This window comes from Halorientalis brevis (assembly GCF_042678165.1).
Classification (GTDB): domain Archaea; phylum Halobacteriota; class Halobacteria; order Halobacteriales; family Haloarculaceae; genus Halorientalis; species Halorientalis brevis.
In genome coordinates this window covers 457,420-513,650 of the sequence record NZ_JBHUDJ010000014.1, presented here as the reverse complement: position 1 = coordinate 513,650, position 56,231 = coordinate 457,420, and the positions used below count along the sequence as shown (strand labels likewise).

Annotated in this window: 53 protein-coding genes and 1 tRNA gene (2 of these 54 only partly in view); 33 read left to right on the top strand and 21 right to left on the bottom strand. The window is 64.0% G+C overall.

What is annotated here, in order from left to right; genetic code table 11:
* A protein-coding gene (locus ACFR9U_RS19115) for a DUF309 domain-containing protein (protein WP_247378743.1) crosses the window boundary here: on the bottom strand, window positions 1-487 show its 5' portion. 2 nt of this gene lie to the left of the window's left edge; only the first 487 of its 489 coding nucleotides appear in the window; its start codon is at window positions 485-487; the stop codon is cut by the window's left edge — 1 of its three bases falls inside, at window position 1.
* 423 nt (window positions 488-910) lie between these two features.
* Here ACFR9U_RS19115 and ACFR9U_RS19110 point away from each other — a divergent pair, with 423 nt between their 5' ends.
* The 8 genes from ACFR9U_RS19110 (at window position 911) to ACFR9U_RS19075 (ending at window position 9,377) form a co-directional block, all read left to right on the top strand.
* Window positions 911-1,555 (top strand): helix-turn-helix domain-containing protein, encoded by a 645-nt coding sequence (locus tag ACFR9U_RS19110; protein ID WP_247378742.1) that lies wholly within the window; start codon window positions 911-913, stop codon window positions 1,553-1,555.
* Between the two features lie 72 nt (window positions 1,556-1,627).
* Window positions 1,628-2,017: a HalOD1 output domain-containing protein gene (locus tag ACFR9U_RS19105; protein WP_247378741.1), complete on the top strand. Its 390-nt coding sequence runs from the start codon at window positions 1,628-1,630 to the stop codon at window positions 2,015-2,017.
* A gap of 428 nt (window positions 2,018-2,445) precedes the next feature.
* Window positions 2,446-3,585 carry a tyrosine-type recombinase/integrase gene (locus ACFR9U_RS19100; protein ID WP_247378740.1) on the top strand — a complete coding sequence of 380 codons (1,140 nt, stop codon included), beginning with the start codon at window positions 2,446-2,448 and terminating at the stop codon, window positions 3,583-3,585.
* A 1,617-nt stretch (window positions 3,586-5,202) separates the two neighbouring features.
* Entirely contained in the window at window positions 5,203-5,439 is a 237-nt protein-coding gene (locus tag ACFR9U_RS19095; protein WP_247378739.1) for a hypothetical protein, read from the top strand.
* A 223-nt stretch (window positions 5,440-5,662) separates the two neighbouring features.
* Window positions 5,663-5,746, top strand: a tRNA-Leu gene (locus ACFR9U_RS19090).
* A 474-nt stretch (window positions 5,747-6,220) separates the two neighbouring features.
* The gene (locus tag ACFR9U_RS19085) at window positions 6,221-7,264 is read left to right on the top strand and encodes a hypothetical protein (protein ID WP_247378738.1); all 1,044 of its coding nucleotides are present in this window, start codon (window positions 6,221-6,223) and stop codon (window positions 7,262-7,264) included.
* An 87-nt stretch (window positions 7,265-7,351) separates the two neighbouring features.
* Window positions 7,352-8,149, top strand: coding sequence for an inositol monophosphatase family protein (locus ACFR9U_RS19080; RefSeq protein ID WP_247378737.1), 798 nt, complete (start codon window positions 7,352-7,354; stop codon window positions 8,147-8,149).
* 88 nt (window positions 8,150-8,237) lie between these two features.
* Window positions 8,238-9,377, top strand: coding sequence for a DUF63 family protein (locus ACFR9U_RS19075; RefSeq protein ID WP_247378736.1), 1,140 nt, complete (start codon window positions 8,238-8,240; stop codon window positions 9,375-9,377).
* Between the two features lie 247 nt (window positions 9,378-9,624).
* Here ACFR9U_RS19075 and ACFR9U_RS19070 read toward each other — a convergent pair whose 3' ends face one another.
* From ACFR9U_RS19070 to ACFR9U_RS19060, 3 genes are all read right to left on the bottom strand, one after another.
* Window positions 9,625-11,343: a YcaO-like family protein gene (locus ACFR9U_RS19070; protein ID WP_247378734.1), complete on the bottom strand. Its 1,719-nt coding sequence runs from the start codon at window positions 11,341-11,343 to the stop codon at window positions 9,625-9,627.
* A 39-nt stretch (window positions 11,344-11,382) separates the two neighbouring features.
* Complete coding sequence (gene tbsP, locus ACFR9U_RS19065) at window positions 11,383-12,201, bottom strand: transcriptional regulator TbsP (RefSeq protein WP_247378733.1); 819 nt, start codon at window positions 12,199-12,201, stop codon at window positions 11,383-11,385.
* A gap of 250 nt (window positions 12,202-12,451) precedes the next feature.
* The gene (locus tag ACFR9U_RS19060) at window positions 12,452-14,503 is read right to left on the bottom strand and encodes a hypothetical protein (protein WP_247378732.1); all 2,052 of its coding nucleotides are present in this window, start codon (window positions 14,501-14,503) and stop codon (window positions 12,452-12,454) included.
* 169 nt (window positions 14,504-14,672) lie between these two features.
* On the opposite strand from ACFR9U_RS19060, the gene glyA reads away from it, so the two are divergent.
* Window positions 14,673-15,920, top strand: coding sequence for a serine hydroxymethyltransferase (glyA, locus tag ACFR9U_RS19055; protein WP_247378731.1), 1,248 nt, complete (start codon window positions 14,673-14,675; stop codon window positions 15,918-15,920).
* 66 nt (window positions 15,921-15,986) lie between these two features.
* Here glyA and ACFR9U_RS19050 read toward each other — a convergent pair whose 3' ends face one another.
* From ACFR9U_RS19050 to ACFR9U_RS19035, 4 genes are all read right to left on the bottom strand, one after another.
* Window positions 15,987-16,298, bottom strand: coding sequence for a HalOD1 output domain-containing protein (locus tag ACFR9U_RS19050; RefSeq protein WP_247378730.1), 312 nt, complete (start codon window positions 16,296-16,298; stop codon window positions 15,987-15,989).
* A gap of 110 nt (window positions 16,299-16,408) precedes the next feature.
* Window positions 16,409-20,086 carry a PAS domain S-box protein gene (locus ACFR9U_RS19045; RefSeq protein ID WP_247378729.1) on the bottom strand — a complete coding sequence of 1,226 codons (3,678 nt, stop codon included), beginning with the start codon at window positions 20,084-20,086 and terminating at the stop codon, window positions 16,409-16,411.
* A 100-nt stretch (window positions 20,087-20,186) separates the two neighbouring features.
* Window positions 20,187-20,333: a DUF7576 family protein gene (locus tag ACFR9U_RS19040; protein WP_247378728.1), complete on the bottom strand. Its 147-nt coding sequence runs from the start codon at window positions 20,331-20,333 to the stop codon at window positions 20,187-20,189.
* A 70-nt stretch (window positions 20,334-20,403) separates the two neighbouring features.
* Window positions 20,404-21,009, bottom strand: a complete 606-nt coding sequence (locus tag ACFR9U_RS19035) for a MaoC family dehydratase (RefSeq protein WP_247378727.1) — start codon at window positions 21,007-21,009, stop codon at window positions 20,404-20,406.
* Window positions 21,010-21,343: 334 nt separating this feature from the next.
* Between ACFR9U_RS19035 and ACFR9U_RS19030 the strand changes: the two genes are divergently transcribed.
* Genes ACFR9U_RS19030 through ACFR9U_RS19015 form a run of 4 tightly spaced genes read left to right on the top strand, consistent with a single transcriptional unit; the run spans window position 21,344 to window position 24,290 of the window.
* Window positions 21,344-21,955, top strand: coding sequence for a methyltransferase family protein (locus ACFR9U_RS19030; protein WP_247378726.1), 612 nt, complete (start codon window positions 21,344-21,346; stop codon window positions 21,953-21,955).
* 45 nt (window positions 21,956-22,000) lie between these two features.
* On the top strand, window positions 22,001-22,894 hold the full coding sequence (locus ACFR9U_RS19025; protein WP_247378725.1) for a bifunctional methylenetetrahydrofolate dehydrogenase/methenyltetrahydrofolate cyclohydrolase: 894 nt from the start codon (window positions 22,001-22,003) through the stop codon (window positions 22,892-22,894).
* Window positions 22,895-23,386: an NUDIX hydrolase gene (locus ACFR9U_RS19020; protein ID WP_247378724.1), complete on the top strand. Its 492-nt coding sequence runs from the start codon at window positions 22,895-22,897 to the stop codon at window positions 23,384-23,386.
* Window positions 23,387-23,417: 31 nt separating this feature from the next.
* Window positions 23,418-24,290: a hypothetical protein gene (locus tag ACFR9U_RS19015; protein ID WP_247378723.1), complete on the top strand. Its 873-nt coding sequence runs from the start codon at window positions 23,418-23,420 to the stop codon at window positions 24,288-24,290.
* Between the two features lie 57 nt (window positions 24,291-24,347).
* On the opposite strand, the gene ACFR9U_RS19010 is transcribed toward ACFR9U_RS19015, so the two are convergent.
* Entirely contained in the window at window positions 24,348-25,013 is a 666-nt protein-coding gene (locus tag ACFR9U_RS19010; RefSeq protein ID WP_247378722.1) for a hypothetical protein, read from the bottom strand.
* A 235-nt stretch (window positions 25,014-25,248) separates the two neighbouring features.
* On the opposite strand from ACFR9U_RS19010, the gene ACFR9U_RS19005 reads away from it, so the two are divergent.
* Window positions 25,249-25,926, top strand: a complete 678-nt coding sequence (locus tag ACFR9U_RS19005) for a dienelactone hydrolase family protein (protein WP_247378721.1) — start codon at window positions 25,249-25,251, stop codon at window positions 25,924-25,926.
* Window positions 25,927-26,060: 134 nt separating this feature from the next.
* On the opposite strand, the gene ACFR9U_RS19000 is transcribed toward ACFR9U_RS19005, so the two are convergent.
* Together ACFR9U_RS19000 and ACFR9U_RS18995 are read right to left on the bottom strand one after the other, a co-directional pair.
* Window positions 26,061-27,275, bottom strand: coding sequence for a CaiB/BaiF CoA transferase family protein (locus tag ACFR9U_RS19000; RefSeq protein ID WP_247378720.1), 1,215 nt, complete (start codon window positions 27,273-27,275; stop codon window positions 26,061-26,063).
* 89 nt (window positions 27,276-27,364) lie between these two features.
* Window positions 27,365-28,081: a DUF7117 family protein gene (locus ACFR9U_RS18995; protein WP_247378719.1), complete on the bottom strand. Its 717-nt coding sequence runs from the start codon at window positions 28,079-28,081 to the stop codon at window positions 27,365-27,367.
* Between the two features lie 134 nt (window positions 28,082-28,215).
* Here ACFR9U_RS18995 and ACFR9U_RS18990 point away from each other — a divergent pair, with 134 nt between their 5' ends.
* Window positions 28,216-28,362: a hypothetical protein gene (locus ACFR9U_RS18990; RefSeq protein ID WP_169302358.1), complete on the top strand. Its 147-nt coding sequence runs from the start codon at window positions 28,216-28,218 to the stop codon at window positions 28,360-28,362.
* Between the two features lie 341 nt (window positions 28,363-28,703).
* Here ACFR9U_RS18990 and ACFR9U_RS18985 read toward each other — a convergent pair whose 3' ends face one another.
* Window positions 28,704-28,994, bottom strand: coding sequence for an amphi-Trp domain-containing protein (locus ACFR9U_RS18985; RefSeq protein ID WP_247378718.1), 291 nt, complete (start codon window positions 28,992-28,994; stop codon window positions 28,704-28,706).
* Between the two features lie 286 nt (window positions 28,995-29,280).
* Here ACFR9U_RS18985 and ACFR9U_RS18980 point away from each other — a divergent pair, with 286 nt between their 5' ends.
* Window positions 29,281-29,556, top strand: a complete 276-nt coding sequence (locus tag ACFR9U_RS18980) for a PadR family transcriptional regulator (protein ID WP_247378717.1) — start codon at window positions 29,281-29,283, stop codon at window positions 29,554-29,556.
* 52 nt (window positions 29,557-29,608) lie between these two features.
* On the opposite strand, the gene ACFR9U_RS18975 is transcribed toward ACFR9U_RS18980, so the two are convergent.
* Window positions 29,609-30,892, bottom strand: a complete 1,284-nt coding sequence (locus ACFR9U_RS18975) for an AI-2E family transporter (RefSeq protein WP_247378716.1) — start codon at window positions 30,890-30,892, stop codon at window positions 29,609-29,611.
* Window positions 30,893-31,042: 150 nt separating this feature from the next.
* Between ACFR9U_RS18975 and ACFR9U_RS18970 the strand changes: the two genes are divergently transcribed.
* The 3 genes from ACFR9U_RS18970 (at window position 31,043) to ACFR9U_RS18960 (ending at window position 34,037) form a co-directional block, all read left to right on the top strand.
* Window positions 31,043-32,311: an MgtC/SapB family protein gene (locus ACFR9U_RS18970; protein WP_247378715.1), complete on the top strand. Its 1,269-nt coding sequence runs from the start codon at window positions 31,043-31,045 to the stop codon at window positions 32,309-32,311.
* A gap of 83 nt (window positions 32,312-32,394) precedes the next feature.
* Window positions 32,395-33,729 carry a class-III pyridoxal-phosphate-dependent aminotransferase gene (locus tag ACFR9U_RS18965; RefSeq protein ID WP_247378714.1) on the top strand — a complete coding sequence of 445 codons (1,335 nt, stop codon included), beginning with the start codon at window positions 32,395-32,397 and terminating at the stop codon, window positions 33,727-33,729.
* Window positions 33,730-33,809: 80 nt separating this feature from the next.
* Window positions 33,810-34,037 (top strand): hypothetical protein, encoded by a 228-nt coding sequence (locus ACFR9U_RS18960; RefSeq protein ID WP_247378713.1) that lies wholly within the window; start codon window positions 33,810-33,812, stop codon window positions 34,035-34,037.
* A gap of 40 nt (window positions 34,038-34,077) precedes the next feature.
* Here ACFR9U_RS18960 and ACFR9U_RS18955 read toward each other — a convergent pair whose 3' ends face one another.
* Window positions 34,078-34,404, bottom strand: coding sequence for a hypothetical protein (locus tag ACFR9U_RS18955; protein WP_247378712.1), 327 nt, complete (start codon window positions 34,402-34,404; stop codon window positions 34,078-34,080).
* A 100-nt stretch (window positions 34,405-34,504) separates the two neighbouring features.
* Here ACFR9U_RS18955 and ACFR9U_RS18950 point away from each other — a divergent pair, with 100 nt between their 5' ends.
* The 5 genes from ACFR9U_RS18950 to ACFR9U_RS18930 all read left to right on the top strand — a co-directional run bounded on the left by ACFR9U_RS18950 (window position 34,505) and on the right by ACFR9U_RS18930 (window position 39,276).
* Window positions 34,505-35,416, top strand: coding sequence for an HhH-GPD family protein (locus tag ACFR9U_RS18950; RefSeq protein WP_247378711.1), 912 nt, complete (start codon window positions 34,505-34,507; stop codon window positions 35,414-35,416).
* Between the two features lie 76 nt (window positions 35,417-35,492).
* Window positions 35,493-36,083 (top strand): NADPH-dependent FMN reductase, encoded by a 591-nt coding sequence (locus ACFR9U_RS18945; RefSeq protein WP_247378710.1) that lies wholly within the window; start codon window positions 35,493-35,495, stop codon window positions 36,081-36,083.
* Between the two features lie 47 nt (window positions 36,084-36,130).
* Entirely contained in the window at window positions 36,131-36,742 is a 612-nt protein-coding gene (locus ACFR9U_RS18940) for a YIP1 family protein (protein ID WP_247378709.1), read from the top strand.
* 46 nt (window positions 36,743-36,788) lie between these two features.
* Window positions 36,789-37,052 carry a hypothetical protein gene (locus tag ACFR9U_RS18935; RefSeq protein WP_247378708.1) on the top strand — a complete coding sequence of 88 codons (264 nt, stop codon included), beginning with the start codon at window positions 36,789-36,791 and terminating at the stop codon, window positions 37,050-37,052.
* Between the two features lie 106 nt (window positions 37,053-37,158).
* The gene (locus ACFR9U_RS18930) at window positions 37,159-39,276 is read left to right on the top strand and encodes a DHH family phosphoesterase (protein WP_247378707.1); all 2,118 of its coding nucleotides are present in this window, start codon (window positions 37,159-37,161) and stop codon (window positions 39,274-39,276) included.
* Window positions 39,277-39,306: 30 nt separating this feature from the next.
* On the opposite strand, the gene ACFR9U_RS18925 is transcribed toward ACFR9U_RS18930, so the two are convergent.
* Window positions 39,307-39,654: a hypothetical protein gene (locus tag ACFR9U_RS18925; protein ID WP_247378706.1), complete on the bottom strand. Its 348-nt coding sequence runs from the start codon at window positions 39,652-39,654 to the stop codon at window positions 39,307-39,309.
* Between the two features lie 156 nt (window positions 39,655-39,810).
* Here ACFR9U_RS18925 and ACFR9U_RS18920 point away from each other — a divergent pair, with 156 nt between their 5' ends.
* From ACFR9U_RS18920 to ACFR9U_RS18910, 3 genes are all read left to right on the top strand, one after another.
* Window positions 39,811-41,472 carry a tRNA uridine(34) 5-carboxymethylaminomethyl modification radical SAM/GNAT enzyme Elp3 gene (locus ACFR9U_RS18920; protein WP_247378705.1) on the top strand — a complete coding sequence of 554 codons (1,662 nt, stop codon included), beginning with the start codon at window positions 39,811-39,813 and terminating at the stop codon, window positions 41,470-41,472.
* A 169-nt stretch (window positions 41,473-41,641) separates the two neighbouring features.
* Entirely contained in the window at window positions 41,642-42,397 is a 756-nt protein-coding gene (locus ACFR9U_RS18915) for an MBL fold metallo-hydrolase (RefSeq protein ID WP_247378704.1), read from the top strand.
* A gap of 84 nt (window positions 42,398-42,481) precedes the next feature.
* A complete protein-coding gene (locus ACFR9U_RS18910; RefSeq protein ID WP_247378703.1) occupies window positions 42,482-43,522 on the top strand; it encodes an NAD(P)/FAD-dependent oxidoreductase in 1,041 nt (346 codons plus the stop codon).
* Window positions 43,523-43,524: 2 nt separating this feature from the next.
* On the opposite strand, the gene ACFR9U_RS18905 is transcribed toward ACFR9U_RS18910, so the two are convergent.
* Window positions 43,525-44,163 carry a DUF7979 domain-containing protein gene (locus ACFR9U_RS18905; RefSeq protein ID WP_247378702.1) on the bottom strand — a complete coding sequence of 213 codons (639 nt, stop codon included), beginning with the start codon at window positions 44,161-44,163 and terminating at the stop codon, window positions 43,525-43,527.
* 84 nt (window positions 44,164-44,247) lie between these two features.
* Here ACFR9U_RS18905 and rqcH point away from each other — a divergent pair, with 84 nt between their 5' ends.
* Window positions 44,248-46,428, top strand: a complete 2,181-nt coding sequence (rqcH, locus tag ACFR9U_RS18900) for a ribosome rescue protein RqcH (RefSeq protein ID WP_247378701.1) — start codon at window positions 44,248-44,250, stop codon at window positions 46,426-46,428.
* Between the two features lies 1 nt (window position 46,429).
* Here rqcH and ACFR9U_RS18895 read toward each other — a convergent pair whose 3' ends face one another.
* Window positions 46,430-46,657: a DUF7385 family protein gene (locus ACFR9U_RS18895; protein ID WP_247378700.1), complete on the bottom strand. Its 228-nt coding sequence runs from the start codon at window positions 46,655-46,657 to the stop codon at window positions 46,430-46,432.
* A gap of 133 nt (window positions 46,658-46,790) precedes the next feature.
* Between ACFR9U_RS18895 and ACFR9U_RS18890 the strand changes: the two genes are divergently transcribed.
* Both ACFR9U_RS18890 and ACFR9U_RS18885 read left to right on the top strand, forming a co-directional pair.
* Window positions 46,791-47,801 (top strand): nicotinate-nucleotide--dimethylbenzimidazole phosphoribosyltransferase, encoded by a 1,011-nt coding sequence (locus ACFR9U_RS18890; protein WP_247378699.1) that lies wholly within the window; start codon window positions 46,791-46,793, stop codon window positions 47,799-47,801.
* Window positions 47,798-49,105 carry a cobyrinic acid a,c-diamide synthase gene (locus tag ACFR9U_RS18885; protein ID WP_247378698.1) on the top strand — a complete coding sequence of 436 codons (1,308 nt, stop codon included), beginning with the start codon at window positions 47,798-47,800 and terminating at the stop codon, window positions 49,103-49,105. The genes ACFR9U_RS18890 and ACFR9U_RS18885 overlap by 4 nt, the downstream gene beginning before the upstream one ends.
* A gap of 3 nt (window positions 49,106-49,108) precedes the next feature.
* Here the strand turns inward: ACFR9U_RS18885 and ACFR9U_RS18880 are convergent, their stop codons facing one another.
* Complete coding sequence (locus ACFR9U_RS18880; protein ID WP_247378697.1) at window positions 49,109-49,933, bottom strand: alpha/beta fold hydrolase; 825 nt, start codon at window positions 49,931-49,933, stop codon at window positions 49,109-49,111.
* Window positions 49,934-50,102: 169 nt separating this feature from the next.
* Here ACFR9U_RS18880 and dacZ point away from each other — a divergent pair, with 169 nt between their 5' ends.
* Together dacZ and ACFR9U_RS18870 are read left to right on the top strand one after the other, a co-directional pair.
* The gene (gene dacZ, locus ACFR9U_RS18875; RefSeq protein WP_247378696.1) at window positions 50,103-50,915 is read left to right on the top strand and encodes a diadenylate cyclase DacZ; all 813 of its coding nucleotides are present in this window, start codon (window positions 50,103-50,105) and stop codon (window positions 50,913-50,915) included.
* Window positions 50,916-50,917: 2 nt separating this feature from the next.
* The gene (locus ACFR9U_RS18870) at window positions 50,918-51,694 is read left to right on the top strand and encodes a mechanosensitive ion channel domain-containing protein (RefSeq protein ID WP_247378695.1); all 777 of its coding nucleotides are present in this window, start codon (window positions 50,918-50,920) and stop codon (window positions 51,692-51,694) included.
* A gap of 199 nt (window positions 51,695-51,893) precedes the next feature.
* Here the strand turns inward: ACFR9U_RS18870 and ACFR9U_RS18865 are convergent, their stop codons facing one another.
* Window positions 51,894-52,394 (bottom strand): acyltransferase, encoded by a 501-nt coding sequence (locus ACFR9U_RS18865; protein ID WP_247378694.1) that lies wholly within the window; start codon window positions 52,392-52,394, stop codon window positions 51,894-51,896.
* A gap of 40 nt (window positions 52,395-52,434) precedes the next feature.
* Entirely contained in the window at window positions 52,435-53,724 is a 1,290-nt protein-coding gene (gene purD, locus ACFR9U_RS18860; RefSeq protein WP_247378693.1) for a phosphoribosylamine--glycine ligase, read from the bottom strand.
* A gap of 107 nt (window positions 53,725-53,831) precedes the next feature.
* Here purD and ACFR9U_RS18855 point away from each other — a divergent pair, with 107 nt between their 5' ends.
* Window positions 53,832-56,006 carry a thioredoxin domain-containing protein gene (locus ACFR9U_RS18855; RefSeq protein WP_247378692.1) on the top strand — a complete coding sequence of 725 codons (2,175 nt, stop codon included), beginning with the start codon at window positions 53,832-53,834 and terminating at the stop codon, window positions 56,004-56,006.
* Between the two features lie 65 nt (window positions 56,007-56,071).
* Here ACFR9U_RS18855 and ACFR9U_RS18850 read toward each other — a convergent pair whose 3' ends face one another.
* Window positions 56,072-56,231, bottom strand: partial view of a TlpA family protein disulfide reductase gene (locus ACFR9U_RS18850; protein ID WP_247378691.1) — the 3' end only. Its footprint extends 248 nt past the window's final position; 160 of the gene's 408 nt are visible here — the last part of the coding sequence; its start codon lies off the right edge, out of view — the gene reads right to left on this strand; it ends in the stop codon at window positions 56,072-56,074.

The window sequence follows — 56,231 nt, the reverse complement described above, 5'->3', positions numbered from 1 at the left end:
AGTGCTCCAGTGACTCGGCGTACTCGACGTCTCGCTCGCGTGCTTCCGGCCGTTCGTCGTCGAGCACGATCTGCCAGCCGTGCAGCGCGCTCGGGTCAGACAGCGCGTTCGTCAGGACGGTTCGAACGTCGAGCACGTCGACCCCGTAGAAATCGTTGGGGACGCCCTGGAAGTACTGCAACGCGGTGCGAAACAGCGACCGCATGCCGTCGTCGTCCTCGAAGTCGAAGTGCTTGTACGCGCCCGCCGCGACCTGCACCATTCCGTGGAGGAACTTGCTCTCGGGGCGTCCGCGACCGTAGTTGTACCACTCGTCTTCGAAGCAGTCGTGTGATTCGTGGTAGTCGCCCGAGTTGAAGAGTCGCACGCCGTGGACCGTCGCCCGCCGGAGCGTATCGTGTTTCCACCGGTCTCGTTCGGGGAGCCACCCGGTCGGTGTTCCCCGTGCTGGCGGCCCCACCGAGTCGTCGCGGGTGTGGTCGTCCATCACTGCATCCTACACCGCTCGCACTGGTGAATCCGTCGGTCGTAGCGACCCGTGACGTGGACGCGATCGTGGCGTCTCGGAGACCGGCAGGGACGGCTGGACCCATGTGAGGCCCCACGTGTCGTGGTCGGCCTCGGGAGACCGCGGCGGCGAAACGGGCACGGGACGAGGCCCGTTGGCAGGCGTGAAAACTGTCCCGGCCGGCCAGGGCAAGCCGGCCGGAAGGCGACGAGTCACGAATCGGCTCGGTGCGGTCGGATTGCCGACAGGGCGGATGTCGGCACTCGATGGGACGACGGGCAGGAAAAAAACGCCGGCGATGGCTCAAATCCTGCCTTTTGTGACGCTGTCACACACTTCGCGAGAGTCCTGTCGCGCCCCCGGTGTTTGATACGTCCCGGTCCCGTATTGGTGTCTCACCACATGCCGACCGTAGCCGAGTTCACGATCCCTGCGAGCGACTTTCCGCTGGGCGGAGCCTTCCAGCAGTTGCAGGGGGTGGCGGTCGAACTCGAACGGGTCGTTCCGACCGGCTCGGGAGTGGTGCCGTACCTCTGGGTCAGCGGTGTCACTGCCGATGCGATCCGGGCGGCCCTGACCGACCGTCCGGAGATCGAGACGATGCAAGTGGTCGATACGATCAACGATCAGCACCTCCTCCGCGTCGTGTGGAGCGTGGAACACGACGGTATCCTCCGGAGCATCGCGGATTCGGACGTGTCGATGCTCTCTGGCACGGGCACGGCGACCGAGTGGATCTTCGAGATTCGGGCGGAGGACCGCGACGATATCGCGCGGTTTCAGGAACGCTGTCGGGAGCGGTCGATTCCGGTCCAGATCAGCGCGATCACGCGACTGAGCGAGAACCTCTTCAGCGATCGATACGGGTTGACGGCTCCCCAGCGCGAGGCGCTGCAGGTCGCTTTCGATCAGGGGTACTTCGAAGAGCCGCGGGAGGCGACGCTCGAAGAGATCGCGGGAACGCTCGGCATCACCAGACAGGCCCTCGCAGCCCGTCTCCGCCGCGCTCATCGGAACCTGATTCGACACACGGTCGCTCCGCCGTAGATACCCCTATATCAAGGGATTACATAGTCAACAGTCAATCTCAATCACGCGACTGGGATAGCTAACTCAGCGATGAGCGATGGCAACGACGCGGCGAAGTCAAACCTCAGGGAAAACGGGTCAGATGGCCCCGCTCCGCCCGCCTCGATCCCGGTATCGTACACGGAATCGTTCGATACCCTCGACTACGACGTCGATACCGACTCGTATCGATCGTCCTTCGACGTCACCGTCGACACGCCGAGTTTGGCAGTGATCTCGGCAATAGCGGCGGTCACGGGCGTGGCGATCACCGAACTGGACCCGCTGCATGGCGTTATCGATCCGGACGCGTTAGACAAACTCTGGCTTTCGTCGGGGACGACGGAGCGCGCCGACTCGCGAGTCACGTTTCCGTTTGCTGGCTACGACGTTTCTCTCTCTCGCGACGGGCTGCTCTCGATTCGACGAGAGGGGGTTTAACGATCGGCTACTGGCACGTGAGGCCGATCCCGACTTCCGCGAGTAGTTCGCCCGCCCACTGTGTGTGATTACCATACGACAGTGTCTGATTGCTGTACTGACCCATCGCTGTCTCCGAGCGTGACGACGCGACGTGAGCCACGGGCACCGTCGAGTTCTTGACGCTTGTCTGTCCACGGGACGTCCTCGACGCGGAGGAATGGGTGACCGATGAGGGTGAACGTCCCGAGCCGGCAGCCGACACCGGAAACGTAGGATATTCAAGCCGGACCGTCGAAGCAGAGACCGCGTGCGAGGGTAGCCAAGCCTGGAAACGGCGGCGGACTCAAGACTCGCTGGCGCTCGTCATATGGGACCGTTGTCGGGCATAGCCCTCAATCCCCATCTCGTCTTCCGATTCCTGTGGGCCGTGCAAGGAGACAGAAACTATGCACGAGTCCACTTCCGTAAGCAGTACTGGCACAGAATCCGTTGAGATTCCTTTCCCGCTGGTACCCGAAGATGCTGCCGAGTTGCTGAGCGACAAACAATTGTTTGACTACAGGAACAAGCGCGAAAAGTTCGCTCAATGGTTGTTGGTGTTCGGGAAGCGTCCTGAGAGCATTACTGGCTACTCTGTTCACACCGCAAAGCGGTCCATGTATCGGGTTGGCTACTTTGAGCGGTGGGCATGGGAGCAGGAAGGAGAGTATGTCGCTTTCCCAACCCGCCAGAACGCCGATGCCTATCTCAAGGACCTTGCCTATAGCGACTACTCCGCGTCGCATAAGGCCGGGTGTCAGCAAGCTCTGAAACGATACTTCCGCTGGCGGGCGCACGAATTTGACCACGAAGAGTGGACCCCCGAACACACCTTCTCGACGGACAATACCAACCAGCCGCGAGACTATTTGAGCATTGAGGAGCGGCAGAAGATTCGACAAGCAGCATTAGAGTACGGTGACTTGCCGTACTATCAAAACTACACTTCTGAGGAACGTGAGAGAATGAAACCCTACATTGCCGAACGTGTAGACAAACCAACCGACCTGCTAAGCCGTGACGACTGGAACGGGCTTACAAGTTGGAAGTTCACTTCGTTGGTATGGACTTCGCTTGATACCGGACTTCGACCTGTAGAAGTGAACCGAGCTACGACTAACTGGGTTGATACGGACAATGCAGTCCTTCGTATCCCGGCTGATGAGTCCTCGAAGAACCGCGACAATTGGGTTGTGAGCGTCCGTGAGGAAACGGCGGAGGTACTTGACAAGTGGATGCAGGAACGTCGTCACAAGCCAATGTACGACGATACGGATGCTCTGTGGCTTACACAGAAGGGCAACCGCTACAAATCGCAGTCCCTTCGGCGGCTAATTCAACGGCTCTGCGACCGTGTGAGCATTGAGTACGGAAACCGGAAGATGAGCTGGTACTCGATACGGCACTCTGTTGGAACCTATATGACCCGAGAGGAAGACCTTGCGGCGGCTCAAGCGCAGTTACGGCACAAGAGTCCTGAGACGACAATGAAGTACGATGCTGCCCCGGTAAGTGACCGCCGTGATGCACTGGATAGGATGGGATAATCCGATTACAGAGCTATCTGGTCATATGGTCTGGCTGCATAGAATTGCAGGTGTATAACAATACTACGACGCCCGGACTGAAAGCGAGAAGCGAGAGTTACGACGGGAAGCATTCGATATGACAGAGTAGCCACCCCAAATATAATTATATCTAATTATATATGCTCCCTGTTCGTGTTTATTGAGGTACGTTGGAATATTGAGTGTAAACCACAATTCCATCAAAATTTTATATTGTAAAGTTATGTAGAAGATGGTGCTTACGGCTACCGTCATCGGTGGAGCCATTTCCATAACTTATCCAAATTATCCAAATGAGTTCTAAAGTAGTTATATGCCGCTTAGAGAGATTTTTATTTGAGATGATGGATACTACCTATCTCTCTCAAAAATCTGTTGTGGGGGAACTGAGGCTGCTTAGAATAGACATGAGGTGATATGTTGGCCTCGGTTGTGCTGTGAATCAATCTGCGGAGGATTAGTGCCAATTGTTAGTTGATTTTCTTTGAGTATACCGTAGTCCATTGCTTAGCGGCAGGAAGGTCAATGAGCTTAATGGATTACTGAACATAGAATATTACCAATCCATCTATTATTCTAATTGATTAACGGCAAGAACCCGGCAAGAGATAGTGTTCAGTGATAGTATCTCAATATATTCCTATACTATTGTTATACTATATTGAGGGTGGTATTGTACTACTGTATGTCTTTACGGCAGGAAGGTGGCGATAGATAGTGTTCAGTGATAGTTTCTTTATCTATTCTATACTATTACTATACTATATTGGGGGCGGTCATGTACTACTGTATGGGAACCCAACGATAGGTAGGAAAAGGGAGAAAGAAGAAGACTGGGCCGGGTTCTCGCCGCTAACTGAACTGCTGCCTGATTGTGTCAGAACAGTCTCAGACGACGGGCAACTGAGGAAAGAAACTTGTGACGTATCCTGCCAAGCGGAGCCGGGCAGAATTTTACATTGTTAAATTCTGGTGTTTGTGGCAGCGCTGGGCCATCTCTCCGCCACTCGGCTGTGCTACCGACCATCGGATACTTAAAACCGCCAAATTTTCTCTACCAACCTGCTAATCTCTGAACCCCCTACCCCTTTTACTGATGTCAAAACCTGCCCTGCGTTCCCGCCGTTAAGATTTTTGTGAGCTGGTTGTAGAATCAATTTCCGTGGAAGTGTACCTCAGTAGATAATATACTGCACCAAAAACACCTGTCAAAAGAACAATGGTAAACCAGATTACGCTCTTTGCGCGGCTTTTTTTCGAGGCATGATTCGCAACAGCAGTGGCAGTACAAAGCCATAATATACCAATATAACCAAGTAGGAGGTTAGCCATCTTTTCTAAGAGTAATATCACTATACCCTATAATATTGTCTATTGGAATAGAATCTACAGCCAACATATTCGCGCCTCGTTCACAGCTGTTAGACGTTCGTGGGAAACCTCGCACCGAAGTGTTCCAGCGCTCACCTCCTGTTCTAAACAGTATCGCATACTTGTAAAATGAGTTTGTCCTTGCCTTTGGGAACAGAAAAGTAATCTATCGGTCGCCAGAGAAAGAAGGAAACCTATTTTTAGCTCTTGTTTCTCAGACCAAATATGGCAAAGCTCGGCCCTATCGAAATTGAGACAGGATACGGTCTGCTCTTTATCGTGGGCTTTGCTATCTGGCTTGGTGTTCCCGTGCTTAATTCCGTGTTTGATACTACGGTCATGACAGGAACCGCATCTTTGCCTGTTGTGGGAAGCAACCCCATCTATTCAGTGGTAGGTGGCGGAAGCGCCCTTACAGGATTTGTCTCCTATCTCGGGCACCTATTCGGCTGGTGGCAGTGAGTTATAGGCCGTTCACCACCTCTTGTCTCACGAGCAGTCGCCGGACACAGGAACCAATACGTCTCTAAGCCAGTGTCTTTTGTGAATACTGAAAATGGCAAGTGGCTGTAGTCCACTTTCGTACAACCTTTATACCAGCCAAGGCTGAAAATGAAGTACGGCTCCACCGGAGTCGGAAAACAATAAAAAGAGATACCGAAAACCGCGCTTAGCGCGGTTGCGTGCGAGGGTAGCCAAGCCTGGAAACGGCGGCGGACTCAAGATCCGCTCCCGTAGGGGTCCAAGGGTTCAAATCCCTTCCCTCGCATCGCAGTCCGGCGTCACCACGCGCCGGACGAGATGCACGGAAGGATTTGAATGACGGCACGCCGCAGGCGTGTTGGTGGTTCAAATCCCTTCCCTCGCACTGTTGGCCACTACGGCCCCTCGCAAACAGTGCGCGGAAGTCCGCGGGCGAGGCCGACGATCGGGAGGCCTCGTTGTGAACGGCGCGTCGCGCCGTGAACGGAGCGGCCTTCCCTCGCAAACCTTACTGACGTCGACGCTCGCTACTGACGAGTGACATATAAAGCCCCGTCTCAAACCGGCGCATTTCTAAATATGGGCCATTCGGCAAGTAAGAGTAGCTACTACTATGCGACGTCGTGCATTCCTTGCGACAGCTGGGACGCTACTTACGGCGGGGTGTGGGGCCTTGACTGGTGGAAACGGTGGTGGCAGTTCCGATGGGCCTCCCAAACACAGGGACGATATCGGCGTCGACCCGTCGTTCGACGAGAACGTGAGGATAGACAATCCCGACGTCGAGGGGAACGTCCGCGACGTCGACGCGAACATCGACGGCGAGTTCAGCGTCGACATCAACGTGAGCGACATCGACGGCGAAGTCGACGCGAATATCGGGGCGAACCTGGGGGATGATCGGGGCACGGCGACGCCGGAGAATCAGAAGGCGACGAAATACATCATGAAGGCCCGGGACGAGCTGACGACCGCCCACCAGGAGTACGCGAAGCAGGCTTCGAATCGCAACTCCATCCTCGCCGTCAGGCCCACCCTCGGCTCGTTCTCCTGGTTACCCATCAAGCGACACGTCAAGAAGGCCATGGACCACCTCGAAGAGGGCGCCAAGTACGCGCGAGGGGGCCAGGCGAACAACGTCCTCGCGCTCGAACACGCAGGATACTTCCTGCTACTCGGCGCGAAGGCCGACGGACGGCTCATCAAGGCGTTCAAACACTTCAAGTTCTCCCGGGACCGGCTGTACAACGAAAGTCTCGTCCAGTCGACGATTGCGCGGCGGCGGATGAACACCGACTGGAAGGAGGCCCGCGACATCTACCGCGAACTCGATAAGAAGATCAAGCCAGAGGGGTTGAACGTCCTCTCCCAACTCGACGAGCGCTACTACGAGCGAAAGAATCGACAGCTCGACAACGGGATCGCCGCCTTCATCGAATTCGACGACAGCCTCAAAGCAGCGAAACAGGGGCTCGAACGCGTCGAGCCGGGCGTCGATGCGTACCTCGGCGACGAATTTGAGCGGGCCGTCGACGAGTTCACCCGCGCGAGCGCCAGGTTCGGCGTGGCGAACTCGCCGCTGACGGTCACACGGGACAAAACGGGACTCGCGTCCGTGGCACGGGACTTCCATACCGTCATCAAAACCATGGAACAGGCGACGGAAGACCTGCGCCGTAGCTCGCAGGGGAAAGTAGACGGCGATCGGTTGATCTACTACGAGGCCCAACGGTCGGCGAAACAGCACATCGAATCGAACGAGACCGTCAAGGACATCTCCTCGTTCGAAGATATCCGGCTCTGACCGTCCGGTCGGCGTTCGCGTTTCGACTCGCGCGTGTCACACAACCCAGAGCAATGGGTCTATGTCCGTCGCCAGGGAGCACCAGGTATGGACGAGACTCCGCTCGAACTCGCGCGGGAGGCCGCCCGCGCAGGCGGTGTAGCTGCGAACGACCGTTTTCGAGAGGCGATCGCCGTCGAGACGAAAGCACACAAGAACGACCTCGTGAGCGCGGCCGACACCGCTGCGCAGGACCGCGTCGTCGAACGGCTCGGCGCGTCGAGCGATGCGCCGGTCGTCGGCGAGGAAGACGAGGACCGAGCCGAAATTCCGGCCGAAGGGATGGCGTGGGTCGTCGATCCGATCGACGGGACGGCGAACTATCTCCGAGGACTTCGGTTCTGGACGACGACCGTCGCAGCGGTCGAAGACGGCGAGCCGATCGCGGCAGCGACCGTGATGCCGGCGCTCGACGACGAGTACGTCGGCGGCGAGGGGGAACCGACGTTGAACGGCGACCCGGTGACGGTGAGCGGTCGGGACGACGTCGAGACGTTCGCGGTGGCTGTCCTCGGGTGGGGACCGCACGGCCAGCGCGAGGCGTACGCGGCGCTCAGCAGCGCAGTCGTCGAGCGGTGCGGTGACATGCGTCGGTTCGGGAGCATGCAGTCGGCGCTGGCGTTCGTGGCGAGCGGCGGTCTCGACGCGGCGGTGACGACGCGTCAGCCGAGTCCCTGGGACTCGGTGGCCGGCGTGCACCTCATTCGGCAGGCCGGCGGAACCGTGACCGACCTCGCGGGTGACCGGTGGCAGCACGACAGTACCGGTCTGGTCGCCTCGAACGGTCGGGCACACGACGAGGTGCTCGCGGTCGCACAGGACGTCGTCGACGACGTGGACGGGTAGCAGCGGAACGATCGCTGACGGGTTCGGTCGTGCAGGGAGGAGACATCGGACCGGAAACCTGAAACGGTCGGCTCGCGGGGGTTCGACCATGCAGGTGACAGAGCAGTTCGATACCGGCCGTGCGTGGGTCGGAACTGCACTCGCCGCCCTGGCTGTGTTCGTCGTCGGCTCGCTCGTCCTCACGGAACAGGTGTACTGGGGATTCATCTGGCAGTACTTCTGGGGACCAGTGTACGCTGACGCGCACAACGCGGCGTGTGCGGTCCACGGTGCCGGCGGCACGGAGTTGTTGTACCAACCGAGTGCGTGCCGAGCCGCGATCCAAGAGGGGCTGATCGTCGCCGAACCGGGCTATACGCTCGTCTCGGAGGTCGGGTACATGATCATCCTCCTGTTTTCCCTGATCGGTGTGCTCCAGCTGCTTCGCGCACTCGACATCGGCACCGACAGAAGCCTCTTTTTCTCGCTCGTGCCGTTCATGCTGTTCGGCGGTGCCCTCCGCGTCGTCGAGGACGCGAACGACGCCGTTCCCGAAGGCGTCTCGCAAGCCATCGCCTACCCGTGGAATTCCCTCATCATCAGTCCGATCATCTACTTCACCGTCTTTTTCATCACGCTCGCCGCACTGATCGGCGCGCACAAACTGGAGGGTGCGGGCTACGTCGAGGCGTACAGCTACCCGCTGGCAGCCATGGGGAGTGTCGCCTTTCTCCTCACCTTTGGCTATCTGACCGTCCTCGGGGTCACGACGGAGTACGTGAGTTTCTATCCGCAGGTGCTGCTTTCGGTCGTCCTCATCGCCACGCTGCTGGCCGTCGTCATCTGGCGCGGTGTCGATTCTGTCGTGCCCTCGGTCAACGAGGGAACGGGTCTGATCGGACTCGTGGTCATCTGGGGCCACGCGATCGACGGCGTCGCGAACGTGATCGCTGCCGACTGGCTGGGCCTCCTGGGCGTGAATCTCACCTACAGCCCGAAACACCCCGCGAACGAGTTCATCATTAACGCGACCGAAGCGATCGTCCCACCCTCCGTGCTGGCCACGCTGGGATCCTCCTGGCCGTTCCTGTTGGTCAAACTCGTCGTCGCGGTCGCGGTCGTCTGGGTGTTCGACGCAGAAATCTTCGAGGAGAGCCCGCGCTACGCGTTGCTGTTGTTGGTCGCGATCGTGGCGGTCGGTCTCGGGCCCGGAACCCGAGACATGATTCGGGCGACCTTCGGCATCTAAAGCTGCTCTAACGTCGCCTTCGGGTAGTACTGGCCGCCGCAGTTCGGACACTGTGCAACGGTCACTGAAGTCCCCCCACGTGTCACCTGCTGGCGGACGAGCTCCTGCCCACAGTCCACACACGGGAGATCGAACTCTGTCGTCATCGCGAACACGGGGTACTAACGAACCGGCGAACAACCCCGTGTAAACAACTCCCACGGTTTCGCATAAGCTTTGGTATCAGACACTCTACTGTTCGATCCGGTCAGGGGAACGGATGATGGTCTCGGTCGAGCCGTGGCTCGAACCCGATCTCCCGGGGGACCGTCTCGGCTCGTTCTCCGAAGTACGGCTCGTCGAAAAAGAGCGGTTGCGCCGCCGGGACGAGGGCCCGGACCGTCTCGAATCCGAGGGCTGCGACGTCTGGCGTCGTCGTCCGCGCCGCGTACACGTCGAGAGCGGCATCGCGGAGTCGGTCGATGACGGTTTCGAGGTGCGACGTGCCGGTCGGGACCGCCTCGACGCCGACGCTCTCTGCGGGGACGGAGCCGTCCGCGTCGAGGAACGCCTCCGCAGCGGTGGGGCGGTCGGCGTAGTGGCCGATGGCGCCGCTGGCGTCGGCGGCGGTCTCCCGACCCATGCCACGCAGTTCGAGCCAGTTCTGGATGGCTTCCGCGAGTGCTGACCGGGCAGCCGTCGCCGCGTCGAGGTGGGCGCTCGATCCGAGCGCGAAGCGCGGCCACTCGTCCCGGTGGACGGCCACGGCGACGACGGGCACGTCCACGTCCTGCGTGAGCAACAGCGGGGTAACCGCCAGGTCCTCGGAGCGCGCCCGCGTCACGAGCGTCTCGAAGTCCTCGTCGTCCACGTCGAGTTCGAGCGGATCGAACGTCGAGTACCAGGACAGCATCGCGGCGTCACGTTCGATCACCTCGTAGAGCCCGCTCAGGAGTGCTTCGACGGCGCCGTTCCCCAGTCCGAGTCCGGTCGTGACCGCCGAGCGGAACCGCTCTGCCGGCGGCGGGAAGTGCACGAACTCGGCGGGCAACTTGACGTCCCCGCCAGTGACGAGGTTCTGGCCGCGGACCCACTCGATCTCCGTCTGTGCACTCGGGTCGGTCCACAGCTCTCCGGCCGGTCGGACGAACGCCGACGGTGGCACGGCGTTCTCGATCTCGGACGGCGGACCGGTCTCGAACTCCTCGAGGCGGTAGACGCCGGCGCAGTAGCGTTCGAGCCCCTCGCCGAGCGCCTTCATGAACGCGCTGTTCCAGTTCGTGTCGACGCCGGCCGCCTGGTTCGCGGCCGTCGCGTCACTGAACCGCGAGGTGTCGGCGAGCGTCGCCAGGTAGTACGGGACTGGGAACGATTCGGCTTCGCCGACCCGGGTGACGATTCCGACGCGGTCGTCGAGCGCTCCTTCCGCCAGGGCGAGCGACTCTTCGAGGTCGCGATCGACGACAGTGCGATCGAGCGTGCGGTCGCGCGCTGGTTGGCACTCACAGTGGGGCACGGGGAGGAACCGACGTTCCGCGTGGGGAATCTCGATGACGCCACCCATGACCGTCGATCCTTTCCCGGCGAGGAGTCGGGCGGCCTCGCGACCGGCGACCGCCCCGGCGAACCTGGTCGTCTCCGGGTTCGGAGCGGCCTGGGGTTCCTGGGAAGGGTCCGCGTTCGCGCCGACGCGAGTCCTGAGACAGTTGTAACACCCGGTCTCGGGGTTGAATCCGGAGACGGCCGCTTCGACGACGGGATAGCCGCCGAGGCCGCCGATCTCGACCGCGAGCCAGGGGATTCCCAGCGTCTCGGCGGACGTGTTCACCGTCTCGAACACGACGTCACCGGCCTGTCCAACCACGACTGCGAGTTCGACCTGGTGGAGGTCGTCGGGGGCCACGTCGGTTACCGTGACGTCGACGTCGTCGAGCGCCGCGGCAACCGCATCGCGCGCCGGCCCCGAACCGACGAGGGCGACAGTCATTACTGACGGATAGAGACCGGGGGAGAAAAAGCGCCGGGGTCAGTTCGAGAGCAGACTCTGGGCGACGTTGGCCAACTGGTCCGCTTCGGCGTCCTGGAGTCGGTCGTCACCGAGCATCAGCCGGAGCCGCGGGCGGCCGACGTCGATCGGGACTTTCTCGGTGTCGATGAGACCCATGTCTTCCAGTTTGGTCTTGGTGCGAGAGAAGGTCGCCTTCGACGCGAGACCGATGTCCTCGCCCCACTTGCTGATGTCGTACAGGAGCTCGCCGTTTTTCGCGGCAACGAGGAGACTGATCGTCACCTCGTCGAGCCCGTCCCCGTTACCGCGGGCGGTCTGAAGAGACGCGAGCACCTGATCGAAGTCGTCCGCCGTCGTCTCGCTGATGTCCGCGGAGAGCGTGCTCCGCACTTCCGTCAGCGGCGGGGTCCGCAGCGTGTACTCGTCTGCAGACTCCCAGTTTTCCGCGTAGCGGTCACGCGCACTCTCGACGAACTCCTCGTCGCCAGTCGTCAGCCCCGCAACGTGCTCGCCGGCCGTCACGATCGCGACGACTTCTTTTTCAGTGATGAGAAGTGAGTTCTCCGGTTCGGCAGACGTCGTCCGAACAGTGAGGGTCCCGGCATCGACCAGGTTCGCTGCCCGACTCGCAACGATGAAATCGTCCATCACGTCCTTGAGCGGTCGCTCACCGGCCAGCAGCTTGACGCTTGGCGGTGATTCCAACTCCGACATCACCGACACCAACTCTTCGATGGTCCGATGTGACGGGTTTACGACGTACAACTCCGTGTCTGTGGTTTCTAACTCCGCCCCGAGCAACTCCGTGATTCCGTCAGTGAGTAAATTTTCACTCATCGTCCTATGAATGTATATATTGTTTAACCGTATTTAATTTTATCGTTGATAACGAGTTGAATTACGCGCGTTGGGAGTAAACACCGTCAGTTGATGGGGAGTAAATATATGTCTTGCGAAGCAATATCAAAAATGAATATCCGAGAAGGGAAATACGACGACGGAGCCGCACCTGGCAGGAGCCGACAGCACCGGCTCTCCGGACTGACTGCACGCGCGGCGATCTGTCAGAACAGTTGCTCGCCGGGGCTCAGAACTCGTCGGCGAGTTGCGTGGCGAGTTCCTGTGACCAGTGGAACTCGTTGTCGTAGATGACGGGGAGCGCTCGCTCCTGGAGCACCGAGACGAGTTCGTCGGGGGCGAGCGTGGTCCCCGTCGTGGTCCCGTGGAGGAGTGACTCGTCGCTGACCGGCGGGTGGTAGCTGTCACCGATGTCGCGGGCGGAGACGGCTTCACAGGTGAGTCGGTACCCGCCGTCGACCCGTTCGAGCCAGCCGACCGTCGGACTCGTCGGCGTCGGCGCGAGGGTGTACGTGCCGTCGCCCACGACGGTGTAGTCTTTCCCCATCATGATCCGCCTGCGGGAGAGTTGCATCGCCGGTTCGAGACCGAAGCCGTGGACCAGCAGGCGAGCGAACGCCGTCCCGACCTTCGCGGCCTGCCGATCGAGCACCTTCGTGAGCGTGACCGCGCCGGCGACGCTTCCGCGCTCGACGAGCTCCAGTCCCTCGTGATAGGAGCCACAGGCGTTGAGGAAGAACGTGCGCGCCCGGCACGTGTCGAGCGAGGAGGCCGTGAAGGTACCGTCGGCACACTGCAGCCCGTTGGTATCGCAGTGGCCGATGTAGTGAACGAAGTCGTTCTCGGCGGCGAACACGTCCGCGAGTTCGTCCCGGCGCAGGTGCTCGTGAACGGTCACCGAGAGCGGCAGGTCTGCCGACCGTTCCCGGTAGATGTCCGCGACTGCGGCGTGCTCGTCGGCCATCGCGTCGTCGTTCAGGACGACGGTCACCGAGAGTTCCGTCCCTCGCCCACCCTGGTACTGTCGCCGGTTCTCGTAGGCCGCCGGCGTCGTCTTGAACGCGTCGATGGGGGCCCCCGACGCGAGCCAGGCGTGGACGCGGCCGGCCTGCAGTTCCGGCTTCACCATGTCGACCGAGGCGACCGGCGCACCGCTGGCGCTCCCCGACCGATAGCAGTCGTCGAGCGTTCGTTCCAGCAGCTCGGTCCCCCGCAGCTCAGAGGATTCGGGCAGGTAGATCAGACTGAGCGCGTCGAGCAAGTACGGGAGACACCGTGCGTTCGTCGTCTCTGGGGCCGCGTACGTCGAGAAGTGCCACTCCGGGAGGTACGTCGCGAGATCGTCCTCCGACACCCAGAAGTATCGCGCCAATCGCTCGGCGGGGGAGAGCTGCCGAATCCTCGCGGGGGCCAGCCCGAACCGGTCGGCGAGTCGTCGCCGCTGGTCGGTCGCGTCGGTCTTCACGTCGCGCACGAGCGTATCGAAAAAGAACACCTGCCGTAACAGCCGCGTGACGCCGTGCTGGAAGGTCGGCAGTTCCCGGAAGCGATACTCGAAGTCGGCCGACGGCGCGACGAGCCGCGGCACTGGCCGATCGGCGACCGTCACCTCGGCACCGAGGTAGTACGCCAGCGGCGCACCGACGAACAGGTAGTCCATCGATCGGGGCACCTGAAGCTCGATCCCGGTGTCCGGCGTGGCCTTCCGAACGGCGTCGGGAATCGACGTCTCGTCACCGACTTCGACCATCGGCGGATGGTCGCGCAGCGATGGGTGCGAGCGCTCGGGGCCGGTCGTCCGCAACGCTGCAGAGAGATGCGTGATCGCGGTCGCGATGCCGTCGGGCGTTCCCGGCACAGTGATCCTCGCCGGGTCGTCGCGGCGTTCGTCGAACCCGAAGGTCACTGGCGCCGAGTCCTCGAACGAAACGGAAAGCGAGTCCCCCTCGCGGCGAACTGCCGCTGGCCCCTCGAAGCGTAGCGTCACCGCCAGTTCTCCGGGCGACTCGCTCATCGCCTGATGACACGTCAACCGATACGATCCCGAATGCAGGGTCACCCCGTCTCCGATCTCGTACTCGCGTTGTTCGGCAGCGTCGAGTAGCGTCGCGTCCCGAGCCGGGACGGTGAGCGACGACACGCGGCCGGTCAGCGTCTCGTCGACGGGTTCCGTGAGTGTGGGTCCGACAGCGCAGTCCTGCCAGTCGGCAGTCTGGACCGTCACCGAACCAGTGTCGCCGATGGCTCTGACACCCCCACTTGCTGCGACCCACACCATCATACTACGGAACCGAGAACGTGCTACTCGTCCATTACTTTTCGGACGGTATATCGCCGGGTTATTAAGTCAAATCCGGCTCCCGCGGGGGCACTCGTCGGGCGAGTGTGGGGCCTTGTCAATCGGGGCCGGGTTAGGTAGATTATTGACGGCCCGGCGCAGACTCCTCAACATGAGCTACGAGCACGTCCGGGACGTGGACCCGGCCGTTGCGGACGCCCTCGAGGGCGAAGTACAGCGACAGAACGACACCCTGGCGATGATCGCCAGCGAGAACCACGTCAGCGAAGCCGTCCTGGAGGCCCAGGGCAGCGCCCTGACGAACAAGTACGCCGAAGGCTATCCCGGCGAGCGCTACTACGCCGGCTGTGAGTACGCCGACGAGGTCGAGCAACTCGCCATCGACCGCGCGAAGGAACTCTGGGGCGCCGAACACGTCAACGTCCAGCCCCACTCTGGAACCCAGGCGAACCAGGGCGTCTACTTCGCGATGCTCGAACCCGGCGACAAGATCCTCTCGCTGGACCTCAACCACGGCGGCCACCTCTCGCACGGCCACCCCGCGAACTTCACCGGCCAGTTCTACGAGGTCGAACAGTACGAGGTCGACGCCGACACCGGCTACATCGACTACGACGAACTCCGCGACCACGCCGAAGAGTTCGACCCGGACATCATCGTCTCTGGGTACTCCGCGTACCCCCGCGAAGTCGACTTCGAGGCCATTCAGGAAGCCGCCGACGCCGTCGACGCCTACCACCTGGCCGACATCGCCCACATCACGGGTCTGGTCGCCGCCGGCGTCCACGCGTCCCCGGTCGGCGTCGCGGACTTCGTCACCGGTTCGACGCACAAGACCATCCGCGCCGGCCGCGGTGGCATCATCATGTGCGACGAGGAGTACGCCGACGACATCGACCCCGCCGTCTTCCCTGGCGGTCAGGGCGGTCCCCTGATGCACAACGTCGCCGGCAAGGCGGTCGGGTTCAAGGAAGCGCTCCAGCCGGAGTTCGAGGAGTACGCCGCACAGACCATCGCGAACGCCAAGGCACTGGGCGAGCGGCTCCAGGAACACGGGCTCGAACTCGTCTCCGGCGGCACCGACAACCACCTCGTGCTGATCGACCTCCGTCCCTCCCATCCTGACACGACCGGAAAGGACGCCGAGGAAGCTCTCGAAGCGGTCGGCGTCGTCCTCAACGCGAACACGGTCCCCGGCGAGACCCGCTCGGCGTTCAACCCCTCGGGCATCCGCGCGGGCACGCCCGGTCTCACGACCCGTGGCTTCGACGAGGACGCCTGCCGAGAGGTCGCCGACATCATCTACGACGTCGTGGACAACTACGACGACGAGGACGTCAAAGCCGACGCCGCAGAGCGCGTCGACGCACTCACCGACGAGTACCCGCTGTACGAGTAGCGAACGGTCCGCCCTGAAACGCGGAAAAAGACGTCGTCACTCTGTTTTCTTCGGCGATCGTCTGCGCTATACGTCCGCGGAGCGGCTGACGGAGCTGCCGGCGTCGTCCCGGACGTACTGCACGCCGTCGACGACGACGCGGCCGTCGCCGTGAACTTCGACCTCGTGGTCGAGCATCGTAAACGAGACGCTGACAGGATGCGCGTCCGGTTCGCCGAATCCGTGGAACAGCCGGTCCAGTGCGTCGGGGTCCATGACCTCGAACAACGTCGTGTCGAGATCCAGCGCCGAGCAGTCCTCGTGCGCTGCGAGCGCAGACAGAACGAGATCGCTCGGCTGATCCGCGTCACCTGCCGCGATTGTGGGTTGCTGAGCCATAGCTTGTCTCTATATGGCTGTCCGACATCTTTCCGAAAGTACCTGACTTCAGTAGTAATGCACTGACCGGACCTGGGATGGCTATTAGTATAGATGGTGTCTGTGGGCCGTTACCGTTCGCCAAGCAACGCCCGGAGGAGTTTTCGCTGCGCGACGCGGAGGTGATGATTGAACGTCGGTTGCGTGATGTCGAGCGATTCGGCGATTTCCGTCCCGGTCTGCTCTTTCGGTGACTCGAAGAACCCGCTACTGTAGGCCGTTTTCAGAACTTCCAGCTGCCGGTCGGTCAGCGTTCGCTCGAACTCCTCGGTGAATTCGGCGTGTGACTGGCCGCCTTCCGTCCGGTCGCGCCGGGCGACGAGTTCGACCGACTCGTAGTGGTCTTTGAGTTTCTCGATGAACGGTCGGACGTTGGTCTCCGAGGGCAGTTCGACGACGACGGTGGTTCGGGTCGCGTCCACCGAGATCTGCTGCGGCCGGGCTCCGTATTCGATGACGGTGTTCGGGACGGTCTGCCCGGTGACGCTAGCCCGGAAGCGAAGCCGGTCGTCGTCCGCCGAGAGCAGCGTGACGTCGCTGATGTTCACGAACGTGGACGCGGCGTGGTGGACCTCGTCCGCGGTGACGCCCTCGACGGTGAAGAAGGCAGTCGTGTGCCCCTCCGTCTCCGGCACGAGGTCGGTCACCTCGATCTCGGCGTCGAGCGACGCGGCGAGATGGTGAAACACGCCCTCGTCGTACACTTCGAGTTCGAGTTCGACCGCCTGGTCCGAGAGGATGCCCCGCCGGGTTTTGATCGCGTTGATGGCGTGGCCGATCGTCTCGCCTAACTCCTCGATGACAGCGCGCGACATCTCGTCCAGCGTCGTCGGATCCGCCGTGTAAACGGTCAGTGCCCCGTAGTTGATGTCGCCGTACACGAGCGGGACGCTCACTACCGCCTGGTAGTCTCGTTTGAGCGCTTCGGTGCGCCACGGGTCGTCCCGGAGTCGAGTGGCCGGGTCGGCGACGTACGTTACCGATTCCGTTTCCAGCGTCTCCGCAGTCGGCAGCGTGTTCGATCCATCGATGTCGAGCGGAATGGCGTCCAGATACCCCTGTTCGTTACCGGCCCACGCTCGCGGCTCGATCCGGTCGGTTCCCCAGTCCGGTTTGCCGATCCAGACGAACTCGAACTGGTCGTACTGCGCCAGCCGGTCGCACACTTCGCGCTCGATCTCCTGTCGAGTCGACGCGTGGATGATCGACTGGTCCAGCTCTCGGATGATGTCGTTGATACCCTTGAGATGGGTGAGCTGGCGGTTCCGCTTTTGCAGCTTTCGGTCGTGAGCCCGCAGTTCTCGGTCGCCTTCGACCCGATCCAGCGTCGCTTCGGCCGTCGCGGCAAACAGGTCGAGGACGCGGGTGATGTCGTCGTCGAACGCGCGGCGCTCCGCAGAGAGAGCGACGAACACCCCGTGGTCGCCCAGCGGCGCGAACAATCCGCTCCGGGCGTCGGTGTCGCTGAACTGGTCGAGTTCGGCGTCGAGGTCGCCGTAGACGACCGTCGACCCGTCGAGGAACGTCGTCCACGCGGCCGATTCGTCGGCTCCGAGGGTCGCTTCCCAGTCACCGTAGAGCTCGCGGAGCCGGTCGGTCGTCGCGGTCGGCGTCAGCGCTCGCTCGTCGGGGTCGAACAGGAAGATTCCGACCCCCGTCGCGTCGAGGACGTCGCTCGCGGCGTCGACGACTCGCTCGCTCACCTCGGCCTTCGAGTCGGCGTGGATGAGCTCTCGCGTCGCGTCCTGGAGCGCCGTCAGAATCCGCTCCCGCTTCTCCTGCTGGATCGTCGTGATGACGTGTCCGAGCGTCTCACCCAGCTCCGCCAGGACGGCCCGTTCACGGTCGTCGAACGCGGACGCCCGATCGGAGTACACCGACAGCACGCCGTAGGTCGTGTCCTCGTACGTGATCGGGATGCTCGCGACCGACTCGAAGCTGCGGGCCACTGACGCGTTCTGGTCGGATTCGGCCGACGCCTCGGAGTGGCCGTCTCGGACGACCTGAACGTCTCCGGTTCGGATCGCCGCTTCCCCCGGCGGCGATTCGAAATCGTCCATCGCACTGCGTTCGTGCGGGACCGAGTCGTCGACGCCGGCCCTGGCACGGACCACGAACGACGCGAACTCGTCGTCGTAGCTTCCGATCGTCGCGAACTGGTACGCGTCCGCCGCTGCCAGGCGGTCACAGACGGCCTGTTCGGCCGCTTCGCGGCTCGTCGCCTGGATCAGGCGCTGATCGATGTCGCGGATGACCGCGTTGATGCGGTGTAACTCCTCGAGTTCGTCACGCTGGTCGGCGATCTGTCGCTCGCGCTCGATGCGATCGGTGACGTCGCGCCCGACGCCGGTGAGCGCGGTGACGTTGCCGTCGTCGTCGAGCACTGGGCCGCCGCTGAACTCGTGGGGGACGTGCGTTCCGTCTTTCCGGACGAGCGCCGATTCGACGTTCTGGACCTCTTTGTCCTGGATGACGCGGCTGATGGCGTCCGTGATCTTCTCCTCGTCCTCGTCCGGGACGAACGAGAGCGCGTGCATCCCCTCGACCTCGTCGTCGCTGTAGCCAGTCGCTTCTGTGAACCCCTCGTTCCAGCGGATCATCCGGCCGCTCCCGTTGAACGTGTACATCGGGTCCGGAACGGCGTTGAAAATCCCCTCGACGAACGCCGTTTGTTGATGGAGCTGTCGCTCGCGCTGTTTCTGTTGGGTCACGTCCTCGATGACGAGGATGACCCGTTCGACGTTCCCCTCGGCGTCGAACAGCGGCGCGCCGTTGAACGAGAGCCAGACAGTCGAGCCGTCTGGACGTTCCATCTCCGCTTCCCAGTCGTACACAGGCTCGCCGGTTTCGAAGACCCGCGAGGCCGGATAGCTGGACCCGGGGATCGGCTCCCCCGATTCGTCGAAGACGTTCCACTCGGTGTTCGAATGCGATTGTTCGGTGAGCGCGTCTTTCGGAACGCCGAGGATCTCGGACGCCCTGTCGTTGGCGCGGGCGACGGTCCCCGCTTCGTCGATCACGACGATGCCGACTGGGCTCGTTTCCAGGAGGCGTTCGCGGAGATCACGCTCCTGTTTGAGCTGGGCCTTTCGATGGGCTCGCTCCGAGATGTCGCGAACGACACCGACGGTCCCCCGGAACTCCCCGTCCGTCTGGATCACTGACAGTCGATTCTCGCAGGGGATCTCCTCGCCGTCGGCGGTGTGGACCGTCATGTCCATGGTCGCGACGTCTCGCTCGTCGCTCTCCAGTAGCTCCTGTATCAGGGACTCACCCTTCGCGACGTCGGACTCGTCGAGCATGATGGAGATGTGCTCGCCCAGTAACTCCGACCGCGCGTAGCCGGTGATCTCCGCGACGGCGTCGTTCAGTTCGACGAACCGGCCCGCCGGATCGAACTGGTAAATGCCGTCGTTGACGGTATCGAGAATAGTCTCGTACCGCGCTAAATCACGGTCGTCCGGGGTAATCAGCGTAGAGAACGCCGTGTCGTTCTCGTGAACGAACGCGCTGATCGAAACGTCGTCCGTCGTCGCACGTATCGTCTCGACGAGTTCCGAACTCGTCATGTCCGGCGGCTCTCCGTCGATGACGACGCAACTCGGCGAGTGCGTCGCGAGAACGTCGAGCGCGCCGCTCCCCGTGTCGACCTGCTGTACGACCGCGGTTCCGTCCGTTGCCGCCGCCGTGACTTCGGCGGCGTATTCGCCTGTTGGACAAACGAACAGAATCTCGGGTGCGTCGGACATGCGTTGCGAGCCGGATCGATGGCGTCGCTGGATTGAGGTCAGTCGGCCAGATAAAATCGTCGGCTTGCCCTCTCACGGCGTTCGGAGGCGCGACTTCGCCCTAGTCGTCCTCGGCCGAGAGCCACTCGTTCCGGCAGGGCACGCTACAAAACGAGAACAGGACGACGCCCTGGGTTCGTTCGCGGGCGAGCGTCGGATACCAGTCGCTCGTTTCGATCTCGTCGTCGCAGTGGTCACAGCGTTTCATGTGTGGGGACCATCAGTATCGATAGGAGGGTCGGTCTCAGCGGCTACCACGCACTCGTACTGACCGACGTTTACTCCGCGTCCGGTACGAGGACGACGGCTTCACCGTCGATACAGGGCTCCTCGCCGTTGACGATCGTCGTCGAGAGTCGGAGGCGCCCGCCGCCGAGGTCTTCGGCGACTTCGACGTCGGCCGTGACCCTGTCGCCGAGATAGACCGGCGCGAGAAACTCCATGTCCTGTGAGAGGTAGACGACCGTCCCGGGAAGCCGTGCGAGTGCGGCGCTGATGAGCCCGCTGACGAGTGTCCCGTGAGCGATGCGATCGCCGAAGCGGGTCTCTTCAGCGTACTCCTCGTCGAGATGGAGCGGGTTGGTGTCCCCGCTGGCAGCGGCGAACGCTGTCACGTCTTCGTCCGAGATGGTTTTCGTGAACTCGACGCGATCACCGACGGCGAGGTCACTGGGATCGTCCGCCGTCCTGTCGGTGTCCCACTCTGGCCGGGTCGTTCCGGCCTCGACTCCGTCAGCGCCACCGCTCGTGTCCGGCGAGTCGCCGTTCGAAGTGGTGTCGAAGGCAGCCATTGCTGCTCGTGACAGTTCGAGCGAGTTGCGGTACATTCGCGTGGACGATCGCAGCATCGCGCCCATCGGCGTCAACGTCGATTGGTTGCTCATAGTTTGTGTGTTGGTTCTGACACGACACGAAGAGGTCCGCGTCGACGCTCCGGTAGCAGCCTCGTGTCGTGGTCAGGTCCGTTCCGGGTGGTTGGCAGTTGCGTGACAACACGAATAGAGATAGTCACAATACTAGTAGTATTGCATGCGATCTGGCCATCTATAGGAATAGATAGTATCCTTCTCGACGACGCAGTTTCGAAACACGCCGACCGCTACGGTCGCCGAGGCCGAGTGCTCCTGAGCGGGCGTCCTTTCCCTGCGCCGTGCGGTACTTAAACGGGCTAGTGGAGACGACACCAGTCGAACTATCGCTCGGCTCGTCCCGATACCTATGGTCGCAATTGAACTCGTCGCGTTCGGTGGCGGTGTCGTCTTCGGACTGGCGAACCTGCTCGGCTACGTCGCGAGTGCGCTCGGGCGGACGGAGTACTGGCCCCTCGGTGAGCGGGACCTGTGGTACTACGTCCACTGGTCGATCTCGATGGGTCTCAACGTCTGTCTGCTCGCCGTGGCGTATCTGGACTGGAACAGTCTGGGCCTCACACAGCCGCGGACGCTGGCGGTCGGTGCGGTACTCTTCGTTCCGAGCTACGCTGCCGCGCTCTGGGCCGGCTCTGACCTGGGGTCCGACGAGACGATGGGGCTGGAAGGCGAACTCCAGACTGGTGGCTGGTACCGGTACTCGCGGAACCCCCAGTACGTCTGGTATCTCGTCGCCACGGTCGGGGTTGCACTCCTTTCGGCGTCGTGGATGGCGACAGTGCTGTGTGCGCTGTACGCCACCTGGTGGCTCGTCATGCCCTTCGCCGAGGAACCGTGGCTCCGCGAGCAGTACGGGGAGGCCTACGAGCAGTACGCGGACCGCGTCCCACGGTTCGTCGGGTCGGAGACGGTCCGGGCGCTCTGGCACGGCGTCACTGATCGCGCCGTCAGGGAGGTCTGAGCGTTTTCGAGACGTTCAAGAGTCGGGCCACCTGCGATGTAGGCAATGACAGAGATCATCGACGGCAACGCCGTCGCCCAGGACGTCCGTGACGGACTCGCCGACGCCATCGACGCGCTCGACGACGAGGGCGTGACCCCGAGTCTCGCGACCGTCCTGATGAGCGACGATCCCGCCAGCGAGACGTACGTCTCGATGAAACAGCAGGACTGCGAGGAGGTCGGCATCGAGGCGATCGACATCGAGATCGACCCGGACGCCCCCGCCGAGGAACTGTTCGACACCATCGACGAACTCAACGCCGACGACGACGTGAACGGGATTCTCGTCCAGATGCCCGTTCCGGACCACGTCGACGACCGCGAGGTCCTCCGTCGCATCGATCCCGCCAAGGACGTGGACGGGTTCCACCCCGAGAACGTCGGTCGACTCGTCGCCGGCAACGCACGGTACAAGCCCTGTACGCCCCACGGTATCCAGAAGCTCCTGGCCGACGCGGGCGTCGAAACCGAGGGCGCCGACGCAGTGGTCGTCGGCCGTTCGGACATCGTCGGCAAACCGATGGCGAACCTGCTCCTCCAGAAGGCAGAGGGCGGCAACGCGACGGTGACGGTGTGTCACTCCCGGACCGACGACCTGGCGGCGAAGACCCGCCAGGCGGACATCGTCGTCGCGGCCGCCGGCGTTCCCGAGATGATCACCGGCGACATGTTGTCGGCGGGCACCGCCGTCATCGACGTCGGCATCAACCGCGTCGATGCGGATACCGAGAAGGGATACGAACTCGTCGGCGACGTCGACTTCGAGAGCGCGAAAGAGTCAGCCGGTGCGATCACGCCCGTTCCGGGCGGCGTCGGGCCGATGACCCGCGCGATGTTGCTCTGGAACACCGTGAAAGCAGCCGGCCTGCAGGAAGACGTCTCGGTCGACCTCCCCTGAATGCAGCCCCTCGACTTCGAGTCGCTCGCCGCACGCGACGACGTGTGGGCTCGTGAGACGATCCACGCCGTCGACGCCGATCGCTTTGCGGACGCGCGCGAGCAAATCGACGCAGGGCTCACCTGGGCTGTCGGCGCGATCGTCACTGACAGCCGCGATCGCGTGCTGCTCGTTCGCGAAGACGAGCAGTGGCTCGCGCCCGGCGGGAAAGTCGAACCCGGGGAGACACGCGAGGAGGCGCTCGTCCGCGAGGTCCGTGAGGAAACAGGGGTCGCGGTCGCCGTCGAACGCCCCGTTGCAGTCACTGATGTGGCCTTCGAGTACGACGACGAACGGGTGTCTTTCGCGTTCGCCCATTACGTCGCGGTCCCGGAGACGACCGCTCTCGCGTCGGACCCCGGTCTGGCCGACGAAGACATCGACACTGTCGCGTGGAAGGCGACGGTCCCCGAGAACACTGTCGACCGTGAGGTCGTCGTGGCTGTTCGTTGACTTTTTGTGAGTCTCCTCGGTAGCACACGGAGTGGTTCTCGAATCGCTGGCCGCCGCAGTCGACGCGTTCTTCGTTCTCGCCGCCGCTCTCGTCGGTGTCGCAGGACTGTACGGGTGTGGCTCCCAGCTCTGGAGTGCCGCCGTGCTCCTGCGGGGTGGAACGACTACTGTCGGCGACTTGACGCCGGAGACGACGACCACGGTAGTCGGCCAGCCACGGACCGACGACCCGCTCACGGCACCGCTCTCCGGTGACCCCTGCGTGGCCGTTCACATCACCGAGTGGACGGCGTTCTTCGGGGAAGGCGGCGTGAGTGACGCCGCGCTGTCGGTGAGTGGCCTCGAATGGTGGGAAGACGACGCGGCATCCGAACGCCACGTTGCAGCGGCCGTCCCGTTCCGCCTTCGCGATGCCGAGGAAGTCGCCGTCGACCCGGCGAGAGACGACGCCGACCCGGTACCTGGCTTCGGACGCGAGGACGCTGTGCCGCTGGCTCCACTCGAGGCGTTCGATCTCCGTGACGCGCCGGAAACTGTCAGGGCCGTCAGTGGCGAAGACCCTGGACTGGACGCGTTTCCCGACGACCTCGCGTCGTTCGTCGCTGCCAATCCGGACCTCCGTGGCGACAGCGATCGGATTCGCCGGTGGCGATACCTCGAACGATGCGTATCTCCGAGCGGCGAGGTGTCCGTCACTGCCAGCGTCGTCTCGGCCGACGGAGAGCGTGTGCTCAGCCACGAGGGTACCTTCGTGCTCTCGGACACCGGTGTCGGTGAGACCGCCCGCCACCGGGTCGGAGTCGCCGCGGTCCTGTTCGGAATCGCCGTTATCTGCTTGTGGTTCGCGGTCTCGACCGCGGCCACCAGTCTCGACCTCCAGGTGCCCCTGCTGCCACCCTGGTGAGTCCGAAGAGCAGCGCGTCCTGCAGTCCCGGTCGTCACATCGAGTCTGGGTGCCCGCTCACTCGAACGGGAACTCCTGTTCCGGGGTCGGGAACCGGGACTCCTCCCCGTCGGACTCCGCTGGAACCTGCATCCGGTGCGTTGGTTTCACTCTAGCGCGCGTCACCCGGACGACGATGCTGAACGTGTCGTCGCCGTAGAACTGCGGAGTGAGGATACCCCAGTCCTTCGTCAGTGTCTCCTGGAGCACGACCGGGACGACCGGCGCTTCTCGGTATGACTGCACGTACTGGGCGAGCTCGAACAGTTGCTCTTCGTCCGATTCGTCCGCACCCCACATCTCGTAGGTCCGTGTGATCAGAAACTCACCGAGTCGACTGACGGGAATCCACCGTTCCGCCGTGAGCGTGCGACCCCGACCGAGCGTCGGTTTGAACAGCGAGATCGGGTGCTCAGACCCGTCGATGACTTCGTAGTACTGGCGGGCCTCGTCGGGTACGTCCTCGCCGTCTTCGTTCACCCAGCGGTAGCCGTGTCCCTCGGGCAACGTCTCTCCTGTGGCTTTGTCGTACTGCTCTCGCTCGACACGCTGTCCGTTCCGGTCGTCCCTGACGACGACGTCTGGTCCTGGCTCGACGTTCTCTGACGTCAGTTTCTCGGCCCGGACCTCGGCGTTGACGGTCAACCCTTCCCGGGACAGTTTGAGCGTATTGGTTCGGACCATCGCAAGCACTTGTGCCTGCCCGGGATTGAGTCTGCGGATTGGTCCCCAGAACCACATGTCTCGGAAACTGCCGTTTGAATCGCCCTCTCGACCGGGTGCTTCCGGACCGGTTCCTGGTTGTGCCTGTCCCGACAGTTGGCGGACGTGTCGCGCATCCTGGTGTCCGAACTGCCGGTCAGGAATCGGAAACTAACCTGACCGAACCGTTACTGGCTTTCCTCTCGAATCGACCGGTATGGACCTCGTCAACATTCCGGTCGACGGTGTGACGCTTCCCGGCCACCTGACCGTACCACGGGAGGCCACCGGAATCGTGGCCTTCGCGCACGGGAGCGGGAGCAGTCGTCACAGTCCGCGCAACAACTACGTCGCCGACGTGCTGAACGACCGCGGGCTCGCGACCCTGCTGTTCGACCTCCTGACCGAACGGGAAGACCAGGCCAGGACCAGCCGGTTCGACGTCGACCTGTTGACGCGGCGGCTCCTCGCGGCGACTGACTGGCTCCGAAGCCAGCCGCGAACGTCCGAGCTGCCGCTCGGGTACTTCGGATCGAGCACCGGGGCAGCCGCTGCACTCCGGGCCGCAGCCGCTCGGCCGGACGACGCCGGTGCGGTCGTCTCACGTGGTGGCCGGGTGGACATGGCTGAGGCCGTGCTCGACGAGGTCCGGGCACCGACGCTGTTCATCGTCGGTGGCGCCGATTACAACGTGCTGGCGCTGAACCGCGAGGCGCTCACGCGGCTCACGTGCGAGAAAGACCTCGAAGTCGTTCCCAACGCCGGCCACCTCTTCGAGGGCGAAGGCGAACTCGAACACGTCGCCGACGTTGCCGCCACCTGGTTCGAATCCAAACTGACGGCGGCTCGGGAGGCGGCGGGCGGCGGCCGGAACCACCGGCCCGGACACCGCTGATCGGCCCCGTACTTTGAAACCCGAAAACGAGTCCAGGCCGACCCATGCGCTGAGAGTCGATCCGGTGCGGTCCGGGCGGGTGTGTGACGCGCCGCGCCGGCACTCCCCACGTGTCGCCTGTTCGCCATCGCGTGTCAGATGACGCCGTCGTCCCGTAGCTTGGCGACCGTCTCCTCGTCGAGCCCGAGCTCGTCGACGTACACCTCGTGGTTGTGCTCGCCGTGCTCCGGACCGAGGTGGTCGACGCGTCCCGGCGTCCGCGAGAACTTCGGGAGGGTGTTCTGGGTCTTGATCGGCCCGACTTCCGGGTCGTCGACCTCGACGATGTCGTTTCGTGCGTCGTACTGCTCGTCCTCGAAGACGTCGCTCATGTCGTAGATCGGCGCCACGACCGCGTCGCCCGCCCGGAGTTCGTCGAGCACGCGCTCGGTCGACCGCTCGGCGATCCAGGGCGCGATGTACTCGTCGAGTTCGTCGGCGTTCGCCACGCGCGACTTGTTGTCCTCGAACCGCGGGTCCTCGACGAGTTCCGGGTGATCGATGATCTCGGCGAGGTTCTCGAAGATGGACTGGGCCGACGCCGAGAGGGCGACGTAGCCGTCCCGGGTCTCGTAGACGTTCCGCGGTGCCGCGTTGGTGTGGTGGTTGCCGATGCGCTCCGAAACCGCGCCCTGCTTGTCGTACTTCTCCACGTCGCCCGGGAACATCCGGAACAGCGATTCGAGGAGGCTGACGTCGACGACCTGTCCCTTCCCGCTGCCAGCGACGTCGCGCTCGAAGACGGCCATCAGGAGCGACTGAACCGCGGTCTGGGCAGCCGCCATGTCCGCGAGGCTGATCGGCGGGAGGAGCGGTTCGCGGTCCGGAAACCCGTTGACGTGTGCGAAGCCGGACATCGCCTCGGCGACGGTGCCAAAGCCGGGTTCCGTCGCTTTCGGGCCGGTCTGGCCGTAGCCCGAGATGCGGACGACGATCAGTTCCTCGTTGGCGTCTCGCAACGTCTCGGGGCCGAGATCCCAGCGTTCCAGCGTGCCGGCTCGGAAGTTCTCGACGACGGCGTCCGCGTCTTCGACGAGTTCCAGTGCCAGCGCGCGCCCCTCGTCAGTGTGCAGGTCCAGCGTGACACACCGTTTGTTCCGCCCGAGGGACTTCCACCAGAGACTCGTGCCGTTCTCGAACGGCGTCCAATCACGGATCGGGTCGTGGGAGTCGGGATGTTCCGCAAAGACGACGTCCGCGCCGAAATCGGCGAGGACCATCGTCGCGTACCCGCCACTGATCATCCCGGAGAAATCGATCACGCGGAGCCCGTCGAGGGGACCGGCCGGGTCGTCGTCGGTAGCGGTCATGGTGTCGATACCTGAACGACCCGACCGCTTAATCGTTTTATCCACGGACCGTCGACAGTCGAGACGGTGGCTGCCGGGATCGGTGGTCGTTACGCCGTATTGAGGGTGTCGAGGCGATGCTGGGCCTGGGCGAGCGCGTTCTCGTCGTCGTCGATCAGGTACCGTCCGAGCGACTGGACGGCCGTGATGAGTGCTTCAGACGTGCCGAGTGCGACGTCCCCGTCCAGCGCCGCGATCCGTTTCTGGTGTTCGCCGAGCGAGGCGAGGAGTTGCTGTGCCGTCTCGTCTGGGTTTTCCTCCAGATACAGTCGGAGGTCGCTGCGGTAGTGATCGACGGCCGTCGCGTACGCCAGACCGCGGGCGTCTCGCATCGATGCGGGGACTGCGTCGGTCGCTGGCCGGTCTCCCTGGTCAGCTCCGCGGAGGAGTGCGAGCAGGTAGTACTCCTCGTCGTCGGTGAGACGCATCGCGCGTTCGACGTAGCCGGCGGCCTGCCGAAGCTCTCGCGCGGCGAGGTAGGCGTCGGCTAACGGCTGGAGTTCGCCGGCGTCGATGAACCCGTACTGCCGGACGTACGATCGACAGGTATCTGCCGCGTCGGCAGCGACGTCGCGGAGCGGAACCTCGTCGACCTGGGCGCGGACGCCGGTCAGATCCAGCACGACAGCGCTTGCGGTGTGTTCTTTCCGATCGTCGACGCCGACGCTCTTGAGGCTCCCACACTCGGGACAGGTGATGCTCCCCGTCTCGTAGTAGGACCAGCGTGTGTCACACTCCTTGCACTGGCGGTCCCCGCGGATTTTCATGGCGACAACTTGGGAGTCGAGATGCAAAACTGACCCGCCTCCGACCTGCGCGACCCGTCCGCTGACAGGGCGTGACGCTGCAACATTCGGGGAGAGTGTGAAGATTCTTCCTTCGCGTTCCCCAAACAGGAGGTATGCGTGACGAAGAGGAGATTCGAGAACAGTACGAGTTCCTGAAAGAACAGTTGGACGACGAGAACATGAACCACCAGGGCGTGAGGCAAATGTTCACGTACTACAAACGGGCACTCGGGTGGGTGCTCGAAGAAGAGTATATCTAAACGTCAAGAAACTATCGGCAGCGAGTCAACGATCGTGAGACGATGTCGCGTAGAATTGGATACTTTCGGATACATGTTGGATAGGTGAGTAGTTTTCACGATGCCGGTACATTTAAGTGATTATGGCCACTCGATTCAGGTGACGCTTCGCTTGGAGGGCCGAAGCGTCAGCGGGGACCAATTCAGGGCGGCAAGCAATCACGCGGGTATTTTCACCCCGCGTGATTTGCTTTCCATTCGACAACTACTCGCTGAGCGATAGCGCTGATTTCTGTGGCGATCCCGTCCGACAGTCCCACCGGTAGTCGGAGAATACCCCGCCCCGGCAGTGTCGAGTACGGTTAGCTGATAGTCAGCGAGCCATCACTGCCGTCGTCGCTGCCGCTCCGGTGTTCGTCCCATTCGAGTTCCAGTTCGATGCTCAGCTCGCCGGGTCCGTCGGTCGGGCCTTCTCGTTCGGCTTTGACCTCGAACTCGACGTCCCCCGGCGGCTCTAACGTCACGGACTGGTCCCCGGCTTCGAGCGTAATGCTCGATCCAGCTTCGAGTTTGTCGGCGACTGCCCGGAGATAGTCGGCGACTTCGGTTCGCTGCTGTCTCCGTTCGGACTCGAAAAGAACCTCTTCGGGCATGCTTTCTCCTTCGGTACAGCCGTACATAAGTCTATCAGCCTTTTCCTCAGACTTCCCACCTGTGTGCCAGAAATCGTGTGCTCGATTCATCAGTAAACGAAATGGTTTATCTGGATAGATATGACCGGCGTATGATGAATGCGAGTCGCCCGAATGCGGTCGATGCACATCTGCGCGTCTAGACCCTGTAATTTGCCGGTATTGGAACTCCCCTTCTCATGTTGGGCGTACCGAAAGTCGATATATTTATGATATTCCGACAGTAATCTACAATCGGATATTACCGATGTACGACCTGACAGGATTCCAGCGTGACCTGCTGTATGTGATCGCCGGTCGGGAGGAGCCACACGGGCTGGCTATCAAGGAAGAACTCGAAGAGTACTACGAGAAGGAGATTCACCACGGCCGCCTGTACCCGAATCTCGATACGCTCGTCGACAAAGGGCTGATCGAGAAGGGCCAGCGTGACCGACGAACGAACTTCTACAGTCTGACTCGCCGTGGCCGTCGTGAGATCGAAGCCCGCCGCGAGTGGGAAGAACAGTACGTCGACCTCTAAGGCCACTCTCTTCCCGTCACCGGAATCTCTTCACTTCTCTGCGTTCGCAACGCTACGTGTCGTCCCGATCCGTCGATTCGTCGCGCAACTGTCCTCCAGCTTCGTTCGGTTCTGGCTCCGCCCCGCTACGGTTCGTCGAATCGGCGACCGGCGGGTCGTCCCCGTTCGTCTGTGCTGTTCCATCCGAGTCTGCGTGACCGTTGCCGTCGTGTGACGGGACCGGGTCCGCAGTCCCAACTGGGTCGTCCCGACCGTTGAGGTACGCTGGACCGACTGCCGTGGGCTTGATTGGTTTTCCGGTGATGAGTTCCGGGACGATCATCCGGACGAAATGGAAGAGGACGACGAGGATGACGGGCCCGAGGAAGATGCCGTACCAGCCGAACAACAGCGGGCCGAGGATGTACGCGAACATGACCATCCCGACGTGGAGGTGTCGGCCGGAGACGTACGGCCGAAGGAGGAAATCGGGGATGGAGTCGACGATGACGATCGAGACGAACAGCACCATGAGGACGAACGGAAACCCGGTTTCCAGGTACGCTGCCTTCGCCCCCAGGTAGCCGACCATGGGGACGTACACGAGCTTCATTCCGACGACGGGGATCAGGCTCGCGACGCCAGCGAGCAGCCCTGTCAGGGCGGGGTAGGGAATCGCTAGTCGCTGCGGCGCGAAGAAATTGAGCAGACTGAACGAGATCGCGCCGATCGCGCCCGTCATGATCGCGTTCAGGATGTTCCCGAAAAAGACGTTCTGGAGATCCCGGTCGACGGCCTGAATGTACGCTTTCAGGACGATCCGCTCGTCGCTGTGGTCGGCCACCCACTTTGAGAGTCGCTTCGTGTCACGTAGCAGGTAAAAAGCCAGGGCGAACATCACGAACAGATGCAAGAGCCCGTTCCCGATGAAGCCGAGATACCCCAGCGTCGCGAACAGCGAGGCTCTGAGGGAATCCAGGCCGCCGTCCTGGGAGAGGAGTTCCGCTGGATCTTTGACGACCTGCGAGAGGTCGACGTACGGCTGAATGATGGCCATCAGTGGCCCGATGTCGACTACCTGGAGGTTCGACAACTCCTGGATGGCGATCGCGACCGTATACACCAACAGCACTATCGCCGGTAACGCAAACGTGAGTAGCGCCAACACCGCCGAGAGACTGCGCTGTCCAATGTAGTGATGGATTCGTTTGTAGGCGGGCCGCGTCGCGTAGTAGATGAAGAGTCCGAACACGAAAGTCCCGACGAACGAGTAGACGACGAACAGCAGCGTACAGCAGAGGACGACGGCCGCTGCCCACCAGAGCGATCGCCCCTGTCCTCCGTCGAGATCGACCATGCACGATATTCATGACATGTTACCATAAGATTCCCGGGTGCTCGAACCTGCTCCTCACGACGTCACTTCTACGTGCTCGATCTCTGCGTGGTCGATCGGCACGCCCGAATCGCCGTATCGTTTTTACGTCCGAATCCGGTACGCTAAGGGGTGTCGGCTCTGCTACAAACGATTCCTGCGCCACTGGACGCAGAGGTGTCGCGGCTAGCGCTGGCTGGTGCGCTCGGGATGTTCCTCGGGCTCGAACGGGAGTGGTCCCAGAAGACCGCCGGGATTCGGACGTTCGCGCTCATTAGCTTGCTCGGTGCCGTCTTCACCGTGCTGGACCACGAGGCACTGCTCGTCGTCGGGGGCGTGCTGGTCATCGTGCAGGGACTCGTGCTCGCGGCTGACGGACTGCTCTCCAGCGATCAGGGGTTGTCGTTGACGACCTCGGTGTCGATGCTCGTGGCCTACGGGATCGGCACACTGGTCGCAGCAGGCTTCATCATCGAGGGCGTGACCGTCACGGCAGTGTCGGCGCTGCTGCTCGTCCTCAAGCGGGAGTTACACAGCTTCGCCTGGGGGCTTACGCACGAGGAGCTCCAGTCGGCGACGGAGTTCGCGATCATCGCGTTCGTGGTCTATCCACTCTTGCCTTCTGGATCGGTCACGGTCGGGTCCGGTGCATTCGCCGTCGCGCTCGAACCGCGCGTCGTCTGGCTGATGGTGGTCACGGTCGCCGGTATCGGGATCGCGAACTACGCCATCGTCCAGACGTACGGCGGGCGCGGCATCGCAGTCACTGGTTTCTTCGGTGGGCTCGCCTCTTCGACGGCCGTCGTCGGTACAATGCTCGATCACGTCCGCCAGCGTCCCAGAGCCACGGCGTACGCCGTCGCGGCCGTCCTGCTCGCCGACGCCGCGATGGCGCTTCGGAACCTCGTCATCGCGCTCGTCTTCACCATCGAGACCGGCGTTCTCTTTGGAGCGATCGTTCCGCTCGGCGCCGTCATCGTCGGGAGCGTCCTCGTCGCGGCAGTTACTGCCGACTGGCGCGAAACGGTCGACATCGATCTGACCAGTCCGTTCTCTCTGCGCCGAGCACTGAGTTTCGGCGGCATCTTCCTCCTGATCGTCCTCGCCGGCAGCGTGGCTCAGGACCTGTTCGGGACCGCCGGGTTCTACGCGACGGCCGCCATCTCCGGTCTCGTCTCGAGTGCCGGTGCGACGACCTCTGCAGTTCTCCTCTACCGCGCCGGTGATCTTTCCGGCTCGCAGGCCGTCCTCGCCATCCTGCTCGCGACGGGCGCGAGCATCATCGTCAAGGCAGGGCTGACACTCGCCAGTCCGAACCGCCAGTTCGCCTACCGCGTTAGCGTCTGGAGCGTCGTCCTCCTCGTCGGTGCTACCATCGTCACCGTCGCGATCACAGTGTGACACAGTGAAGCCTTCCCGCACACTTAGCAACAATTACCTAAACCGGACGAATTATTTATCGGATCGGTTCCCGAAGTGTTACCATGGATCGTGACAGGGTCGCGCCAACAGTCGACACACTTCCGGGCGACCGCGCGCGCCGACAGGTCGAGTACCACCACAGTACGGCGGCCCCGAGCACGTACGTCTACGATTTCGTCTGGGACTACACGGCCCCGGCCGCGGGACCGTTCTGCACGGACCTCGACGGGAACGTCCTGCTGGATTTCACTGGTCACGTCGGCGCTGCACCGCTGGGCTACAACAACCCCGACCTCCTGGAGCGGCTCTCTGCGTTCGATCTCGTCGATCCGCTGAAGATCGCCGGCCAGGACTTCTACGTGGCGAGCGGTCCGGCCGGCGAGGCTCCGTTTCCAGGCCCTGCCGATCTGATGGATCGGTTGACAGCGGTCACGAGGCACTACGATCTGGACACCGTCTTCCTCTCGAACAGCGGTGCAGAAGCCGTCGAGAACGCGATCAAGATCAGCTACGACCACACGGGCGGCCAGTACGCGATCACGTTCCAGGGCGCGTTCCACGGTCGCACGCTCGGTGCGCTGTCGCTCAACCGGTCGAAGGGCGTCTACCGCCGCCAGTTCCCGGAGATTCCCGGCGTTCACGACGTGCCGTTCTGTCGCGACCGGGCCTGCGACCCGGCCAGTTGCGGCTGTGGGTTTTTCACGGACGACGGCTCGCAGCTCCGCCGGATGCTCGATCCCGAGACCGGGTACGTCGATCCGCGGGCGGTCGCCTACGTCATCGTCGAACCGATCCAGGGCGAGGGCGGCTATCGGTTCCCGAGCGACGCCTTCGCCGAGGAACTCGCGGCCGTCGTCGCGGAGCACGACATCGTCCTCGTCGCAGACGAGATCCAGTCCGGGATGGGTCGGACGGGAAAGTTCTGGGCGTCCGATCACTATCCGATCGAACCCGACGTGATCGCGGCGGCGAAGGGGCTGCGAGTCGGCGCGACCCTCGCCAACAGCGACGTGTTCCCCGCGGAACGGAGCCGACTCTCTTCGACGTGGGGCGCCGGCGATGTTCTCGCCTGCGCGCAGGGAGCAATCACCATCGACGTCATCAGGGAACAGGACCTCCTCGCGAACGCACGCGAGCGCGGGGAGCAGTTCCTGGCCACCTTCGACGCGACGGCCGACGGTATCACCGACGTTCGCGGACTGGGGTTGATGCTCGCCGTAGAGTTCGACACCGAAGAGCGCCGCGACGACGTGATGGCCGCAGCGGTGCAACGCGGCCTCCTCACCCTCGGCTGTGGTCAGCGGACGCTCCGCCTGCTCCCGCCGCTGGACGTCACCGAACGGGAGATCGACCTCGGGTGCGACCTGCTGGAAGCCGCGATCGCCGACGCGTCCTGACTTCCATGGCAGGCCCGTCCGATCTCTAGAAGTCGAACGTCTGACAAAGCTTTATACTATGTGAATCGGTATCATGCACCATGTCGTCGGAACCAGACGAACAGAACGACGTCCGGGCCGGGCAGGTCCAGGAGTTCAGCGTCACTCGGGAGAACACGTTCCAGTTCATGCCGGGGCCGATGACCGGTATCTCCTGTCCCTGCTGTTTTCACGACCAGCTCCTCAGGGACATCATCGAACGCGGGGAGTGCAGGAGTTGCGGCGCAGACCTGCAACTCTCCCTGACGGCGACCCAGGACGGAGAGTAACCCGGCTCGCTCGATTGCGGGTATCGAACTCGCGACCGGGTTAGAACTGGTAGCGGCGGTCGTCGTTTTGCTGTGGCTGCGGGAACTGGTTGCCGGTCATCTCCTCGAAGGTCATCCCCGAGAGGTACTCGTCGTAGGTGACGTCGTACTTGCTCCGGAGGTGGAAGTCCAGGTTGCCGGTCTCGACTGCAGTTTGAAAGAGCATGTGGACCGCTCGACGCAGGAGCTCGTCGCGGTCGTCCGGGTCCATCGCGGCGCTCAACATCGACAGCTCGTTTCGCGTCTCGCCGTCGAGGGAGACCTCGAGCGATTCGCCGACGTCGGCGTACTCGTCGCTCAACTCGTCCCTGAGGTCGTCGAGGCTCATGGCCGACCCGAGGGAGTGGCGGTGGAAACATGTTTCGGCTTTCTGGGTGGACGGTGCGGAACCGCCAGCGGTAAGCGACCCCACTCCATAGCCCGCGTCGATGACCGACGAGGTGGCGTCCTTGCCGGACGACGTCGACGCCGTCCAGCAGGCGCTGATCGAGTGGTACGAGGCCGACCACCGCGAGTTCCCCTGGCGACGGACCGACGACGCCTACGAGATTCTCGTGTCGGAGGTGATGAGCCAGCAGACCCAACTCGGGCGCGTCGTCGACGCCTGGCACTCGTTTCTCGACCGGTGGCCGACCGTCCACGATCTCGCAGCGGCCGATCGGGCCGACGTGGTCGGCTTCTGGACCGACCACAGCCTCGGCTACAACAACCGCGCGAAGTACCTCCACGAAGCCGCCGGCCAAGTCGTCAGCGAGTACGACGGCGAGTTCCCAGAAACCCCCAGCGAACTCTCGGAGCTGATGGGCGTCGGCCCCTACACCGCCAACGCGGTGGCGAGCTTCGCGTTCAACGACGGCGACGCCGTCGTCGACACGAACGTCAAGCGCGTCCTCTATCGCGCGTTCGACGTGCCAGACGACGACGGCGAGTTCGAGCGCGTGGCCGCCGACCTCATGCCCGACGGCGAGTCCCGCGTCTGGAACAACGCCATCATGGAACTCGGCGGCGTGGCCTGCGAGAAGACGCCCGCTTGCGACGAGGCTGACTGTCCCTGGCGCGAGTGGTGTCACGCCTACGAGACCGGTGACTTCACCGCGCCCGACGTGCCGACCCAGCCCTCCTTCGAGGGGAGTCGACGACAGTTCCGCGGCCGCATCGTGAGCGCGCTGAAAGACAACGAGGAACTGGCCCTGGACACGCTCGGCCCGAAGGTCAGAGTCGACTACGTCCCGGACGGCGAGTACGGCCGGGAGTGGCTGGCCGGGATCTGTTCGGATCTCGCCGACGACGGGCTGGTTGCGTTCGACGCCGATGCGGGCCGCGTGCGCCTGCGACGATGACGGTCCGGGTGAGACGTCGTCTCATTGTCCCGGTGTTACTCCCCAACCTAAGGGCTTCCCGGCCCACGCACGAACTATGACAGAGACGCACGTCGTCGCGATCTGCGGGAGTCTCCGAGACGAGAGCCACACGCGCAAAGCGCTCACGCACGCGCTCGACGCGGCAGCGCGAGCTGACGCGACGACTGAACTGCTGGACCTTCGCGAGTGGGACCTCCCGGTGTTCGACGCCGACGAGGGGGAGGCCGGCGATGCCCTCGAGTTCACCCGTCGGGTCCGCGAGGCCGACGCGATCCTGCTCGGCACGCCGATGTATCACGGCTCGTACTCGGCCCCGCTGAAGAACGCGCTGGACTACTGCGGGTTCGACGAGTTCGAGAACAAAACCGTGGGCCTGCTCGTCGTCGCTGGCGGGAATTTCCCCATCACTGCGCTGGAACACCTTCGATCCGTGTGTCGCGCGCTCGACGCCTGGGTCCTTCCGCACCAGGCTGCGATTCCCCGTGCATCGGCTGCGTTCGAGGGCGAGGGCGACGACTGGGACTGGACCGACGAGGAGACTGCAGAGCGCGTCGCTGTTCTCGGACGGGACGTCGTGCAGTACGCCAACATCGAACCGGAACCGCCCTGCCTCGAGAGCACCGAGAACGTCGGGGCAGACGACTAGCGACCGAACCCGCAATCGTCAAACCCCGACCGTCCGTAGCGACTGCTGTGACACAGTGGGTCGAGAACCCGACAGGTGGTCGCGACAGGGGACCGGTCGCCGTCGCCCGGGCGTGGCTCGAAGTCCTCGTCCGACCACGACGGTTCTTTCGGGCGGGCGTCGCGCCGGGCGATCAGGCCCCGGGCCTGGTGTTCGCCGCTGCGGTCGTGCTCGTCGAGGAAGCGACCAGGATGACGTTGGTCAGCGGCGCGTACCCGACCTTCGGCGGTCAACCGCTCGCCTCGAAAGCTCTCGGCCTCGCGATGGCGGTCGTGCTCGTCATGCCCGCCACGCTGCACCTGACGGCCGCACTCCAGACGGTCATCCTGATCGGCGGCGCCCCCGACCGGGCGGGCGTCAGCGAGACCGTCCAGGTGCTCTCGTACGCGATTGCGCCCTGCATCTTCGCCGGGCCGCCGATCCCTGAACTACGGTTGGTCTGTACGCTGTACGGGACGGTGCTGCTCGTCGTCGGCACGAGCGTCGTCCACAACGTCAGTCTCGGCCGTGCCGCGGTGCTGGGAGCCGTCCCCGCGGCGATCGTTTTCGGCTACGGGTTCCGCGGGTTCGCAGCTGCGGGGGATCTCCTGGCGGCGGCCGGCGTCTCGCTGCCGTTGTGAGCCAGCTACCACGACGCTTTAGCCCCGGCGTGCTGTAGGCAGCGACATGCTGACCCTGCAACTCGACGAGTTCATGGTCGAACTCAAGGACGGGGCGATCAAGAACGTCGGCGCGTCGAACAAGGCCGCGACGACGAAGCTGTACGACGTCGAGTCGGTGGACGTCCGCGAGTTCGGCGACGAACAGGTCAAACTCGCCTTCGCCGACGACGAGGGCAACGAGGTCGAGATCGCGCTGTTCCCCGACCAGGCCTCCGAAGTCGCTCGCGGCATCGAGATGCTCGAAGACGAAGGCGACGTGTTCGAGTGACTGCCGAATCCGGCCGTTGGATCGGCCGCACAGCGACGAATCGAGTCGTCGCAATATGCGCCGCGTTTCGACAACCGTTTTAGGCCGGGTCTATTTTCACACGCTAATGGGAAGCTGTATCATTTGCGGAACGTCCGTTGACGGCCACATCTGCGACACGCATCAACAGGACGTCGTCTTCGAGTTTCGAGGCACGAGTGCAGACCAGCTGACGCCGGGGCGGTTCTACCGCGGCACGGTCGACGGCTACGCCGAATTCGGTGTCTTCATCGACATCGGCGATCGGGTGACCGGGTTGCTCCACCGGAGCGAACTCGACCAGCGACTCGAGAGCCTCGAGTGGGAGTCCGGAGACGACGTGTACGTGCAGGTGAAGAACGTGCGGGACAACGGGAACATCGACCTCGGCTGGTCGATCCGCCAGTCCGAGCGCGAGTTCCGCGGCACGCTCATCGACGACCCCGAAAACGATCACGCCGTCCTCGCCGAGAACGAAGGCGACGAGACGACGGGCGACCAGGACGAGACCGACGAGGCTCCCGTCCGTCACGAGGTCGGCGGCGTCGCCGACGAATCGGCCGACGAAGACCAGCGGACGGCCGGCGAAACCGGCGGAGCAGCCGCTGACGATGCCGACGAAGCCGACGAGGCGACCGAACCCGTCGAAAGCGGCGGCGGTGGCGGTGCGGCCGTCGTCGAGGAACAGACCGCGACCGGCGATCTCGATCAGGTCGCGGTCGCGACGCTCGAAGAGCACGTCGGCGAGGACGTGCGCATCGAAGGCGAGATCGCGGACATCCGCCAGACGAGCGGGCCGACCGTGTTCGAGATCCGCGACGAGTCCGCGGCCGTCGATTGCGCTGCCTTCGAGGAAGCCGGCGTTCGCGCCTATCCGCACGTCGAAGACGGCGACATCGTCCGACTCGACGGTGAGGTCCGCCGCCGCCGCGGCGAGCTCCAGGTCGAGACGGAAGCGCTCGTGGTCCTCGAAGACGACGAGCGCGACACGGTCACCGAGCGGATGGCAGACGCGCTGACCGAGCGCGCCCGCCCGGACGACGTCGAACCCCTCGCCGCCGACGCTGCCGTCGACGCGGTCCTCGACGAGGTTCGCGAGGCCGCGACCGCGATCCGACGTGCGATCCTCGAAGACCGCCCGGTCGTCGTTCGCCACAACGCGACCGCGGACGGCTACGTCGGTGGCGTGGCGCTCGAGCGCGCCGCGCTGCCGCTCATCCGCGAGCAGCACGGCGCAGCCGACGCCGAGTACCACTACTTCGACCGCCGTCCGCTCGAAGACGGGGTCTACGACATGGAAGACGCCACGAACGACGTGACGGGAATGCTCGACAACCGCGAGCGCCACGACGAGAAACTCCCGCTGTTCGTGTTCGTCGCCGCCGGTGCCACCCGCGAATCCATCGACGGCTTCGATCTGCTCTCGGTGTACGGCGCCGACCGCGTCGTCATCGACGCCGCCGAGGCAGACGGCGAAGTCGTCGACGCCGTTTCGACGACCGTCTCCCCGTCGCTGGCCGACAGCGACGAGCGGACGACCGCGAGCGCGCTGGCAGCGAACGTCGCCGCCCACGTCAACGAAGACGTGCGCGCCGACCTGGGTCACCTTCCCGCCGTGAGCTTCTGGGAGAACACGCCCGAGGCGTACGTCACGGCAGCCGAGGACGCGGGCTACGACGCCGACGCGGTTCGCGAGATCCGCGAGGCCATCACGCTGGAAGCGTTCTACCAGTCCTACGAGGACAAGCGCGAACTCATCGCGGACCTGTTGTTCCCCGAGAACGAGGACGACCGCGGGCTGGCCGGCCACGTCAGCGAGCAGTTCCGTCAGAAGCTCGACGCCGAGATCGAAACGGCTGAAGCCAACCTCGAACGGCGCACGGTCGACGGCGTCGACGTGCTGGTTCTCGACACGGACGCGTTCGCACACCGCTACGAGTTCCCGCCGACGAATCTCCTGCTGGACGAACTGTTCCGGCAGCACCGCGACGACGTGTCCGTCGTCGTCGGCCTCGCGTCGGACGAACTCTCCCTCCGGAGCGACGCCGACCTGGACGTTCGCGCCGTCGCAGAGACCGCGGCGCAGGACGCCAGTGAAGCCGGAATCGCCGCGAAAAGCGCCCGCGACGGCTGTCTGGAGTTCCTTTCGGGCGAGCGCGACGCAGTGCTCGACGCGGTGCTCGACGCCGTGGCTGCCCAGCTCTGAGCAGGAACCGAGCCGCGAGCGTTCGCAGCGTTATACTGATTTCTTCGAGACGGAGTACTCACCGCTGGCAGCGTCGAGTCTGAACGTCCGACTGCCCTTTTCGGAGCCGATGACGAGGTTCGCCCGCGAGATTTCGTAGTGGTTGACCATCGCGAGCTCGATCTCTTCGCGGATGGTGTCGAACCGGAGCGTCTGCCGGCCGTTCGCGTAGTAGACGCCGACGCGCATCGACGACCGGTTCGAGGTCGGCTCGAACGAACAGAACAGCGTCGCCTCGTCGGCGTCGTCGATCTCGCCGTTCGCGCGGGTTGCCAGGTCCCGCATGTCTGATTTGAACGATGCTCGGAGCGTCCCGTCGTCGTCCCAGATAGCCTCCATGGACTCGCCTCTGTTCTCTCGTCCTAGTGAGCCGCGGGAAATATAGCTATCGTCGTCTGCTGACACGTCGGGCCACTGTCGACAGGCGATCGACACGGACACTGGCCGAGACGACACGCTTATTCGCCCGAGTAGACGATAGGGAGACAACTGCGAATGAGTACAGAGACGTCCGACCCGACGGAGACGGAGGCCTTCGAGCAGGTCTGTCAGGAACTCGTCGACCGCATCCTGGCCGGCGAACTCGAACGCGACGAGGTCGAGAAGACCAAGCTACAGGTCTGTTCGGAGTACTCCTCGCCGAAGGTGCCGAAGAACTCCGAGATTCTGGATTTCGCGCCGCTCGAACGCCGCGAAGAACTCGAAGAAGTCCTCCAGCGCAAGCCGGTTCGGACGGCGTCGGGCGTCTCGCCGATCGCTATCATGACTTCGCCCGAGCGGTGCCCACACGGGAAGTGTCTCTACTGTCCCGGCGGCCCCGACTCGGAGTTCTCCTCCGCGCAGAGTTACACCGGCCACGAGCCAGCGGCCGCGCGCGGGAAACAGAACGACTACGACCCGTACGGGCAGGTCACGCTCCGGCTGGAACAGTTGCGAGAGATCGGCCATCCGGTCGACAAGGCCGAACTCATCCTGATGGGCGGGACGATGACCGCCCGCAGCCACGATTACCAGGAGTGGTTCGTCAAGCGCGCCATCGAGGCGATGAACGACTACGACGTGAACGGCCAGCCCGAACCCGCCGAGGGCGAGAGCTTCGCCGAGGACCCCGACGAGTACGAGTTCCGCTACCTCGAGGACGTCGTCACCGAGAACGAGACGGCGGACGTGCGCAACGTCGCCACCACGTTCGAGACCAAGCCAGACTGGTGTGACCCCGAGCAGATCGACCGGATGCTGAGATTGGGGGGGACGAAGGTCGAGGTCGGCGTCCAGACGACCTACGAGCGGATCAACCGCGAGATGCACCGCGGCCACGGCGTGCAGGACTCGATCGACGCCAACCGCCGCCTCCGCGACTCGGGGTTCAAGGTCGGCTTCCACATGATGCCCGGCCAGCCCGGCATGTCAGAGGAGATGTGTCTGGAGGACTTCCGGCGCATCTTCTCGGACCCGGACTGGCGGCCCGATTACCTCAAGATCTACCCGACGCTCATCGTCGAGGGGACGGCCACCTACGACATGTGGCACCGGGACGACTACGAGCCGCTGGGCAACGAGCAGGCCGCCGAACTCGTCGCCGAGATCAAGTCGATGATCCCCAAGTACACGCGCCTCCAGCGCGTCCAGCGCGACATCCCGGCCGACTTCATCGAAGCGGGGGTCTGGAAGTCCAACCTCCGACAGCTCGCCCGGAAGAAGATGGACGAGCACGGCTGGACCTGCGACTGCATCCGCTGTCGCGAGGTCGGGATGAACGACGAGGACCCCGAACAGATCGAACTCGACGTCGTGGAGTACGAGGCCGGCGGCGGCCGCGAGCACTTCATCAGCTTCGAGGACCCCGAGAAGGACCTCCTCGTCGGCTTCTGCCGGCTCCGGTTCCCAAACGATCCGGTGCGCCGGGAACTCGACGACGCCGCGCTCGTCCGGGAACTCCACGTCTACGGCAGCCAAGTCGGCGTCGGCCAGCAGAGCGAAGACGACCAGCACCAGCACCGTGGCTACGGTCGCCGGCTCTTGGAGAAAGCCGAAGAACTCGCCATCGAAGGCGGCTACGAGAAGCTGGCCGTCCTCTCCGGTATCGGCGTCCGGGAGTACTACCGAAAGAAGCTCGGCTACAAGCAGGACGGGCCGTACGTGAGCAAGCGGTTGTAGTCGGTGCGGTTGCTGAGCAAGCTCTCGTACCGCGAGCGACCAGCGGGAGCGAGCGGCAGTTTTGATCGAGCTTTTGCGAGGAGTGGTGTATGAACACCGTGAGCACACCCGACGAAGTAAAAGGTGGGGGCGCGTGACTTTTCTCCGCTGAACCCCTAGATCTGGTCCAATGGCCCAACAGTTGGCAGACGGCGTGTGGTTGCTGGACCTCGGGTTGGTCCCGCCGCTGGCGACCAACGCCTACCTCGTCGACGATACCGGCGGGTCTCGCTCCGGCACTCGGGGGACGGCAGTGGACGGCGGAACGGGGACAGAGAGCGACGCTGGCGTCACGCTCGTCGACGCCGGACTGTTCTGGAACCTCCAGTCCATCAGGGACGAACTGGCGGCTGCAGGCTACGCGATCGGTGACATCGACCGCGTCCTCCTGACGCACTACGACCTGGATCACACGACCGGTTTGAATCGCATCGCCGACGAGTTGACGGCGCCGGTGTATCTCGGGAGCGACGACGCCCGCATGGTCGACGGCGACCACGATCCCGACGCGTTCCATCACAAGGGACTCTTCCATCGGATCGCTCGCAAAGTCGCGCCGCTCCCGGACGGACTGACGGTCGAACCCGTCGAGGACGGCGATCGCGTCGGACGGTTCACGGCACACCACACGCCCGGTCACAACCCGGGGCATACTGCGTACGTCCACGACGACGGAGCGGCGTTCCTCGGGGACCTCGTCTGGGAAGAGGACGGCGAACTGACGCCGCCGTTCTGGCTGGATTCGTACGACATGCGCGAACTCCGCGAGAGCATTCGTCGCTTCGGCGACCGAGCGGACGACTTCGAGGTGGCCTGTATGGGTCACGGGACGCCGATGACGAGCGGTGGCGGCGTGGCCATGGAGCGGCTGATCGAACAGCTCTGAGACCCGGTCCGAGATGGTGGCCGGTCGCGTACCAACTGCCCACGGGTCGGAAGTTTTCTCACTGTCGGGGTCGACCTACGAGCTATGACTGACGAGGTGGCGATCGTCGGGGCCGGGGCGGCAGGGGCCGGCGCGGCGTACGCGCTGCGAGACGCGAACGTCGATCTCACGGTGTTCGAGAAGAGCCAGGGCGTCTCCGGTCGCGCGGCGACGCGTCGGAAGAACGGCTGTACCTACGACCACGGCGCGAACTACGTCAAATCCGACGACGATCGCGTGTCGACCCTCCTCACCGAGGTGCTCGACGACGACGGGCTCGTCGACATCGAGGAGCCGATCTGGACGTTCGACGGCGACGGGGAGATTTCGGAGGGTCGCGACGCCGACGAACACAAGTGGTCCTACGAGACGGGGATCACCCAACTCGGAAAGCGGCTGTTCGCCGAAACCGATGCGGCGATCGAACACGGGGTTCGCGTCGCCGAACCCGTCCGCGAAGACGACGGCTGGCGACTTCGCGACGACGGTGGGTCGGACCTCGGCGCGTTCGATGCGGTCCTCCTGACGCCCCCGGCGCCCCAGACCTCGGACCTGTTCGGATCGGCGAACTGGGAGCACCGCCTCTGCCGCGAACTCCGCCGGAGGATTGCGACCGTTCCGTACCGGACGATCATTTCGGCCGTCCTGCACTACCCGTTCGAGATCGACCTGCCGTACTACGGGCTGGTGAACTCGGACAAGGACCACGACGTCGGGTGGCTCTCGCGCGAGGACTGCAAGGACGGACACGTCCCCGACGGCGAGAGCCTGTTGGTCGTCCAGATGGCCCACGACTGGTCGGTCGAACACCACGACGTCTCGGAGACGGAACTCACCGATGCAGTCTCGGACATGGTGGCAGACCTGCTCGACGACGCCGATCTCGCCGCCCCCGACTGGACCGACGCCCAGTTCTGGCGATACGCGCAACCCGAAGGCGCTATCGAGGACGACGTGCTGGAGAAAGGGGCCAGTCACGACCTTTATTTCGCAGGGGACTGGGTCACCGGCGAGGCTCGCGTCCACGCCGCGCTCCGCTGCGGACTGGAGACGGGAGAGCGGATGAGCGAGCGATTCGGCGGGTAATGTTAGTCCGCCTGCCAGTATCCTAGCATCCGCCAGAGAACCAGCCCACCGGCTCCCGCGATGCCGGCGAGCGCAATCCCGGAGACCGCATCGAACCACCCGTCCTCGAGGAACCGTCTCGCATCGACCATTCCGACAGCAAGGATAGCTACCGCGACGACGAGATACAGCGCGAGCACGACATCTCCCCACTGTTTTCGGGTGCGGCCGATGAAGGCGAGGCCAGCGACGGTCGTCGAGATCCCGTAGACGAAGAGCACGAGGGGGAGAATATATGCGCTCACAGGTGTCGAACTCCCGTGCATCTGCATCAGATATCGTGATTCCTCGTAGACGACGACTCTGCCCGGGGTCTTCCCCACGGCGTCGGTGATGTTAACCACTCGCTCGAACTCCGGTGGAACGTTCTCGGCCCCTTCGACGGTGGCTGATCCGTTGTTTTCCAGCGCACGTCTGAACACTCGCTGTGTCGGCGCAGAGAGATTCGCGTAGCTCACGGTCTCGTAGTCGGTCGGTTCGCTGACTCGCTCCACGTCGACGGGATACTTCTCGGGAGCGTCGGTGTCGAACAGCACCGGTGGTCCGACGATTGTCACCAGCCCGACGAGAACGACGAGGACGGGAAGGTATTGGTTACGCAATATGTTTCGAACGGGGAGGAGGGACCGATAAGTGCTTTCGGGGGCGAACGACACCCTCTTTGCACGCCCGCTGAACCCTGGAACATGGACCGAAAGCGGGAACTCACCAGCGTCGACCTCGCGGCGCTGACCGGCGAGTTGGGGCGCTACGAGGGGGCGAAAGTCGACAAGGCCTATCTCTACGACGACGGCCTTCTCCGACTGAAGTGTCGCGATTTCGACCGTGGCCGTCTCGAACTCCTCGTCGACGTGGGCGAGACGAAACACGTGCGCGTCGCTGCCCAGGAGAACGTCCCGGACGCCCCTGGCCGACCGCCGAACTTCGCGATGATGCTCCGAAACCGTCTCTCCGGTGCCGATTTCGTCGGTGCCGAGCAGTACGAATTCGACCGGATCGTCGAGTTCCACTTCGAGCGCGAGGACCAGGACACGACCATCGTCGCGGAGCTGTTCGGCGACGGAAACGTCGCGGTGCTGGACACCAACGGCGAAGTGGTCGATTGCCTGGAAACCGTCCGGCTCAAGTCCCGCACCGTCGCGCCGGGCTCTCAGTACGAGTTCCCGTCCGCTCGCTTCAACCCGCTCACCGCCGACTACGAGGCGTTCGCCGCCCGGATGGCCGACTCCGACACCGACGTGGTCCGGACGCTCGCGACCCAACTGGACTTCGGCGGCTTCTGGGGTGAGGAAATCTGCACTCGCGCCGGCGTCGAGAAGACGAAAGACATCGCCGACGCCGACGAGTCAGACTACGAGGAACTGTTCCGGGTCGTCGAGGACCTACGGGAGCGCATCAGTCGGGCGGATCTGGACCCGCGCGTCTACTACGCCGAGGACGACGACGGCGACGACGGCGACGACGGCGACGACGGCGACGACGGCGATGACGACCGCGGCCCGCGCATCGACGTGACGCCAGTGCCGATGGAGGAGTACGCCGACCGGCCGAGCGAGGCGTTCGACACGTTCACCGAAGCGCTGGACGACTACTACACCAACTACGCGGCCGACGAGCGCAAAGCCGCCGGCGAGGACGAGAGCACCGGCGGCGGCCGCCAGCGCCCGGACTTCGAGGCCGAGATCGAGAAGAAACAGCGTATCATCCAGCAACAGGAGTCCGCCATCGAGGACTTCGAGGCCGACGCCGAGGCAGAACGTGAGAAGGCGGAACTGCTGTACGCGAACTACGACCTCGTCGACGACATCATCTCGACGGTGCAGGGTGCGCGTGCGGAAGACGTGCCCTGGGACGACATCGAAGCGAAGTTCGAACAGGGTGCCGAGCAGGGCATCCCTGCGGCCGAGGCGGTTCAGGGCGTGGACGGCAGCCAGGGGACGGTCACCATCGAACTCGGCGAGCACCGCGTCACCGTCGACACGACGATGGGCGTCGAGAAGAACGCTGATCAGCGCTACACCGAGGCAAAGCGCATCGAGGAGAAAAAGGAGGGCGCACAAGCGGCTATCGAGGACCAGCGCGAGGAACTGGACGAGATCAAACAGCGCCGCGAGGAGTGGGAACGGGAAGACGCGGGTGAGCAACCGGCCGAGGAAGCGGACGAACAGGAGGAGATCGACTGGCTCTCCAAGGCCTCGATCCCGGTCCGCCAATCCGAACACTGGTACGAGGAGTACCGGTGGTTCCGCACGAGCGACGACTTCCTCGTCATCGGCGGGCGCAACGCCGACCAGAACGAGGAACTCGTCAAGAAGTACATGGACCGCGGCGACAAGTTCCTCCACGCGCAGGCCCACGGTGGCCCTGTCACGATTCTCAAAGCCACCGGCCCCAGCGAACCCTCGAAGGACATCGACTTCCCGCAGTCGACGCTCGACGAGGCCGCGCAGTTCGCCCTCGCGTACTCCTCGGTCTGGAAGGAAGGGAAGTTCGCCGACGACGTGTACATGGTCGATCCCGACCAGGTCTCGAAGACGCCCGAGAGCGGCGAGTTCCTCGAAAAAGGCGGGTTCGCCGTCCGCGGCGACCGCGAGTACTTCCGGGACGTCGCGGCCGAAGTCGCGGTGGGCATTCGCTGTGAACCGGACACGCGCGTCATCGGCGGGCCGCCCACGGCCATCGAACCGGACACGGAGACGAGCATCCGCGTCGAACCGGGCCAGTACGCGCAAAACGACATCGCGAAGATGCTCTACCGGGAGTTGAAGGGTCGATTCGCCGACGAGACGTTCGTCCGGAATGTCGCCAGTCCCGACCGCATCCAGGAGTTCCTGCCGCCGGGCGGCAGCCGAATGATCGACGACTGAGCTAGTGCTTGTGCGTGAATAGGAGGGGGTTGCCCTCGTGGGTAGCAGTACAGAGGTCCATCGCGAAGTCGAGTTCGAGCGAGTTGTACTCGTCTTTGCAGACGATCAGGTTGTCGAACGACTGCTCGCAGGCGGGACAGGCGATGCCGACTGTGTTCTGGTAGATGCTGACCGAATCGCTCTCCTGACGCGGCGTCAGCGATGACACCAGTTCGTCGTAATCTTCCATACCCTAGTGGGGTCTCCGGGCGAGTATAAATCAAACGACGAAACACGTCACCGACCGGCGAGCGCATGAATTAAAGTCGGGTTGTGCTAATCCAACGAACATGGAACACAGTCGAGCGACGGAGGGCCGATAGATGCGGCTGCTACTGGTCGCAGGGACGACCGAGACGGCTGCGATCGAGGGAATCAGTGCTGCTGGGGCGGACCCGGAGGCGATGGTTCACACGCCGAGCGCCGACGCGGAAATCGTCGCGTATGGCGAGCCGATCCGGGCACCGGTCGTGCCGGTCAGTCCGACCGGGTGTCCGACGCCGGCGGTCGTCACGCGAGCCGTCAAAGAACTGCTCAACCTGGACGTGACCGTCGTCGACGGGGGGCTCGCGGAGCCGACGGGTGCGCCCACCGTGACCGTCGGCGCACGACCGGGCGGAGACGTCCGCGAAGACGACCCGGTGCCGACGGCACAGGGAGTCGTGGCGGCCGCCCGGCAGTTCGGCCAGGCGATCCCGGACGACGAGGTGTACCTCGCTGAGACCATCCCCGGCGGCACCACGACGGCGCTGGGTCTCCTGCGAGCGCTCGGCGAGGAGGCGACCGTCTCCTCGTCGCTCCCGGAGAACCCGCTCGAACTGAAAGAAGACGTCGTCGCCGAGGGCCTGGAGACGAGCGGCGTCGAGCCTGGCGGAGCAGCTGGGAACCCCGGCGTCGCCCTGCGACGGATGGGAGACCCCGTGCTGGCGACGGTGACGGGGCTGATCCGCGGGTTGACCGAAACCGGGACGGCAGTCACGCTGGCCGGTGGCACGCAGTTGTTGGCTGCTGCTGCGGCCGCACGCCACTACGGCGTCGAGGGGCCGATCTCGCTAGCGACGACGTCCTTCGTTGCGGACGACGACGCCATCGACTTCCGGGACGCCGCGGCCACGCTCGACGTCGAACCGACGGTGACCGACCCGGGCTTCGAAGCGGTGGAGCATCCCGCCACGAACGCCTACGTCGCCGGCGAGGCCAAGGAAGGCGTCGGTATGGGTGGTGCGCTGGCGCTGGCCGACCAGACGCAGGTCCCGATGGCCGACGTGCGCGATCGAATCTTGTCAGTGTACGATCGGTTGCTCGACGCGGGCGAAGCGGAGCCAACGCCGTGAAGGGGATCGTCCTCGCCGGCACGAGATCGGGCGTCGGGAAGACCGTCGCGACGCTGGCGACGATTCGCGCACTGCAGGACGCGGGCCACGCCGTCCAGCCCGCGAAAGCCGGCCCGGATTTCATCGACCCGAGCCACCACGCGGTCGTCGCCGACGCGCCCTCTCGCACGCTCGACCTGTGGCTCGAAGGCAGCGACGGGCTTCGCCGCAACTACCATCGGGGTACCGGGGACGTTTGCGTCGTCGAGGGCGTCATGGGTCTGTACGACGGCGACTGCTCCAGTACGGCGATGGTCGCCGAAGCGCTCGACCTCCCCGTCGTCCTCGTGGTCGACGCGAAAGCCGGGATGGAGAGCGTTGCCGCGACCGCGCTGGGATTCCGCGAGTACGCGACTGCTATCGACCGAGAGATCGACGTGGCCGGCGTCATCGCCCAGCGCGCCCACGGCGGCCGCCACGCCGACGGCATCAGAGACGCGCTCCCCGACGACCTGGCGTATCTCGGTCGGGTTCCCCCGACCGCCGACCTGGAGATTCCGGACCGCCACCTCGGGCTCCACATGGGTGCGGAGTCACCGCTGGACGACGAGACACTCGCTGCAGCCAGCGAAAACCTTCACGTGGATCAGCTATTCGAGGTTGCGCGAGCGCCACCGAAACCTGAACTGGAGCGGGACCAGTCAGCAGACGCCGGCGACGGCCGCGTTGCCGTCGCAGACGATGCGGCGTTCTGCTTTCGCTACCCAGCCACGATCGAACGGCTTCGGGCCGCCGCCGACGTGGTGACGTTCGCGCCGACTGCCGGTGACGACCTACCGGAGTGCGACGGTGTTTACCTCCCGGGCGGCTATCCCGAACTCCACGTCGATGCGTTGGCTGACAGTCCCGCGCTCGACACCATCGGTGAGCGAGCCGCTGACGGCTTGCCGGTGTTCGGCGAATGCGGCGGCCTGATGGCGCTCTGTCGGTCACTGACGACCGCCGACGGAGAGCGCGGCGAGATGGCCGGCGTGCTGCCGGCCGACGTCGAGATGCACGACCGCTACCAGGCGCTCGACCACGTCGAACTGCGCGCCACGCGCGGCACGCTCACTTCAGCGTCGGGCGAGACGCTCCGCGGCCACGAGTTCCACTACAGCAGTGCAAACGTCGACCGAGACGCTCGATTCGCCTTCGAGGTCGAGCGTGGCGACGGCATCGTGGACGGACAGGACGGTCTGACCGAGTACCAGACGCTCGGCACGTACGCGCACGTCCACGCAGAAAGCGGGGCATTCGATCGGTTTCTCGATGCCGTCCGGTAGGAATCAGTACACGTCGGCGAGGAACGACCGGATCGCGTCGTTGACCGGTTCGGGGTTCTCTAGATTCGACGAGTGGCCGGCTTCGGGAATCGTGACCCGGCGAGCGTTCGGCAACTGGTCGACCATCGGTTCCGTCATCTCCGGCTCGATGGAGATGTCCTCTTCACCGTGGACGATGAGGACCGGCACCTCGATCTCGTCCAGTCGGTCTTCGACGCCCGGCCGGTGGAGCCAGGATTTGACCTCGTCGTACACCGCCTCGCCAGGGTAGGTGAGCCACCGGTCTTTCCAGTGGTCGACGAGGTCGGTCCGTTCCTCGATAGAAGTCCGACCGAAGAGGAGATTCGAGACGATCTCGGCCATCTGCTCGGGCACCTCGTTGGTGGCCTTCGTCTTCTCGACCATCTCCTCGTACTGCTCCTGGTCGTCCTCGGAGTGGGGTTTCGCCATGCTGTCGATGAGAACGATGCCTTCGAGGGCATCGGGATACCGCAGTGCGAAGCGGAGCGCCATGAACCCGCCCATCGACATGCCCCCGAGGACGGCGGAGTCGATGCCCTTCGCGTCCATCAGCGTTCGGCAGTCGTCGGCCAGGTCGTCCAGGTCGTAGGGGCCTTGCCAGTTGTCCGTCCGGGCGCGATTGTTGTAGGTCACGACGCGGTAGTCGTCTGCCAGCGCGTCGAGTTGGGGCTGGAACATCGTCCAGTCCATCAACGTCCCGTGGCTGAGCACGAGCGGTGGCCCCTCGCCGCGGTCGACGGAGAGCGTTTCTGTCCGATGACGGTACATCTCGGTCGCGGGGGCCGGATCGTCAGGGTGAGTCACCATGTCACACCAGATGGACGCGTGCTATTTATAGTTACGAGCCGGTTCGCCCTGAATAGTACTCGTTTTTCGTCTTAGTTCGGGTGGTTCCTTCGCCGAACGTGTGACAGAGGTGAGACGTCCGCAAGACGCCGCCGCAAAGCTTTTTCGTGCTAGTTGGGTTGATAGAACAATGAGTAACCTGCGTGACCTCCTCGGGGATATCGTCGCAGACGTCGATGCAATCTTTTTGTTCTCTCCGAGTTCGTCGTTCTATCAGGATTTCGCAGACGTAGAGGACACGCTGGTGGTGGTCGTCGCCGAGGAAAACAGCGTCGGGGCCGACGAGTTCGTCGAGTTGCCCCTGGAGTTCAACGACGTGGCCAGTCGCGTCAGGTTCGGCGTCGAGGGCGCGCTGGACACGGACCTGATCGACGAGGGTGCCGAAATCGCCTGTGCGACCAAAACCTTCGACGAGGACATCGACACCGTGATGCGAGTCAAGGCGAACAACTTCTCGCCGTCCGGCGTCTACGGCCTGTTTACCGACTCGCGCGCCGAACCAGCGGTGATCAAGGCCGTCCTCGAAGTCGCGATCGAACTGGGCAAGAAAGGCCAGAAAGGCAAGCCGGTCGGCGCGCTGTTCGTCGTTGGCGACGCCGGAAAGGTGATGAACAAGTCGCGCCCGCTCTCGTACAATCCCTTCGAGAAGTCCCACGTTCACGTCGGCGACCCCATCGTGAACGTGATGCTGAAGGAGTTTTCGCGGCTCGACGGCGCGTTCGTCATCTCCGACTCCGGGAAGATCGTCTCGGCGTACCGCTACCTCGAACCGTCGGCCGAGGGCGTCGACATCCCCAAAGGACTCGGTGCGAGACACATGGCCGCGGGCGCGATCACGCGGGACACGAACGCGATCGCGGTCGTCCTGAGCGAAAGTGACGGCCTGGTGCGCGCTTTCAAAGGTGGTGAGCTGATCCTCGAACTCGACCCGGAGGAGTACTGACGATGTTCCTCGACGGTCTCTCCCAGTACGTGACGACTTCTCGGTTCTTGCTCGCCAGTGCGATCTTCGTCGTCGGACTGGTCATTGGCTACACCGTCAGTCGGCTGGCGCGCCGCGTGCTGGAGGCCTTCGGCCTCTCCGAGACCGTCGAAGGCACGGCGTTCGAGCGAACCGCCCGCGGCCTGGGCACCTCGACGGTGGGCGTCCTCTCGCAGATCGTCGCCCTCGCGATCTACATCAGCGGTGCCCTGGCGGCCCTCCAGATCGCCGAACTGCTGGACACCTACACGTTCTGGACGTCGATCGCCACGTTCCTCCCGCAGGTGTTCATCGCGGCCCTGGCTGTCATCGTCGGGCTGGTCATCGGCGAGAAGGCGGGTCTCCTGGTCAGCGAGCGACTCCGGGGCGTCAAACTCCCGGAAGTCGGCGTGATCCCGACGCTGGTCAAGTACAGCGTCTTCTACATCGCGGCGCTCATCGCACTGAGCCAGCTCGGCGTCGCGACCAACGCCCTGCTCGTGATGCTCGCGGCGTACGTGTTCGGCGTCGTGTTCCTCGGCGGACTGGCGTTCAAGGACCTGCTCGCCGCCGGCGCCGCGGGCGTGTACCTGCTGTTGAACGAACCCTACAGCATCGGTGACGAGATCCGCGTCCAGGACAACACCGGCATCGTCCAGGAGGTCGACCTGTTCGTCACCCACATCGAGAACGACGGCGAGGAGTACATCATCCCGAATCAACGGGTGTTCCAGAACGGCATCGTCCGAGTTCGTGACTGACCACCGTTTTCTCCGGCGGGTTCGCCCCGCGAACCGCTCTCTGCTCACCGGCCGAAGGTCCGTTCGCAGACAGAGGGACCGTCGGTCCCTCGCTGCTCGAAAAGCGTGAAAAAGCGCGAGCTCGCTACTGCTCGGTCGCGTGACCCGTCTCGCACGTTCAGCGCGCTCGACGGATGCTAGCCGTGGAAAACTGAGGCACCTACACTTCTTCGGCCGGCACGCCAGCCACAGTCGTCTCGGGCGGCACGTCTTCGGTCACGAGCGAGTTCGCCGCGACCTGGGCGCCCTCGCCGATCTCGACGCCCGGAAGGACGATCGCTCCAGCGCCGATCATCGCGCGCTCGCCGACGATCACCTCGCCCGTGCGGTACTCGTCCTGGAGGAACTCGTGGCAGAGCAGCGTCACGTCGTAGCCGATGATCGCGTGGTCCTCGACGGTGACCAGTTCCGGCCAGAACACGTCGGGCGTCGACTCTAATCCCCACGACACCCCCTCGCCGACCGTGACGCCGATCCGGCGGAGCAACCAGCTCTTTAGTCGCAGACTCGGGGCGATCCGCGCCAGGACGATGACGGCGTAGTTGAGACAGACGACGAGCGGGTTGCGCGCCTCTAGCCAGTGCTGGAGGGAGTTCAGCGGTCCCGGGGTCGCGTGGGCTGTCGTGCGGTCGTGTCGGTGTTGCTCCTCTGAGTCTGGCACTATCCGCACAGATGACGGCCGAAAATAAAAAACGAACTGCCTAGTCGCGCAGTTCGTCCATGTGGTCGATCCGCTGCTGGACGAGGTCGGGCTTGCCGATGTCGTGGCGGACGCGGAGGCCCTCGGTGCCTGCCTCCTGGAGCGCGTTCTCGGCGATCTCCTCTGCGTCCGTGATGGTTTCGGCGACGCCCACCACGGCGAACGAGCGCGACGTGGTGGTGTAGATGCCGTCGTCGCGCTCGTCGACACTGGCGTAGAAGAGGATGGCGTCACCGGCGCTGTCTTCGTCGATCTGGACCTTTGCACCCGACTCGGGGTCGGTCGGATACCCGTCCGGCACGGCGTACTTACAGACCGTGGCCTTCGGCTCGAAGGAGAGTTTCGGAAGGTCGTCGCCGTCGCGGGCAGCGGTCAGCACGTCGAGGAAGTCCGTCGTGAGGACCGGCAGCGTGTTCATCGCCTCGGGGTCACCGAAGCGGGCGTTGAACTCGACGACCTTGATCCCGTCGGCGGTGAGCATGAACTGCCCGTAGAGGACGCCCTTGTAGCCCTCCAGCGCGTCGACGACGGCCTCCATGACCTCGACGGCGTCGTGATAGTCCTCTTCGGTCATGAACGGGAGTTCCAGCGACGCGTCGCTGTAACTGCCCATCCCGCCGGTGTTGGGCCCCTCGTCGCCCTCGTAGGCGCGCTTGTGGTCCTGGACGGCCGGGGTGACCCGCAGTTGCCCGTTGGCGACGAACCCCTGAACGGTGAACTCCTCGCCGATGAGACGCTCTTCGAGCACGATGCGCTCGTGGTCGGACTCGCGGATGTACTCCTTTGCCTCCGCAGCGTCCACCTGGTCGCCCATGACGCGAACGCCCTTCCCGCCGGTGAGGCCCGCGGGCTTGACGACGAGGTCGCCGTCGTACTCGTCGATGTAGTCGCAGGCGGCCTCGGCGTCGCGGAACTCCTCGAAGTCCGGGCAGCCGGGGATGTCGTGTTCGGCCATGAACCGGCGCTGGAAGCCCTTGTCCGTCTCGATGCGAGCCTCGTCTTCCTGCGGCCCGAAGGCGTAGATGCCGGCGTCGTCGAGAGCGTCGGCGACGCCAGCGGCGAGCGGTGCCTCGGGGCCGACGACGGCCAGGTCGGCGTCGACCTCCTCGGCGTAGGAGACGACGGCGGTCGGGTTCGTCGTCTCGAGCGTCTCGAAGCCCGCCGCGACGGTCGCGATGCCGGGGTTGCGGTTGCCGGCACAGGCGTACAGGTCGGCGTCCGAGTCGGCCAGCGCGCGGGCGATGGCGTGTTCGCGGCCACCACCACCTACCAGCAGCACTGTCTCTGTCATACGCGAAAGCGCGAGCCACGGTCACGTAAGCGTTGCCATAAACCACCGCCTGCGCCTCTCGTTCCCAGTGTCCCGGGCTTTTGTGTGCTCGTACCGAACGCCACGATATGACCGACGGCCCGCCCCCGACCGAGCGCAACCGACTCGACGAGGAGGAGAGCCCCTACCTCCGTCAGCACGCCGACAACCCCGTCAACTGGCAACCCTGGGACGACGCCGCGCTGATGGCCGCCCAGGCGCGAGACGTCCCGATCTTCCTCTCGATCGGCTACTCGGCCTGTCACTGGTGTCACGTGATGGAAGACGAGTCCTTCGAGGACGAGGAGATCGCCCGCCAACTCAACGAACACTTCGTTCCCATCAAAGTCGACCGCGAGGAGCGCCCGGACGTCGACAGCATCTATCAGACGATCTGCCAGATGACCAGCGGCCGCGGCGGCTGGCCGCTCTCCGCGTGGCTCACCCCCGAGGGGAAACCGTTCTTCGTCGGGACGTACTTCCCGAAGGAACCGAAACGCGGCCAGCCCGGCTTCGGCGACCTCCTGGACAGGATTCACCGGAGCTGGGAGACCGACCGCGACGAACTCGAAGACCGGGCAGAGCAGTGGACTCAGGCCGTCAAGGGTGAACTCGAGGAGACGCCCGACCCGGCCGACGAGGCCCCGGACGAGACGATGCTCGACGCCGCCGCACAGGCTGCAGTTCGTGGTGCCGACCGCCAGGACGGTGGCTGGGGCCGCGGCCCGAAGTTCCCCCAAACCGGCCGCATTCACATCCTCCTGCGCGCCCACGAGCGGACGGGGCGGGACGACTACCGCGACGTGGCCGAAGAAGCGCTCGACGCGATGGTCGACGGCGGCCTCTACGACCACGCGGGCGGCGGCTTCCACCGCTACTGCACCGACCGGGACTGGACCGTCCCGCACTTCGAGAAGATGCTGTACGACAACGCCGAAATCACTCGCGCGCTGCTGGCAGGCTACCAGGCCCTCGGAACTGAGCGCTACCGCGAGGTCGCCCGCGAGACGTTCGCGTTCGTCGAGCGCGAGTTGACCCACGAGGACGGTGGCTTCTTCAGCACCCTCGACGCCCAGAGCGAAGGCGAAGCTGGAGCGGACGAGGAGGGCGCCTTCTACGTCTGGACGCCCGGTGAAGTCCACGACGCGGTGGCCGACCAGACGGACGCCGACCTGTTCTGTGACCGCTTCGGCGTCACCGAATCCGGCAACTTCGAGGGCCAGACCGTGTTGACCGTCGCGGCGGGCATCTCGGAACTCGCTGAGGACTACGACGTGGACGAATCCGAGGTCGAAGACCGACTCGAAACCGCTCGGGAACAGGTGTTCGAGGCCCGCGCCGAGCGCCCCCGCCCGGCCCGCGACGAGAAGGTCCTGGCGAGCTGGAACGGCCTGATGATCTCGGCGTTCGCGGAGGGCGCGCTCGTGATTGGCGACAGCGAGGGACGAAGTCCCTCGGGCAATCGGCCGCAGGCCGATAACGACGGTCTCGCCGAAACTGGCGCGGACGCGCTCGCATTCGTCCGCGAGCAACTCTGGGACGCCGACGCGGGCCGGCTCTCCCGTCGATACAAAGACGGGGACGTGAAAGTCGACGGCTACCTCGAAGACTACGCGTTCCTGGCTCGCGGCGCCTTCGACCTCTATCAGGCGACCGGCGACGTCGACCACCTCGGGTTCGCCCTGGACCTCGCGCGGACCATCGAGGCGGACTTCTGGGACGAGGACGCCGGCACCCTCTACTTCACGCCCGCGGACGGTGAGGACCTGGTCGCACGCCCGCAGGAACTCAACGACCAGTCGACGCCGTCGAGCGCCGGGGTCGCAGCGGAGTTGTTACTCGCGCTCGACCACTTCGTCCCCCGTGAGGGCTTCGCGGAGATCGCGGAACAGGTGCTCGAAACCCACGGCGGCTCGATCGAGTCGAACCCGCTGCAGCACGCGTCGCTGGTGCTCGCCGCGGACCAGTACGCCAGCGGTGCGCGCGAGTTGACGGTCGCCGCCGATGGACTCCCCGACGCCTGGCGTGCGGCCGTCGGTGACAGCTACGTCCCGGGTCGGGTCCTCTCGGTGCGTCCGCCGACCGACGAACTGTTGCAGGACTGGCTCGACAGCCTGCATCTCGACGCGGCCCCGCCGATCTGGGCTGACCGGGAACGGCGAGACGGCGAACCGACCGTCTACGCCTGTCAGCAGTTCACCTGCTCGCCACCGCGGCACGAAATCGACGCGGCGCTGGACTGGTTCGACGGCACCGAAGACTGATCCACTAGCCCTCGTTGTGGCTCTGGGCCGCAACTGGATCACACAGAAAAACGAACGCCGATCGATCAGGCGTCGAGGTCAGCCGCTTCGAGCTGGTTTGCCAGGTACACCGCGATCGGGACGTCTTCGCTCTCGACGAACCGCGCGAGTTCCTCGCCGGTGTCGGCCCGTTCGACGACGACCGTCGGGATGTACTCGATGCCGTAGTCGTCGACGCCGGGGCCG

Bases quoted from the DNA above. Each gene is read 5' to 3' on its own strand.
- ACFR9U_RS18945 (WP_247378710.1), top strand. From the start codon at position 35,493: ATGACAGAGACGCACGTCGTCGCGATCTGCGGGAGTCTCCGAGACGAG.
- ACFR9U_RS18965 (WP_247378714.1), top strand. From the start codon at position 32,395: ATGGATCGTGACAGGGTCGCGCCAACAGTCGACACACTTCCGGGCGAC.
- ACFR9U_RS18920 (WP_247378705.1), top strand. From the start codon at position 39,811: ATGAGTACAGAGACGTCCGACCCGACGGAGACGGAGGCCTTCGAGCAG.
- ACFR9U_RS19050 (WP_247378730.1), bottom strand. From the start codon at position 16,298: ATGGCTCAGCAACCCACAATCGCGGCAGGTGACGCGGATCAGCCGAGC.
- ACFR9U_RS19040 (WP_247378728.1), bottom strand. From the start codon at position 20,333: ATGAAACGCTGTGACCACTGCGACGACGAGATCGAAACGAGCGACTGG.
- ACFR9U_RS18980 (WP_247378717.1), top strand. From the start codon at position 29,281: ATGTACGACCTGACAGGATTCCAGCGTGACCTGCTGTATGTGATCGCC.
- ACFR9U_RS18880 (WP_247378697.1), bottom strand. From the start codon at position 49,933: ATGGTGACTCACCCTGACGATCCGGCCCCCGCGACCGAGATGTACCGT.
- ACFR9U_RS19105 (WP_247378741.1), top strand. From the start codon at position 1,628: ATGAGCGATGGCAACGACGCGGCGAAGTCAAACCTCAGGGAAAACGGG.
- ACFR9U_RS19030 (WP_247378726.1), top strand. From the start codon at position 21,344: ATGGTCGCAATTGAACTCGTCGCGTTCGGTGGCGGTGTCGTCTTCGGA.
- ACFR9U_RS18925 (WP_247378706.1), bottom strand. From the start codon at position 39,654: ATGGAGGCTATCTGGGACGACGACGGGACGCTCCGAGCATCGTTCAAA.
- ACFR9U_RS18895 (WP_247378700.1), bottom strand. From the start codon at position 46,657: ATGGAAGATTACGACGAACTGGTGTCATCGCTGACGCCGCGTCAGGAG.
- ACFR9U_RS18870 (WP_247378695.1), top strand. From the start codon at position 50,918: ATGTTCCTCGACGGTCTCTCCCAGTACGTGACGACTTCTCGGTTCTTG.
- ACFR9U_RS19070 (WP_247378734.1), bottom strand. From the start codon at position 11,343: ATGACTGTCGCCCTCGTCGGTTCGGGGCCGGCGCGCGATGCGGTTGCC.
- ACFR9U_RS18975 (WP_247378716.1), bottom strand. From the start codon at position 30,892: ATGGTCGATCTCGACGGAGGACAGGGGCGATCGCTCTGGTGGGCAGCG.
- dacZ (WP_247378696.1), top strand. From the start codon at position 50,103: ATGAGTAACCTGCGTGACCTCCTCGGGGATATCGTCGCAGACGTCGAT.
- ACFR9U_RS18915 (WP_247378704.1), top strand. From the start codon at position 41,642: ATGGCCCAACAGTTGGCAGACGGCGTGTGGTTGCTGGACCTCGGGTTG.
- ACFR9U_RS18955 (WP_247378712.1), bottom strand. From the start codon at position 34,404: ATGAGCCTCGACGACCTCAGGGACGAGTTGAGCGACGAGTACGCCGAC.
- ACFR9U_RS19100 (WP_247378740.1), top strand. From the start codon at position 2,446: ATGCACGAGTCCACTTCCGTAAGCAGTACTGGCACAGAATCCGTTGAG.
- ACFR9U_RS19020 (WP_247378724.1), top strand. From the start codon at position 22,895: ATGCAGCCCCTCGACTTCGAGTCGCTCGCCGCACGCGACGACGTGTGG.
- ACFR9U_RS19035 (WP_247378727.1), bottom strand. From the start codon at position 21,009: ATGAGCAACCAATCGACGTTGACGCCGATGGGCGCGATGCTGCGATCG.
- ACFR9U_RS19080 (WP_247378737.1), top strand. From the start codon at position 7,352: ATGGACGAGACTCCGCTCGAACTCGCGCGGGAGGCCGCCCGCGCAGGC.
- ACFR9U_RS18855 (WP_247378692.1), top strand. From the start codon at position 53,832: ATGACCGACGGCCCGCCCCCGACCGAGCGCAACCGACTCGACGAGGAG.
- ACFR9U_RS19095 (WP_247378739.1), top strand. From the start codon at position 5,203: ATGGCAAAGCTCGGCCCTATCGAAATTGAGACAGGATACGGTCTGCTC.
- ACFR9U_RS19060 (WP_247378732.1), bottom strand. From the start codon at position 14,503: ATGATGGTGTGGGTCGCAGCAAGTGGGGGTGTCAGAGCCATCGGCGAC.
- ACFR9U_RS19110 (WP_247378742.1), top strand. From the start codon at position 911: ATGCCGACCGTAGCCGAGTTCACGATCCCTGCGAGCGACTTTCCGCTG.
- ACFR9U_RS18950 (WP_247378711.1), top strand. From the start codon at position 34,505: ATGACCGACGAGGTGGCGTCCTTGCCGGACGACGTCGACGCCGTCCAG.
- ACFR9U_RS19005 (WP_247378721.1), top strand. From the start codon at position 25,249: ATGGACCTCGTCAACATTCCGGTCGACGGTGTGACGCTTCCCGGCCAC.
- ACFR9U_RS18995 (WP_247378719.1), bottom strand. From the start codon at position 28,081: ATGAAAATCCGCGGGGACCGCCAGTGCAAGGAGTGTGACACACGCTGG.
- ACFR9U_RS18985 (WP_247378718.1), bottom strand. From the start codon at position 28,994: ATGCCCGAAGAGGTTCTTTTCGAGTCCGAACGGAGACAGCAGCGAACC.
- ACFR9U_RS19010 (WP_247378722.1), bottom strand. From the start codon at position 25,013: ATGGTCCGAACCAATACGCTCAAACTGTCCCGGGAAGGGTTGACCGTC.
- ACFR9U_RS18930 (WP_247378707.1), top strand. From the start codon at position 37,159: ATGGGAAGCTGTATCATTTGCGGAACGTCCGTTGACGGCCACATCTGC.
- ACFR9U_RS18990 (WP_169302358.1), top strand. From the start codon at position 28,216: ATGCGTGACGAAGAGGAGATTCGAGAACAGTACGAGTTCCTGAAAGAA.
- ACFR9U_RS19025 (WP_247378725.1), top strand. From the start codon at position 22,001: ATGACAGAGATCATCGACGGCAACGCCGTCGCCCAGGACGTCCGTGAC.
- ACFR9U_RS18960 (WP_247378713.1), top strand. From the start codon at position 33,810: ATGTCGTCGGAACCAGACGAACAGAACGACGTCCGGGCCGGGCAGGTC.
- glyA (WP_247378731.1), top strand. From the start codon at position 14,673: ATGAGCTACGAGCACGTCCGGGACGTGGACCCGGCCGTTGCGGACGCC.
- ACFR9U_RS18935 (WP_247378708.1), top strand. From the start codon at position 36,789: ATGCTGACCCTGCAACTCGACGAGTTCATGGTCGAACTCAAGGACGGG.
- ACFR9U_RS19075 (WP_247378736.1), top strand. From the start codon at position 8,238: ATGCAGGTGACAGAGCAGTTCGATACCGGCCGTGCGTGGGTCGGAACT.
- ACFR9U_RS18910 (WP_247378703.1), top strand. From the start codon at position 42,482: ATGACTGACGAGGTGGCGATCGTCGGGGCCGGGGCGGCAGGGGCCGGC.
- purD (WP_247378693.1), bottom strand. From the start codon at position 53,724: ATGACAGAGACAGTGCTGCTGGTAGGTGGTGGTGGCCGCGAACACGCC.
- tbsP (WP_247378733.1), bottom strand. From the start codon at position 12,201: ATGAGTGAAAATTTACTCACTGACGGAATCACGGAGTTGCTCGGGGCG.
- ACFR9U_RS19000 (WP_247378720.1), bottom strand. From the start codon at position 27,275: ATGACCGCTACCGACGACGACCCGGCCGGTCCCCTCGACGGGCTCCGC.
- ACFR9U_RS19045 (WP_247378729.1), bottom strand. From the start codon at position 20,086: ATGTCCGACGCACCCGAGATTCTGTTCGTTTGTCCAACAGGCGAATAC.
- ACFR9U_RS18890 (WP_247378699.1), top strand. From the start codon at position 46,791: ATGCGGCTGCTACTGGTCGCAGGGACGACCGAGACGGCTGCGATCGAG.
- rqcH (WP_247378701.1), top strand. From the start codon at position 44,248: ATGGACCGAAAGCGGGAACTCACCAGCGTCGACCTCGCGGCGCTGACC.